This window comes from Paracoccus sp. R12_2, from assembly GCF_017744015.1.
Classification (GTDB): Bacteria; Pseudomonadota; Alphaproteobacteria; order Rhodobacterales; family Rhodobacteraceae; genus Paracoccus.
Map to the genome: position 1 here is coordinate 169,930 of NZ_JAGHRA010000001.1, position 56,452 is coordinate 226,381.

The 56,452-nt window shown below is 63.7% G+C and carries 56 protein-coding genes and 1 tRNA gene (2 of these 57 running past the window's edge); 33 read left to right on the forward strand and 24 right to left on the reverse strand.

All coding sequences use genetic code 11. From position 1 onward, the window contains the following. The 6 genes from J7359_RS00810 to phhA all read right to left on the reverse strand — a co-directional run. Positions 1-1,099, reverse strand: partial view of a carboxynorspermidine decarboxylase gene (locus J7359_RS00810; RefSeq protein WP_209054629.1) — the 5' portion only. It extends 2 nt beyond the left edge of the window; only the first 1,099 of its 1,101 coding nucleotides appear in the window; its start codon is at positions 1,097-1,099; its stop codon straddles the left edge of the window (only 1 of its three bases is visible, at position 1). Between the two features lie 105 nt (positions 1,100-1,204). Next, on the reverse strand, positions 1,205-1,594 hold the full coding sequence (locus J7359_RS00815; RefSeq protein ID WP_209054630.1) for a hypothetical protein: 390 nt from the start codon (positions 1,592-1,594) through the stop codon (positions 1,205-1,207). 8 nt (positions 1,595-1,602) lie between these two features. Beyond that, positions 1,603-2,388: a DUF6478 family protein gene (locus tag J7359_RS00820; protein ID WP_209054631.1), complete on the reverse strand. Its 786-nt coding sequence runs from the start codon at positions 2,386-2,388 to the stop codon at positions 1,603-1,605. Positions 2,389-2,394: 6 nt separating this feature from the next. Then, a complete protein-coding gene (gene ilvD / locus J7359_RS00825; protein WP_209054632.1) occupies positions 2,395-4,128 on the reverse strand; it encodes a dihydroxy-acid dehydratase in 1,734 nt (577 codons plus the stop codon). Positions 4,129-4,190: 62 nt separating this feature from the next. Further along, a complete protein-coding gene (locus J7359_RS00830; protein WP_209054633.1) occupies positions 4,191-4,529 on the reverse strand; it encodes a 4a-hydroxytetrahydrobiopterin dehydratase in 339 nt (112 codons plus the stop codon). A 10-nt stretch (positions 4,530-4,539) separates the two neighbouring features. Next, the gene (gene phhA, locus J7359_RS00835) at positions 4,540-5,331 is read right to left on the reverse strand and encodes a phenylalanine 4-monooxygenase (RefSeq protein ID WP_209054634.1); all 792 of its coding nucleotides are present in this window, start codon (positions 5,329-5,331) and stop codon (positions 4,540-4,542) included. A gap of 119 nt (positions 5,332-5,450) precedes the next feature. Between phhA and J7359_RS00840 the strand changes: the two genes are divergently transcribed. Further along, positions 5,451-5,912, forward strand: a complete 462-nt coding sequence (locus tag J7359_RS00840) for an Lrp/AsnC family transcriptional regulator (protein ID WP_209054635.1) — start codon at positions 5,451-5,453, stop codon at positions 5,910-5,912. Here J7359_RS00840 and cls read toward each other — a convergent pair. Next, the gene (gene cls, locus J7359_RS00845) at positions 5,907-7,334 is read right to left on the reverse strand and encodes a cardiolipin synthase (RefSeq protein WP_209054636.1); all 1,428 of its coding nucleotides are present in this window, start codon (positions 7,332-7,334) and stop codon (positions 5,907-5,909) included. The genes J7359_RS00840 and cls overlap by 6 nt on opposite strands. Before the next feature lie 88 nt (positions 7,335-7,422). Here cls and accD point away from each other — a divergent pair, with 88 nt between their 5' ends. The 3 genes from accD (at position 7,423) to J7359_RS00860 (ending at position 10,776) form a co-directional block, all read left to right on the forward strand. Beyond that, a complete protein-coding gene (gene accD, locus J7359_RS00850) occupies positions 7,423-8,385 on the forward strand; it encodes an acetyl-CoA carboxylase, carboxyltransferase subunit beta (protein WP_209054637.1) in 963 nt (320 codons plus the stop codon). Between the two features lie 59 nt (positions 8,386-8,444). Continuing rightward, positions 8,445-9,716, forward strand: coding sequence for a folylpolyglutamate synthase/dihydrofolate synthase family protein (locus J7359_RS00855; protein WP_209054969.1), 1,272 nt, complete (start codon positions 8,445-8,447; stop codon positions 9,714-9,716). A 142-nt stretch (positions 9,717-9,858) separates the two neighbouring features. Then, positions 9,859-10,776 carry a Hint domain-containing protein gene (locus J7359_RS00860; protein ID WP_209054638.1) on the forward strand — a complete coding sequence of 306 codons (918 nt, stop codon included), beginning with the start codon at positions 9,859-9,861 and terminating at the stop codon, positions 10,774-10,776. Between the two features lie 4 nt (positions 10,777-10,780). On the opposite strand, the gene zapE is transcribed toward J7359_RS00860, so the two are convergent. Next, positions 10,781-11,914 carry a cell division protein ZapE gene (zapE, locus tag J7359_RS00865; protein WP_209054639.1) on the reverse strand — a complete coding sequence of 378 codons (1,134 nt, stop codon included), beginning with the start codon at positions 11,912-11,914 and terminating at the stop codon, positions 10,781-10,783. Between the two features lie 109 nt (positions 11,915-12,023). Here zapE and J7359_RS00870 point away from each other — a divergent pair, with 109 nt between their 5' ends. Both J7359_RS00870 and J7359_RS00875 read left to right on the forward strand, forming a co-directional pair. Then, positions 12,024-12,659, forward strand: coding sequence for a 5'-methylthioadenosine/S-adenosylhomocysteine nucleosidase (locus J7359_RS00870; RefSeq protein ID WP_209054640.1), 636 nt, complete (start codon positions 12,024-12,026; stop codon positions 12,657-12,659). 72 nt (positions 12,660-12,731) lie between these two features. Further along, on the forward strand, positions 12,732-14,546 hold the full coding sequence (locus J7359_RS00875) for an ABC transporter transmembrane domain-containing protein (RefSeq protein ID WP_209054641.1): 1,815 nt from the start codon (positions 12,732-12,734) through the stop codon (positions 14,544-14,546). Positions 14,547-14,551: 5 nt separating this feature from the next. Here J7359_RS00875 and J7359_RS00880 read toward each other — a convergent pair whose 3' ends face one another. Next, a complete protein-coding gene (locus J7359_RS00880) occupies positions 14,552-15,088 on the reverse strand; it encodes a CAP domain-containing protein (RefSeq protein WP_247740090.1) in 537 nt (178 codons plus the stop codon). A 174-nt stretch (positions 15,089-15,262) separates the two neighbouring features. Here J7359_RS00880 and lysM point away from each other — a divergent pair, with 174 nt between their 5' ends. The 3 genes from lysM (at position 15,263) to J7359_RS00895 (ending at position 18,983) form a co-directional block, all read left to right on the forward strand. After that, on the forward strand, positions 15,263-15,757 hold the full coding sequence (lysM, locus tag J7359_RS00885; protein WP_209054642.1) for a peptidoglycan-binding protein LysM: 495 nt from the start codon (positions 15,263-15,265) through the stop codon (positions 15,755-15,757). Positions 15,758-15,881: 124 nt separating this feature from the next. After that, a complete protein-coding gene (locus J7359_RS00890; protein WP_209054643.1) occupies positions 15,882-17,768 on the forward strand; it encodes an acyl-CoA synthetase in 1,887 nt (628 codons plus the stop codon). 63 nt (positions 17,769-17,831) lie between these two features. After that, positions 17,832-18,983, forward strand: coding sequence for a glycosyltransferase 61 family protein (locus J7359_RS00895; protein ID WP_209054644.1), 1,152 nt, complete (start codon positions 17,832-17,834; stop codon positions 18,981-18,983). Here the strand turns inward: J7359_RS00895 and J7359_RS00900 are convergent. After that, on the reverse strand, positions 18,980-20,356 hold the full coding sequence (locus tag J7359_RS00900) for a glycosyltransferase family 61 protein (RefSeq protein WP_209054645.1): 1,377 nt from the start codon (positions 20,354-20,356) through the stop codon (positions 18,980-18,982). The genes J7359_RS00895 and J7359_RS00900 overlap by 4 nt on opposite strands. A 44-nt stretch (positions 20,357-20,400) precedes the next feature. Between J7359_RS00900 and J7359_RS00905 the strand changes: the two genes are divergently transcribed. Beyond that, entirely contained in the window at positions 20,401-20,703 is a 303-nt protein-coding gene (locus J7359_RS00905) for an HNH endonuclease (RefSeq protein WP_209054646.1), read from the forward strand. On the opposite strand, the gene J7359_RS00910 is transcribed toward J7359_RS00905, so the two are convergent. Then, positions 20,700-21,332: a DsbA family protein gene (locus J7359_RS00910; RefSeq protein WP_209054647.1), complete on the reverse strand. Its 633-nt coding sequence runs from the start codon at positions 21,330-21,332 to the stop codon at positions 20,700-20,702. The genes J7359_RS00905 and J7359_RS00910 overlap by 4 nt on opposite strands. Positions 21,333-21,504: 172 nt before the next feature. Here J7359_RS00910 and J7359_RS00915 point away from each other — a divergent pair, with 172 nt between their 5' ends. The 3 genes from J7359_RS00915 to J7359_RS00925 all read left to right on the forward strand — a co-directional run bounded on the left by J7359_RS00915 (position 21,505) and on the right by J7359_RS00925 (position 25,009). Beyond that, positions 21,505-21,717, forward strand: a complete 213-nt coding sequence (locus J7359_RS00915; protein WP_209054648.1) for a hypothetical protein — start codon at positions 21,505-21,507, stop codon at positions 21,715-21,717. Between the two features lie 262 nt (positions 21,718-21,979). Next, positions 21,980-24,298 carry a cache domain-containing protein gene (locus tag J7359_RS00920; protein WP_247740091.1) on the forward strand — a complete coding sequence of 773 codons (2,319 nt, stop codon included), beginning with the start codon at positions 21,980-21,982 and terminating at the stop codon, positions 24,296-24,298. An 84-nt stretch (positions 24,299-24,382) separates the two neighbouring features. Then, entirely contained in the window at positions 24,383-25,009 is a 627-nt protein-coding gene (locus tag J7359_RS00925; RefSeq protein ID WP_209054650.1) for a response regulator, read from the forward strand. Positions 25,010-25,373: 364 nt separating this feature from the next. On the opposite strand, the gene ettA is transcribed toward J7359_RS00925, so the two are convergent. The 4 genes from ettA to J7359_RS00945 all read right to left on the reverse strand — a co-directional run bounded on the left by ettA (position 25,374) and on the right by J7359_RS00945 (position 31,368). Continuing rightward, a complete protein-coding gene (gene ettA, locus J7359_RS00930; RefSeq protein WP_209054651.1) occupies positions 25,374-27,029 on the reverse strand; it encodes an energy-dependent translational throttle protein EttA in 1,656 nt (551 codons plus the stop codon). Positions 27,030-27,085: 56 nt separating this feature from the next. Further along, on the reverse strand, positions 27,086-27,961 hold the full coding sequence (locus tag J7359_RS00935; protein ID WP_209054652.1) for a sulfotransferase: 876 nt from the start codon (positions 27,959-27,961) through the stop codon (positions 27,086-27,088). Then, entirely contained in the window at positions 27,958-29,322 is a 1,365-nt protein-coding gene (rimO, locus tag J7359_RS00940; protein ID WP_209054971.1) for a 30S ribosomal protein S12 methylthiotransferase RimO, read from the reverse strand. Before rimO ends, J7359_RS00935 begins: the two co-directional genes overlap by 4 nt. Positions 29,323-29,427: 105 nt before the next feature. After that, on the reverse strand, positions 29,428-31,368 hold the full coding sequence (locus tag J7359_RS00945; RefSeq protein ID WP_209054653.1) for a TonB-dependent receptor: 1,941 nt from the start codon (positions 31,366-31,368) through the stop codon (positions 29,428-29,430). Positions 31,369-31,572: 204 nt separating this feature from the next. Between J7359_RS00945 and J7359_RS00950 the strand changes: the two genes are divergently transcribed. After that, positions 31,573-32,016, forward strand: coding sequence for a hypothetical protein (locus tag J7359_RS00950; RefSeq protein WP_247740092.1), 444 nt, complete (start codon positions 31,573-31,575; stop codon positions 32,014-32,016). A gap of 1 nt (position 32,017) precedes the next feature. Here J7359_RS00950 and J7359_RS00955 read toward each other — a convergent pair whose 3' ends face one another. From J7359_RS00955 to J7359_RS00970, 4 genes are read right to left on the reverse strand one after another with little or no spacing between them, the layout of a single operon-like run. Further along, positions 32,018-32,788, reverse strand: coding sequence for an ABC transporter permease (locus J7359_RS00955; RefSeq protein WP_209054972.1), 771 nt, complete (start codon positions 32,786-32,788; stop codon positions 32,018-32,020). After that, positions 32,788-33,741: an ABC transporter ATP-binding protein gene (locus J7359_RS00960; RefSeq protein WP_209054655.1), complete on the reverse strand. Its 954-nt coding sequence runs from the start codon at positions 33,739-33,741 to the stop codon at positions 32,788-32,790. Before J7359_RS00960 ends, J7359_RS00955 begins: the two co-directional genes overlap by 1 nt. 21 nt (positions 33,742-33,762) lie before the next feature. After that, positions 33,763-34,962, reverse strand: coding sequence for an MFS transporter (locus tag J7359_RS00965; RefSeq protein WP_209054656.1), 1,200 nt, complete (start codon positions 34,960-34,962; stop codon positions 33,763-33,765). Position 34,963: 1 nt separating this feature from the next. After that, positions 34,964-35,545, reverse strand: coding sequence for an NAD(P)H-dependent oxidoreductase (locus J7359_RS00970; protein WP_209054657.1), 582 nt, complete (start codon positions 35,543-35,545; stop codon positions 34,964-34,966). A gap of 114 nt (positions 35,546-35,659) precedes the next feature. On the opposite strand from J7359_RS00970, the gene soxR reads away from it, so the two are divergent. Together soxR and J7359_RS00980 are read left to right on the forward strand one after the other, a co-directional pair. Beyond that, positions 35,660-36,112: a redox-sensitive transcriptional activator SoxR gene (soxR, locus tag J7359_RS00975; protein WP_209054658.1), complete on the forward strand. Its 453-nt coding sequence runs from the start codon at positions 35,660-35,662 to the stop codon at positions 36,110-36,112. A gap of 99 nt (positions 36,113-36,211) precedes the next feature. Further along, positions 36,212-36,937: a rhomboid family intramembrane serine protease gene (locus J7359_RS00980; RefSeq protein WP_209054659.1), complete on the forward strand. Its 726-nt coding sequence runs from the start codon at positions 36,212-36,214 to the stop codon at positions 36,935-36,937. On the opposite strand, the gene mnmD is transcribed toward J7359_RS00980, so the two are convergent. Beyond that, on the reverse strand, positions 36,927-37,637 hold the full coding sequence (gene mnmD, locus J7359_RS00985) for a tRNA (5-methylaminomethyl-2-thiouridine)(34)-methyltransferase MnmD (protein ID WP_247740093.1): 711 nt from the start codon (positions 37,635-37,637) through the stop codon (positions 36,927-36,929). The genes J7359_RS00980 and mnmD overlap by 11 nt on opposite strands. 28 nt (positions 37,638-37,665) lie before the next feature. On the opposite strand from mnmD, the gene J7359_RS00990 reads away from it, so the two are divergent. Further along, complete coding sequence (locus J7359_RS00990; RefSeq protein ID WP_247740094.1) at positions 37,666-38,700, forward strand: FAD-dependent oxidoreductase; 1,035 nt, start codon at positions 37,666-37,668, stop codon at positions 38,698-38,700. A gap of 50 nt (positions 38,701-38,750) precedes the next feature. On the opposite strand, the gene J7359_RS00995 is transcribed toward J7359_RS00990, so the two are convergent. Beyond that, positions 38,751-39,272 (reverse strand): NnrU family protein, encoded by a 522-nt coding sequence (locus J7359_RS00995; RefSeq protein ID WP_209054661.1) that lies wholly within the window; start codon positions 39,270-39,272, stop codon positions 38,751-38,753. Between the two features lie 70 nt (positions 39,273-39,342). Between J7359_RS00995 and J7359_RS01000 the strand changes: the two genes are divergently transcribed. Genes J7359_RS01000 through kynA form a run of 11 tightly spaced genes read left to right on the forward strand, consistent with a single transcriptional unit; the run spans position 39,343 to position 49,311 of the window. Next, positions 39,343-39,906 carry a DUF4202 domain-containing protein gene (locus J7359_RS01000; RefSeq protein ID WP_209054662.1) on the forward strand — a complete coding sequence of 188 codons (564 nt, stop codon included), beginning with the start codon at positions 39,343-39,345 and terminating at the stop codon, positions 39,904-39,906. Then, positions 39,906-40,610: a CbiX/SirB N-terminal domain-containing protein gene (locus J7359_RS01005; protein WP_247740095.1), complete on the forward strand. Its 705-nt coding sequence runs from the start codon at positions 39,906-39,908 to the stop codon at positions 40,608-40,610. Before J7359_RS01000 ends, J7359_RS01005 begins: the two co-directional genes overlap by 1 nt. Positions 40,611-40,654: 44 nt before the next feature. Beyond that, the gene (locus J7359_RS01010; RefSeq protein WP_209054663.1) at positions 40,655-42,940 is read left to right on the forward strand and encodes a bifunctional salicylyl-CoA 5-hydroxylase/oxidoreductase; all 2,286 of its coding nucleotides are present in this window, start codon (positions 40,655-40,657) and stop codon (positions 42,938-42,940) included. After that, a complete protein-coding gene (locus J7359_RS01015; RefSeq protein ID WP_348524309.1) occupies positions 42,937-43,662 on the forward strand; it encodes an SDR family NAD(P)-dependent oxidoreductase in 726 nt (241 codons plus the stop codon). Before J7359_RS01010 ends, J7359_RS01015 begins: the two co-directional genes overlap by 4 nt. Continuing rightward, the gene (locus J7359_RS01020; RefSeq protein WP_209054665.1) at positions 43,659-44,093 is read left to right on the forward strand and encodes a MarR family transcriptional regulator; all 435 of its coding nucleotides are present in this window, start codon (positions 43,659-43,661) and stop codon (positions 44,091-44,093) included. Before J7359_RS01015 ends, J7359_RS01020 begins: the two co-directional genes overlap by 4 nt. After that, positions 44,090-44,902, forward strand: coding sequence for an enoyl-CoA hydratase family protein (locus J7359_RS01025; RefSeq protein WP_247740096.1), 813 nt, complete (start codon positions 44,090-44,092; stop codon positions 44,900-44,902). The genes J7359_RS01020 and J7359_RS01025 overlap by 4 nt, the downstream gene beginning before the upstream one ends. Before the next feature lie 35 nt (positions 44,903-44,937). Next, positions 44,938-46,068 (forward strand): acyl-CoA dehydrogenase family protein, encoded by a 1,131-nt coding sequence (locus tag J7359_RS01030; RefSeq protein ID WP_209054666.1) that lies wholly within the window; start codon positions 44,938-44,940, stop codon positions 46,066-46,068. Then, a complete protein-coding gene (locus tag J7359_RS01035) occupies positions 46,065-46,454 on the forward strand; it encodes an acyl-CoA thioesterase (RefSeq protein ID WP_209054667.1) in 390 nt (129 codons plus the stop codon). Before J7359_RS01030 ends, J7359_RS01035 begins: the two co-directional genes overlap by 4 nt. Continuing rightward, entirely contained in the window at positions 46,447-46,842 is a 396-nt protein-coding gene (locus tag J7359_RS01040; RefSeq protein ID WP_209054668.1) for a RidA family protein, read from the forward strand. The genes J7359_RS01035 and J7359_RS01040 overlap by 8 nt, the downstream gene beginning before the upstream one ends. Before the next feature lie 31 nt (positions 46,843-46,873). After that, positions 46,874-48,493, forward strand: coding sequence for an AMP-binding protein (locus tag J7359_RS01045; protein WP_209054669.1), 1,620 nt, complete (start codon positions 46,874-46,876; stop codon positions 48,491-48,493). Then, the gene (kynA, locus tag J7359_RS01050) at positions 48,490-49,311 is read left to right on the forward strand and encodes a tryptophan 2,3-dioxygenase (protein WP_209054670.1); all 822 of its coding nucleotides are present in this window, start codon (positions 48,490-48,492) and stop codon (positions 49,309-49,311) included. The genes J7359_RS01045 and kynA overlap by 4 nt, the downstream gene beginning before the upstream one ends. Positions 49,312-49,333: 22 nt before the next feature. On the opposite strand, the gene J7359_RS20215 is transcribed toward kynA, so the two are convergent. Further along, positions 49,334-50,047, reverse strand: coding sequence for a GNAT family N-acetyltransferase (locus J7359_RS20215; RefSeq protein ID WP_209054671.1), 714 nt, complete (start codon positions 50,045-50,047; stop codon positions 49,334-49,336). Beyond that, on the reverse strand, positions 50,044-50,784 hold the full coding sequence (locus J7359_RS01060; RefSeq protein WP_209054672.1) for a molybdopterin-binding protein: 741 nt from the start codon (positions 50,782-50,784) through the stop codon (positions 50,044-50,046). The genes J7359_RS20215 and J7359_RS01060 overlap by 4 nt, the downstream gene beginning before the upstream one ends. A gap of 106 nt (positions 50,785-50,890) precedes the next feature. Between J7359_RS01060 and map the strand changes: the two genes are divergently transcribed. Next, on the forward strand, positions 50,891-51,691 hold the full coding sequence (map, locus tag J7359_RS01065) for a type I methionyl aminopeptidase (protein ID WP_209054673.1): 801 nt from the start codon (positions 50,891-50,893) through the stop codon (positions 51,689-51,691). 201 nt (positions 51,692-51,892) lie between these two features. Here map and J7359_RS01070 read toward each other — a convergent pair. Beyond that, a tRNA-Leu gene (locus J7359_RS01070) sits at positions 51,893-51,977 on the reverse strand. Positions 51,978-52,190: 213 nt separating this feature from the next. Here J7359_RS01070 and J7359_RS01075 point away from each other — a divergent pair. From J7359_RS01075 to J7359_RS01090, 4 genes are all read left to right on the forward strand, one after another. Beyond that, positions 52,191-53,765, forward strand: a complete 1,575-nt coding sequence (locus J7359_RS01075; protein ID WP_209054674.1) for a GMC family oxidoreductase — start codon at positions 52,191-52,193, stop codon at positions 53,763-53,765. A 75-nt stretch (positions 53,766-53,840) separates the two neighbouring features. Then, positions 53,841-54,827, forward strand: a complete 987-nt coding sequence (locus J7359_RS01080; protein WP_209054675.1) for a complex I NDUFA9 subunit family protein — start codon at positions 53,841-53,843, stop codon at positions 54,825-54,827. Further along, positions 54,824-55,630 (forward strand): undecaprenyl-diphosphate phosphatase, encoded by an 807-nt coding sequence (locus J7359_RS01085; RefSeq protein WP_209054976.1) that lies wholly within the window; start codon positions 54,824-54,826, stop codon positions 55,628-55,630. The genes J7359_RS01080 and J7359_RS01085 overlap by 4 nt, the downstream gene beginning before the upstream one ends. Before the next feature lie 153 nt (positions 55,631-55,783). Continuing rightward, positions 55,784-56,452: the 5' end (the start) of an NAD(P)-dependent oxidoreductase gene (locus tag J7359_RS01090; protein ID WP_209054676.1), read on the forward strand. It continues 816 nt past the right edge of the window; 669 of the gene's 1,485 nt are visible here — the first part of the coding sequence; the start codon lies at positions 55,784-55,786; its stop codon lies off the right edge, out of view.

A 56,452-nucleotide genomic window follows, 5' to 3' on the forward strand; every position in this document is an offset into this window, starting at 1 on the left:
AGGACAGGCTGGATTTGTAGTCGTCATACGAGAAACTGCGAACGGTCCGGATGCTGCCATCCTCTTCGCGGATGGCGATGCTGGGCATGGCGACGCCATTGAACCAGTTCTTCTTCACCATCGTATAGCCCGCCGCATCCGCGATGCTGATACGATCGCCGATCCGCAGGGGCTGGGCGAAACGTGCATCACCGAAGATGTCGCCCGCAAGGCAGGTCTTGCCGGCGATCTGGTATTCCTGGCTGCCGTCCTGCGGTAGCTTTGCGGTTTCGCGATAGATCAGCAGGTCCAGCATATGTGCCTCGATGCTGCTATCCACGATGGCGACCTGCTTGCCGTTATCGATCAGGTCCAGCACGCTGACCTGCAGCGTCGTGGATTTCGTGATGCTGGCCTCGCCGGGTTCAAGATAGACCTGAACACCGTGCTTCTGGCTGAAGGCCGCCAGACGGTCTGCCAACCTGTCCAGCGGATATCCCTCGCCGGTGAAATGGATGCCGCCACCAAGGCTGACCCAGTCCAGCTTTTGCAGGATGTCCCCGAACTCGGTCTCGATCCTTGTCAACTGATGGTCGAACAGATCGAAATCACCATTCTCGCAATTATAGTGGATCATCACGCCGCTGATCCTGTCCATCGCCGCGTCCAGCCGCGCGATGTCCCATTCTCCCAGTCTGCTGAAGGGTCGCGCCGGGTCTGCCAGATCGAACCCGCTGGTCGAAAAGCGGGGATTCAGGCGCAACCCGCGCGTGATGCCGGCCGCCTTGTCGCCAAAGCGATCAAGCTGGCCCAGGCTGTTGAAGATGATCTTGTCGGCATAGGAAACCGCCTCGTCGATCTCGTGATCTGCCCAGGCGACCGAATAGCCGTGGGTTTCCTTGCCGAATTCCTCGTGCCCAAGCCGCAATTCGAACAACGACGACGACGTGGTGCCGTCCATGTAGTCCCGCATGAAATCGAAGACCGACCATGTCGCGAAACATTTCAGCGCCAGCAGGGCCTTGGCACCTGATCGTTCGCGCAGTCGGGCGACTTTTTCCATGTTGCCGCGCAACAGGGATTTGTCGATCAGATAGCAAGGCGTTTGCGGGTGGGTCATGCGGTTCCTTGGTGCGAGGACGGTGGACACAAGGGCGAGGGGGTCGATATAGCGACGCCGACCGCTTTTCGCAAGAAACGGTAACGGACGCATGACGTCGGGCGGTCAGCCCCGCGCATCAAGGACGAAACGCCTGAACTCCCGCTTCAGAAGCTCCATCTCGGCGCGCAAGGCCGAAAGTTCGGCCATCAGATCCTGATCCAACGGCTTGCCGGTGACCAGTGTCTGGTGGTGCAGATGGATCGCGTCGGCACCAACCGGATCACCGGACCCACCCTGATCGGCCACCAGCACCAACGTCACCACCCCGTCCGAGATCAGCGACCCAGGCAGGTCCACCCTGACCTGATGAACGCCGTCGGCATCGTCGGCCAAAGCGGCTTCGGCGATGACTTCGCCCATACAGGTCACGCAGACCCGCGCGGGGCGCGGCATGCCGCGCAGCTGCCCGGTCCAGACGCCACCCCTGATCCCGTGATTGTCGAAAACCGGCATGATCGTCCTTATATCTCTGCCCTTGGATGACGCGACAGGACCGCATCGCTCAGCGTGACGGCATTCATGTAGGGCGCCTCGAACAGCAGGTCCAGCCAGACCTTGTCCACCGGGCGCTGCGACAGATCCGCATATCCCAGATCGAATTCCGCCTCGCGCGCGCAGTCGCGGCCTTCGATGGGATGGCCAAGCTGGCGCAGGATGGTTTCCGTGTTCGGCCCCTGTGCGATATTCAGCCGACCATAGATCTTGATCGCCCTTTCCGAATGCAGCTTGATGTCCAGCCGAACGACATGATTCCGGCTGAACCGGTCCCGGAATTCGGGCGGTATGGCAAGTGACAGGGCAAGATAGCTGCCCGAGAAACCCAGCATCTCCAAGGTCAGGGAATAGGGCGACAGGTCGGTTGCGCGGCGATTGCGGCGCTGACACAGGATCAGCGCCCGATGGCGGCAGTCGTGAAACAGCGTGACATCATCCCCCAGCATCTGGCCGTCTTTCGGGGCGGACAGGGTGTCGGGCATGATCCGGCCGCGCAGCATCATGGGGCACCAGTGCCAGTCTGTGCCCGGCGGCAGGTCGATCAGATAGGCGTCGCTGCCCCCGCGGGGCAGGCGCGCATCCGACAACTGCAGAAACCGTGTCAGGGATCGATGCAGTTCCGCAGCCTCGTCGCGGATCTCGGGCGGCGGGACACGGTTGCTTTTGCCAAGCGCGGCGGCCTGCGCCGCCCATTGCCGCGCGGCCCTTTCACGGATCTGCCGCGACAGCCAGTTCTGGGATCGCCCTGCCATCCTGCGTCACTGATCCATGTAGATATGCGTTTCCTTCGCAGCACCGGGATGGGTCACCGCGCCCCACCGGGCACCGCCGACAAGCTGCGCGTATTTCCACAACGCGCCCGACGCATAATCGGTCTTGCGCGGTCCCGCCCATTCGGCCTTGCGCGCGGCAAGCTGTTGCTCGGACAGGTCCACGCTGATCTCGCCCCTGACCGCGTCTATCGTGATGACGTCGCCGGTCTTCAGCAGCGCGATCGGGCCGCCATGCGCGGCTTCGGGTCCGACATGGCCGACGCAGAAACCGCGGGTTGCGCCCGAAAAGCGGCCATCGGTGATCAGCGCGACCTTCTTGCCCATGCCCTGCCCCGACAGCGCAGCGGTGGTGGCCAGCATCTCTCGCATGCCGGGGCCGCCTGCCGGGCCTTCATTGCGAATGACGATCACATCGCCCTCGCGATACTCGCGGCGCTGGACGGCGGCAAAGGCCTCTTCCTCGCTTTCGAAAACCCGCGCCGGGCCGGCAAAGACCTGATCCTCGGCCTTCATCCCGGCGACCTTCACGATTGCGCCGTCAGGCGCCAGATTGCCCTTCAGCCCGACGACGCCGCCGGTCTGCGACAGCGGCGTGGCGACCGGATGGATCACCTTGCCGTCCACCTCGCGATCGACCAGGTCCAGTTCCTCGCCGATGGTCCGGCCGGTCGCGGTGATGCAGTCCTCGTGGATCAGCCCAGCCCGGCGCAGTTCGCGCATCACGACCGGCACGCCACCGGCTTCGTACAGATCCTTGGCAACATATTCGCCGCCCGGCCGCAGGTTCACAAAATAGGGCGTATCCCGGAAGATGTCGCAGACATCGAACAAGTCGAAATCGATCCCCGCCTCGTGCGCGATGGCCGGAAGGTGCAGCCCGCCATTGGTCGACCCGCCCGTGCAGGCCACGACGCGGGCGGCGTTTTCCAGCGATTTGCGCGTCACCACGTCGCGCGCGCGGATGTTCTTCTCGATCAGCCGCATCACCGCCTCGCCCGAGGCCATGCCGTACTGATCGCGGGATTCGTAGGGCGCCGGCGCCCCCGACGAATTGGGCAGCGCCAGCCCGATCGCTTCGCTGACACAGGCCATCGTGTTGGCGGTATATTGCCCGCCGCAGGCCCCGGCACTGGGACAGGCGACGCGTTCCAGAATGTCCAGTTCGGCATCCGTCATGTTGCCGGCCTGATGCTGGCCCACGGCCTCGAACACGTCCTGCACGACGACGTCGCGCCCGTTCAGCTTGCCGGGCAGGATGGACCCGCCATAGATGAAGACCGACGGCACGTTCAGCCGCACCATCGCCATCATCATGCCGGGCAGTGACTTGTCGCAGCCTGCCAGCCCCACCAGCGCGTCATAGCAATGCCCGCGCATGGTCAGTTCGACCGTGTCGGCGATCGCGTCACGGCTGGCAAGGCTTGACCGCATCCCCTCGTGTCCCATGGCGATGCCGTCGGTCACGGTGATGGTGGTGAACTCGCGCGGACAGCCGCCGCCCTTCTTGACGCCCTGCTTGACCGACTGGGCCTGGCGGTTCAGGGCGATGTTGCAGGGCGCGGCCTCGTTCCAGCAGGTTGCGACACCGACCCATGGGCTGTGGATTTCCTCTTCGGAAACCCCCATCGCGTAGAAATAGCTACGATGCGGCGCACGGGCCGGCCCCTCGGTGACATGGCGGCTGGGAAGCCTGGATTTGTCGAAACGAGCGTTCTTCATCTTGTCCCCCCGGTGGCTGCGATACCCTTGGGATAAACCGCGCCATCCCGAGGAACAAGCAGTCAGGCGACCAGTGCGTCCAGCCTGGCCGCGCAGATGAAGTCGTTTTCGGTCAACCCGCCTGCCTCGTGCGTGGTGAACGTGACGTGGCAATAGCCGAAGCCGAAGGCGATGTCGGGGTGATGGCCCTGCTTGTTGCCCAGCCACGCGGCCAGATTGGCCATCTCGACGGCCTTCAGAAACCCCTTGAAATCGAACCGGCGACTGATCGAGGTCGCGTCATCGGAAAGCTGCCAGCCGTCAAGCTGGTCCATCATCTTCGCGGCCTCGTCGGCGCCATAGGGCGCGACCCCACCCCTGCAGGGCTCGCAGGTCTTGTCGGCCAGATCACAGGTGGTCATGTCTTCCTCCTTAAGCGGCGTCCTTGGGCGGATACTTGGGGTCATGCAGCCCCAGCGACCGCGCCTGCCGAATATCCTCCAGCAGATCGCGCTTTGCCGCCGCAAACAAGTCGTCCAGATTGTCGATCACGAAATAGACCGGCTGATGAATGTCGATCCGGTAGGGCGTGCGCAGGATGTCGATGACATCGAAAGGCCGATGTTCGGCCTGATCCGACAGCGACCACGGCAATTCGGTGACCGAACTTGCCAGGCCCGACCCCAGTGCCTTCAACTGACCGTCTTCGTGCATCAACCCGAACTCGATGGAAAACCAGTAAAGCCGGATCAGCCAGCTGAAATCGGCCTTGTCGCAGCGCGTCCCGGCCTCGCCGATGGCCTGGCTGAACGCGGCGAAAGCGGGATCGGTCAGCAGGGGCGTGTGGCCGAAGATCTCGTGAAAGATGTCAGGCTCTTCGATATAGTCGAAATGCTTGCGCTTGCGGATGAAGCTGGCGGCGGGAAAAGTGCGGTTGGCCAGCATGCCGAAGAACTTGCCAAAGCCGATCAGCGCGGGCACCGGCTCGACCCGCCATCCCGTCAGATCTCCAAGCCGGGCAGAGATGTCAGGACATTGCGGCACGCGATCGATGGGCATGTCCAGCAGATCCAGCCCGCGCAGATAGGGACGCGCCATGTGTTGCCGCACTGCGGGCAATTGGCGGGTGATCAGGTCATGCCAGACCATGTCCTCCTGGGCGTCATAGGCAATGAAACCGTCAGCGTCGGGTGTCTTGGCCTCGTATTCGGTCGATTTGGGCATGTTCTCATCCTCCTTGAGCCCAATTTTACCGCGATACACTGGAAAATCTTGCCGAAGACGCGCAATATCGTCATTCGGTCGGCAGGATTCTTCGCAAAATGAACGCATCTGGCAAAAACATGCCCGAACTTGACGACACGGACCGGCGTATTCTGCGCTTGCTGCAACGGGACAGCACACTTTCCACGCAGGCGCTTGCCGAAAAGGCGGGGCTGTCCGCTTCACCCGCATGGCGTCGGGTGCGCCGGATGATCGAAAGCGGCATGATCCGGCGACAGGTGGCACTGATCGATCCGGCGCAGGCGGGCCTGCACGCGATGGCCTATGTGCAGGTCTCATTGCTGGATCACACCGAACAATCGCTGGCCCGGTTCGATCGTTTCGTGCAGACCGAAGACCAGATCATCGAATGCGCCACCATCACCGGCACCTCGGATTACCACATGAAGATCATCGCGCCCGATCCGGAGGGCCTGGAGGATTTCATCATGCGCCGCCTGCTGGCCCTGGGCATCGTGCGCGGAACGGTGACGAATTTCGTGCTGCGCCAGACGAAATACACGACCGCGATGCCGCTATAGCAGCGGTGAAGCCAAGGCCAGCAGGTTGTTTCTCAGCCGCCGCAGCACACTCCAGTTGCGCACCTCGTCCAGCGTCAGTTCGCGGGCGCGGTCCACATAGCTGGCCTGCCGCGCGTCGATCCGGGCGATCAGCGCCTTGTCGAACAGCGCCATGTTGACCTCGTAGTTCAGCTCGAAGCTGCGGCGGTCCAGATTGGCGCTGCCGACCATGGCCATGCGCCCGTCCACGGTCATGATCTTGGCATGCAGCAGGCCCGGCTGGAACAGCTGCAGCCGCACGCCGGCCGCCAGAAGCCCGTAGTAGAATCCCTCGCTGGTCGCGCCGACCACGAAGGAATCGTTGCGCGCGGGCAGGATCATCGTCACCTCGACACCGCGTCGCGCCGCCGCGCGGATCGCGGCGTCCAGTGCCGCGTCAGGGACGTAATAGGGCGTGGTAATGACCACACGATGCCGCGCCGCATGCAGCATGCCGGACAGACAGTCCGACACGCTGCCCGCCCGCCGGTCCGGCCCCGTCGCCACGATCTGCGCTGAAACGCCCGGCTCGTCCACGCCATCGACCAGTTGCAGCATGTCGCCCAGATCGCGGCCCGTGTAACTCATCCAGTCGCCCAGAAAGACCGACTGCAACTGCCGGACCGCCGGACCCTCGACAGAAAACAGCACATCGACCCAGGGCGCGAAGCGTGGCTTGATCGCGAATGCCATGTCGGCGCAGTTCCGGCTGCCCGTGAACGCGATGCGGTTGTCCACGACCAGGATCTTGCGGTGATTGCGCAGATCAAGCCTGCGGAACAGCACGCTGATGAACGGCAGCCCCCAGGGAAAGGCGGTGACGCATTCCACCCCGGCGTCCTGCAACTGCCGCCAATAGGCCGACCGCACCAATCCGCGCGATCCAAGCGCATCGACGATCACACGGCAGGCGACACCGCGACGCGCCGCCCGTTCGACAGCCTCTGCCACTTTTGCGCCGCTGTGATCGGGCAGCCAGATGTAGAAAAGGATGTGAACATGATCCCGGGCCTGGTCGATCGCCTGGACCAGGCTGTCCACCGCATCGTCGCTTTCCGCCAGTAGCCGGATACGGTTGCCTTGCAGCGCGTCCATGCCACCGACCGCCGCGTTTGCCGCGACCACCGGCCGCGCGAAATTGGGTGGGTCGGCAAGAACGTCGGGACTGGGCGTGCGCAGCCCGGTCAGCCGGTCACGCACATCGGCCATCCGCTGCACCTCGGCCTGGTTCATGCGAACCTCTCCGAACAGCAGGTAGGCGACGATCCCGGCCAGCGGCACCGCCTCGATCACCATGATCCAGGCCAGCCGCACGGACGGGTCCAGTCCCGGCCGGATCAGCACCCGTGCGATGAACCCCAGCGTCAGCGTCGTATGCAAAAGGATCAGGAAGGATGCCCACATGTCCGGCATCATTCCTGCCCGCCGCGACAATTGCAATTCCCCCCGGCGCGGCCTATCTGGGGGCCTGACACAGTCAGGGACACCCGCGATGAACTGGATCACGAACTATGTCCGCCCGCGCATCAACTCGTTGTTCTCGCGCCGCGAAGTGCCCGAGAACTTGTGGACGAAATGCCCAGAATGCGGCACGATGCTGTTCCACCGGGAACTTTCCGACAATCTGAACGTCTGCACCAATTGCGATCACCACCTGGCGATCACCCCGCGCGACCGTTTTGCCGCGCTGTTCGATGGTGGCGCCTTCGTCGAGGTCAAGGTGCCCGATCCTGTCGCCGACCCGCTGCAGTTCCGCGATCAGAAGAAATATCCCGACCGGATGCGCGCCGCGCAGAAATCCACCGGCGAGAAAGAGGCGATGCTGGTCGCCGAAGGCGAGATCGGGCGCACCCCGATCGTGGCCGCCGCGCAGGATTTCGGCTTCATGGGCGGCTCGATGGGCATGTATGTCGGAAACGCCATCATCGCCGCGGCAGAGCGCGCCACAAAACTGAAACGTCCCCTGGTCCTGTTCTCGGCCGCCGGCGGCGCACGGATGCAAGAGGGCATTCTCAGCCTGATGCAGATGCCGCGCACCACCGTCGCCGTCGAGATGCTGCGCGAGGCTGGTCTGCCCTATATCGTCGTGCTGACCCACCCGACGACAGGCGGGGTGACCGCGTCCTATGCCATGCTGGGCGACATCCAGATCGCCGAACCGAATGCGCTGATCTGCTTTGCCGGACCGCGCGTGATCGAACAGACCATCCGCGAAAAACTGCCCGAGGGATTCCAGCGTGCCGAATACCTGCTGGAACACGGCATGCTGGACCGGGTGACCCACCGCACCAAGCTGCGCGACGAACTGGTATCGATCCTGCGCATGATGGGCCGGATGCCCGCGCCGACAAAGGCTGATCTGCCCGCGCCGACGCCCACCGCCCCGGCGATCGAGGCGACGCCCGACCCGGCCGCCCCCGAGCCCGCGCCGGCCAAGGCACCGAAATCCTCCTGACGGCGTCTCACTTGTCCAATTATCCCGGAGGTCCGGGGCTGGCCCCCGGCTATTCGCAGATGAGCCATTCCGACGCCATCCTTGACCGCCTCATGTCGTTGCACCCCAAGGTGATCGACCTGTCGCTGGACCGGATGCACCGTATCCTTGAGGCGCTTGGCAATCCGCAGCATCGGATTCCGCCGGTCATTCATATTGCGGGCACCAACGGCAAGGGCAGCACCCAGGCGATGATCCGGGCCGGGCTGGAGGCTGGCGGCGCCCGTGTTCATGCCTATACCTCGCCCCATCTGGCCCGTTTCCACGAACGCATCCGCGTCGCAGGCGATCTGATCGCCGAACCCGACCTGGCCGCCGCGCTGGAGGAATGCGAGGCGGCAAATGACGGCCAGCCGATCACCTTCTTCGAGATCACGACAGCGGCGGCGTTTCTGGCGTTCTCCCGCACGCCTGCGGATTACACCCTGCTTGAAGTCGGACTTGGCGGCCGGCTGGACGCAACCAACGTGATCGATACGCCAGAACTGACCGTCATCACGCCGGTCAGCATCGATCACACGCAATATCTGGGCGAGACGCTGCCGCTGATCGCCGCTGAAAAGGCAGGCATCATCAAACCCCGTGTGACATGTGTGGTCGGACCGCAACAGGACGACGCGCTGCGCGTGATCGAGGCGCGGGCCTCCGGGCTGACTTCACCGATCTTCGCCTTTGGCCAGCACTGGATGGCCGCACCCGACCGGGACGGGATGATCTATCAGGATGACCACGGTCTTTGGGATCTGCCACGGCCCGGACTGATTGGCGCACACCAGATCCAGAATGCGGGGGTCGCGCTGGCCGCGCTGCGGCAGCTGGGTGCCAGCCACGCGCAGGCCCGCGCCGCCGTCACCCGCGCAGACTGGCCCGCGCGGATGCAGCGCCTTGTCCGCGGACCCCTGGTCGATACCGCAGGGGACGAGGCCGAACTGTGGCTTGATGGTGGCCATAACCCGGCGGGCGGGCAGGCGCTTGCGGCGACACTGGCCGACCTGCCGACGCGTCCGACCCATCTGGTCTGCGGGATGCTGAACACCAAGGACATCGATGGCTATCTGCGCGCCTTGGCCCCCCATGCCGACAGCCTGACCGCAATCGACATTCCCGGCGAACCCAACACCCTGCCCGCGACCCAGACGGCACGCGCGGCGGATGCCGCCGGGATGGATGCCATGACCGCATCAGGCGCCGACGAGGCAATCCGGCTGATCGTTGGCAAGACGCCACGCGCCCGGATCCTGATTTGCGGATCGCTGTATCTTGCCGGCAGGATCCTGCGCGACAACGGCTGACGACCGCCCGCAACCTTGCGTTGTCTTTTTGGTCAGGTAACCTCTTCGAACCGCAAAATATGCTTCGTATGGGAAATACTACCGACTAGGAGGAATTCATCTTTGTAGATATTTTGACCGGTGGTTATTCGAGTGCCCCGCCATGCCAGCCGTTTCAATTACGCTGTTCCAGACCCCGGTATCAGAAGGTGTCGCATCTGCGGATTCGACCCGCATCGCGCTGACGTTCAATGACCTGAACCACGATGACATCATCAACAGCACGGAATGGCAAAGCCAAACGGGCAACCTGAGCGGCCAGATCCCTGGCGACATCGGTCCGGTCAGCCTGTGGGACGGTGATACGGAAAGTCGGGACAGCAGCCGCACCGGAACGCTTTACACGTCAACACCCCTTCGTGGCGGCGACAGTGTGTCGGCACTGATCGAAAATACCCGGTTGTCAAACGACCGGCCCACCGTCGCGGCACTGAATGTCTGTTTTCTCGCCGGCACGATGATCGAAACCCCCTCCGGCGAAGTGCCGGTCGAAACGCTGCGACCGGGCGACATGGTCCTGACGCGCGACCACGGCGCACTGCCTCTGGTCTGGACCCATGCGACACGCGTCACCCCCGGCCATCTTGATCTTGCGCCCAACAAGCGTCCAGTGCGGATCGAGGCGGGCGCGCTTGGGGACGGGCTGCCGCGGCGCGATGTCGATGTCTCGCCGCAGCATCGGGTTCTAGTGACCGACGCCGAAGGCACCGAATATCTGATCTCGGCCCGGCATCTGATGATGGCGGGCACTCCCGGTGTCGCGTTGCGTCCGTCGGAAGGTGATTTTCAGCTTGTCCACATTGCCTTCGCCGATCACGAGGTGGTCGTTGCCGAAGGGTCGCCGATGGAATCGTTCTACACCGGCAGGATGGCCGTGCGGGCCCTGTCCGTGACGCAGCGACTTAGCCTGATCGCCTGCTTTCCCTGCATTGCCGAAGGCGACAATCCGATGAGTCCGGCACGTCCGTTCATCAAGCACCGCGATTACGCGCGCATCCGGGCAGCGTTCATCGCGGAGTGAATCTTCAGCCCTGATCGGGCGGCTGCGTCCCCCAACCGGCGTCCTGCATTTCGCGCAGACGGCTGGCTGTGCGTTCGAACTCGAAGCTTCCTTCGCCTTCGTTGTAAAGCTGCTCGGGTTCGTCCGCCGCACTGGCGATCAGCCGCACCTTCGCCTCGTAGATCGCGTCGATCAGGGTCACGAAGCGCTTCGCCTCGTTATAGTTCGACATCGACAGGCGCGGAATGCCATCGATCATCAGCACATGAACCTCTCGCGCCAGCGCAAGGTAGTCGGCCGGTCCCAGCGGACGCCCGCACAGTTCCCAGAACCCGGATCGGCCAACACCGTTCGCGAAGGCGGGCAGTTCCACCTGCCGTCCGCGGACCGCGACCTGATGCGGCTCGGGCGCGGCGCCGGATGTCAGATCGTCCCAGATCGCATCCATCGCCGTGCGCGCCTCGGCATCGGCGGGGGTGAACCAGACCTGTCCACCGCCCACGCGTCCCTGCCTGTGGTCGGTCTCGCTGTCCAGGCAGACGGTCTGCATCCGCTGGCGGATCAGGTCGATGAACGGCAGGAAAAGCTGTCTGTTCAGCCCATGCTTGTACAGATCCTCGGGCTTCCGGTTCGAGGTGACGACGACGACGACGCCCTGATCGAACAGGACCTGAAACAAGCGGCCCACGATCATCGCATCGGCGATGTCCGTGATCTGCATCTCGTCGAAGCACAGCAGCCGGACCTGCCGGGCGACCTCCATCGCCACGGGCTTTACCGCGTCCTGTTCATGCCGCTTGCGCGCGGCCTCCAACCCGGACTGGATCTCTTGCATGAATTCGTGGAAATGAACCCGTCTTGTGCGCGCGCGATCAGGTGCCGCCTCGGCCATCAGGTCCATCAGCATCGACTTGCCACGCCCGACGCCACCCCACAGATACAGCCCCTGTGCGCCGGGCTTCGGGCTGGCGGGCACCGTGTTGCCAACCCCAAGGAACGCCCGCCATGCGGAACGTGGCTTTTCCGGTGCCGCATCGGGCGCGGCCGCCAGGTCATCCAAAACCCGGTCCAGATCCGGCAGGACGGCCTCTTGCGCCACGTCTGACTGGATCCGCCCCTCGGAAACGCGCTGATTGTAAAGTTCGCTGACCTTGCCCATCCTCAGCGAAGTGCCACAGGCGCCAAGCCCGCCGCAAGATGGCATCGCATCAGCTTGACCGTTGCCCCAAGCCGTTGTCACCTGCGCGCATCACAAGACAGGATGCGCCATGCAGGAACCGCCCCGCCCCCAGACCATCGCCGGAATCCCGATCCTGTTCGTGATGGCCGCCGAACCCGAATACGGCCCAGCGTTGCGCGCCCGCATCACGCCGCTGATCACCGGCGTCGGCCCGGTCGAAGCCGCGGTCCAGTTGACCGCAGCGCTGGCAGGGATGCCGGAACTGCCAGAACTGATCGTGTCTCTGGGATCGGCGGGATCGAACCGGCTGGCGCAGGCCGAGATCTATCAGGTCGGCGCCGTCGCCTATCGCGACATGGACGCATCGGCACTGGGGTTTGAACGCGGCCGGACGCCGTTCCTGGACCTTCCGGCCCGGATCGAACTGCCCCACCGAATCCCGGACCTGCCAACCGCCAGCCTGTCCACCGGGGCGAACATCGTCAGTGGCAGCGCCTATGCCGGCATCGACGAGGAGATGGTAGATATGGAAACATTTTCCCATCTGCGCGCGGCCCAGCACTTCGGCATCCCGCTGATCGGATTGCGCGGCATCTCGGACGGGGTTGCCGAGTTGCGCGAATTGTCGGACTGGACAGAATATCTGCACGTTATCGACGAAAGACTGGCGCGGGCCGTGGACGCGCTGGCGAACGCGCTGCGCGACGGGCGGCTGACCCCGTAACGGTCCGCGCCTTGTCCTTCCACGCCCCAGCGCCTAAACCTTGGCCGGGGAGACATTCAAGAACAGGCAGATATGGCACGCGGAACGCGCACCCTTGAAGACAGGCCCACCAGCAAGAAGGTCGGGGCGCTGCGGGCGTTGTGGCCCTTTGTCCGGCCCTATCGCATTCAGGTCGTCCTGGCGCTGGCTGCGCTGATCGTCACTTCGGGGATCAGCCTGATCCTGCCTCTGGCCGTGCGCCGGGTGGTGGATAATTTCGACGACGGCGCAGGCCTGCTGGACAAGTATTTCGGCGCCGCCCTGGCCATCGTCGCATTGCTGGCGCTTGGCACAGCGGCCAGATACTATTTCGTGACGCGGCTGGGTGAACGCGTGGTCGCAGACATTCGCAAGGCGGTCTTCGCCCGCGTCATCACGCTCAGCCCCGGCTTTTTCGAGCGCGTGATGACCGGCGAGATCCTGTCGCGCATCACGACCGACACGACCCTGATCCAGTCGGTCATCGGATCGTCGCTGTCGATCGCGCTGCGCAACATGCTGATCCTTGCCGGGGGGATGGCGATGCTGGCCTTCACCTCGCTGAAGCTGATGGGACTGGTCGTGCTGATCGTGCCCGCGATCCTGGTGCCGATCATCGTGCTGGGCCGCCGCCTGCGGATGCTGTCGCGTGCCAATCAGGACTGGATCGCGACCTCGTCCGGCGCGGCGTCCGAAAACCTTCTGTCGGCGCAGACCGTGCAGGCCTATACCCACGAAGCGCGCAGCATCGCACAGTTCGACCATGTCACCGAACAATCCTACGATGTCGCGCTGACCCGGATCGGCACGCGGGCGCTGATGACCGCGATCGTGATCTTCCTGATCTTCGCCGGGGTGATCGGCGTGCTGTGGATCGGCGCGCGGGACGTGCGCGAAGGCGTGATGACGGCTGGCCAGCTGGTCCAGTTCGTCATCTATGCGATCCTTGTCGCCGGATCGACCGGGGCGTTGTCGGAAATCTGGGGCGAGTTGCAACGTGCCGCTGGCGCCACCGAACGTCTGGCCGAACTGCTGACCGCGCGCGACGCACTCAGCGACCCGGCCGATCCGGTCGCCCTGCCCCGACCGGTGCGCGGCGAAATCGCGCTTCAGAACGTCAGCTTTCATTATCCGACACGACCCGATGCCTCGGCGCTGGAAAGTGTGGACCTGACCATCCGTCCGGGCGAGACGGTTGCCCTTGTCGGTCCGTCAGGCGCAGGCAAGACGACCGTGATCCAGTTGATCCAACGGTTCTGGGATCCCGGCACCGGCCAGGTCACGCTGGACGGGATCGATCTGCGCGACATGCGCCGCGACGATTTCCGCAAGGCGCTGGCGCTGGTGCCGCAGGATCCGGTGATCTTCGCCACCTCGGCACGCGAGAATATCCGTCTTGGCCGCCCTGACGCCCCGGAATCCGAAGTCGAGGCCGCCGCGCGCGCTGCCCACGCCCATGATTTCATCGTCGCATTGCCGCAGGGTTATGACACAAAGCTGGGCGAACGGGGCGTGATGCTGTCTGGTGGGCAGCGCCAGCGTATCGCCATCGCCCGCGCGATCCTGCGCGACGCGCCCGTGCTGCTGCTGGACGAGGCCACCAGCGCGCTGGACGCGGAATCCGAGGCGCTGGTGCAAGCCGCCGTCAATCGCCTGTCCGAGGGGCGCACGACAATCGTCATCGCGCACCGGCTGGCGACGGTGAAGAAGGCGGACCGGATCGTGGTTCTGGATCACGGCCGCATCATCGCACAGGGCAGTCACGACGATCTGGTGGCCGAAGGTGGGCTTTACGCAAGGCTGGCGAGGATGCAGTTCACCGACGGCACCGAACTGGACCGTCCCGCCGCGACGGCGGTCGCGGGGTAACGTCCTTATTTCGGCGCGGCATAGATCGCCGACCAGTATCGCGTCCGGCCATCCGAACCGATGGCCTGACCGATCCCGTAATCGCGCACCTGCGGAATGTTGATATTGTCCAGATGCCCTTGCGAGGCATTCCATTCGGACAGGACGCGGGGCAGGTCGAAGGGCCCGGCGGCAATATTCTCAGCCGTCAGGCGCGGCGCGTAGCCACGGGCCTTGACGCGCGGGCCGGGACCGGATGTCTTGCTGCCGCGATGCGTCATCACCCCGCGCTTTGCCATGTCGCAGGCATGCTGCGCGGCCACGTCGGCCAGCAGCATGTTCGACCGGACCGGGGCAAGACCGCTGCGCGTTCGCGCGGCGTTCGTCGCTCGCGCGCCGGCGGCGTTCTGTGCGGCGGACGTCGCGACGCAGGTCGCCTTGCCGGGCGCAGACGCCTGCACGTCACCCGGCTCGCGCGGTTGGGCAACCTGCGTGCTGTCACCACAGGCGGCCAGTGCCGCACAAGCCAGCATCGGTGCTGCGAAGCGTTTCCAATCAACCATATTTTCCATCCGAACAACCCGGCCTGCGGGCAAGACTAGGATCGCCACCCCGATGCGGCAACCTAAGGTTGCGAAACACTTTAGTGATCGGCGATCCCTTGCCGCGAGGCGTCTTGACCAGACGCCCCCATTCTGCGCCCCTGTAGGAAACATAACCCGCAGAGGAAGACACACATGGCGATCTGGGATTTTGTCAAGGATGCCGGGAAATCCATCTTCGGAAAGGCCGAGGCGGCGACGCCCTCGACGCCCGCGCAGGAAAAGCCTGCAGGCGAACCGGCGAAGGCCGATGACACCAAACGCAAGGTGGCCGCATTGAAGGCCGAATTGCGGGCGCTGGATCTTGATTCAGATGACGTGCACCTGACGCTGAAGGGCGACACGGTCAAGGTCGAATCCCGGGGCGCAGACCGTGCCACCATGGAAAAGCTGATCCTTGCCGTCGGCAATATCGAAGGGATCGCCAAGGTCGAGGCCGATCTTCCGCAGGAACAGGCCGCGCCGGTGTTTCACACCGTCAAGAAAGGCGAGACGCTGTCAGGCATCGCCAAGCAGCATCTGGGCAGCGCCAACAAGTATCACGCCATCTTCGAGGCCAATCGCCCGATGCTGAGCGATCCGGACAAGATCTATCCGGGCCAGGTCCTGCGAATCCCGCAGGACGCCTAGTGCGGCCGATCTGACGCCGCGTTTCACCGGACGGGGCGGGCTGGACCCTTGCCCCGTTTCCCACCTTTGTCTCATGGTACGTCGATGGGAACAGGCACCCGACGGGTCCTGAAGGGAGGGATAGATGAGCCGTTTCAGCAACTACGACGACCGGGATCGCGTTCAGAACGAGATGCCGTATGAGCAGCGCGATCTGCCCAAAACGATTCACGGCTTCCTGACCCGGACCGCCGAACGTTTCCCCGACCGCCCCGCGATCAGCTTCCAACTGCTGTCAGGGCCGCGCGATCATGCAACCACGCTGACCTGGCGCGAGGTGCTGGAACGGGTCACCGAAACCGCCAACCTGTTCCGCAGTCTTGGCGTCGGGCCGACCGATACGGTCGCCTATCTGCTGCCCAACAGCATCGAGACACCGATCGTGCTGCTGGCCGGCGCCACCGCGGGCATCGTCAACCCCATCAACCCGCTTCTGGACGCCGAGCATATCGCCGGCATCCTGCGCGAGACCAATGCCAAGGTGCTGGTCACGCTGAAGGCCTTCCCGAAATCGGACGTCGCCCAGAAGGCCGCAGCCGCCGTGGCCCAGGCCCCGAACGTCAGCCATATCGTCGAAATCGACCTTCGGCGGCATCTGCGCGGGCCCAAGCGTCTGCTGGTCCCGCTGCTGCGCCCGAAGGTCAAGACACGGCATCACGCCAAGATCCTGGACTTCGAGGCCGCCACAAGCGCCCAGAAGCACAACCGCCTGATGTTCGACGACCCCCAGCAGGACCGGGTCGCGGCCTATTTCCACACCGGCGGCACCACCGGCACGCCCAAGGTCGCGCAGCATAAATACAGCGGCATGATCTATAACGGCTGGCTTGGCGGGACATTGCTGTTTGACGAAACCGACATTCTAATGTGCCCCCTGCCGATGTTTCACGTCTTCGCGGCCTATCCGGTGCTGATGTCGTGCATCGCCTCGGGCGCGCATGTGGTGATGCCGACGCCGGCAGGCTATCGCGGCGACGGCGTTTTCGACAATTTCTGGAAACTGATCGAACGCTGGCATTGCACGTTCCTGATCACCGTTCCGACCGCGATCTCGGCGCTGATGCAGCGACCTGTGGATGGCGATGTCTCGACGCTGCGAACGGCGATCTCGGGGTCGGCGCCTCTGCCGATCGAGCTGTACAACCGCTTCAAGGCGGCGACCGGCGTCGAGATCGCAGAGGGTTATGGGCTGACCGAGGCGACCTGCCTTGTCAGCTGCAATCCCGTCGATGGGATGAAGAAGGTCGGCTCGGTCGGGATTCCGCTGCCACATACGCATGTGCGGATCCTCAGGCATGACGATGCGGGCAACGTCCATGATTGCGGCATCGACGAGGTGGGCGAGATCTGCATCGCCAATCCGGGCGTCTTCCCGGGTTCGACCTATACCGAAGCCGACAAGAACCACCGGCTTTTCGCCGAGGACGTCTATCTGCGGACCGGCGATCTGGGCCGTCTGGACCCCGACGGGTACCTTTGGATCACCGGCCGCGCCAAGGATCTGATCATCCGTGGCGGCCACAATATCGACCCCGCCGAAATCGAAGAGGCGCTGTTGTCGCACCCCGCCGTCGCCTTTGTCGGCGCGATCGGCCAGCCGGACAGCTTTGCCGGTGAATTGCCCTGCGCCTATGTCGAACTGGTCGAAGGCGCGGAGGTGACGGTCGATGAGCTTGCCGACCACGCCCGCACCCATATTCACGAACGCGCCGCCATCCCCAAGCATCTCGAGATTCTGGCGGAACTTCCCAAGACCGCGGTCGGCAAGATCTTCAAGCCCGACCTGCGGCGCATGGCGATCCGGCGTGTCTATGACGCGGCGCTGGAAGGCACCGGCGCGCATGTCGTCGAAGTGATCGAGGACAAGAAGCGCGGCCTTGTGGCGCGATTGTCCCGCGACAAGACCGTGGACGAAGCCGCCGTCGGCCAGAAGCTGGGCGAATACACACGCCCCTGGGAATGGGCAGATTGACGGGTTGCGATGAAGGTTACCCAAGCCTAGAACCGGCAAGAGCGCCCGGCAGTCAGGAATCCCATGCTGAATATCGATGACGAAAGCGACGATCTGATCCTGCTTGAGAACGCTCTGGTCGTACCACCGGGCGAAAAGACCAAGAGCAAGTGGCAGCCCTCCGGGGTGCTGGATCAGGCCGGGAATTTCGTCAAGAACTCGATCAGCTGGTCTTCGACGTCGGACCCGGTCAACTCTGCACCGAAGTTGCCTGAGGAAAGCAATGTCACCCCGCTTGCAGGAACCTACATGTTCGCCGGCATTTCCTACGGGCATTTCGGTCATTTCATCACCGAAAGCATGTCCAGAGTCTGGGCCTTGGACGAGCTTCGCGATCGGATCGACGGGCTGATCTTCACCCCGAAATTTCAGATGGCCAACAATTTGCGCCCGTTCGAGGTTTATGACGATCTTGTCAGGGGTCTTGGAATCGACCTGCCGATCAAATGCCCCGTCGCACCACTTCGGGTCGAGCGTCTTTACGTACCCAAGCAAGGGTTCGGGCTGGGCGATCTGACCGGTGGCAGCAGAAAGTTCCGGAACTATGTGAACCAGAACGCTGCCAAAGACATCCCCGCGAAAGGCGCCGCCAAGATCTACATATCGCGATCAGAGTTGCCGACCGATCGGGGCGGCATTCTGGGTGAGGCCAAGCTGGAAGCCTATCTGCGCGAGGAAGGCTACGAAATCTATCACCCGCAGAAAGAGAAAAAGGTCGATCAGCTTGCGCAGTACAAGGCTGCCCAGCAAATCATTGCCGTGGATTGTTCACCTCTGCATCTGGTCGGATATGTGGGCCACGGCCAGCAGAACGTGGGGATCATCACGCGGCGCAGCATGGCGTTCGGCGACCAGTTCGTGAGGCAGTTGACCGAATTCAAAGGCATGAGCTGCCACATCATCGACGCACTCGAGAATGACTGGCTGCCCAACAACACCAACAGGCCTAGCCGAAGCTCTTTCGGTGAGGTCAGCCTTGGCAAGATGTACGCACAGCTGAAATCGGCGGGACTGATTGAAGGTAAGGTTCCATGGACGGATCTGACCACGTCGGAAAGAAACGCTGATATTCACCGGCAGGAAGAACGCCATGACATCCGCTTCAAGCCGCTGAAGCCGGACGACAGCTTCCTGTCCAGCAAGATCGAACCCGCGCCCGAACTACCGAGCGGCTAGATCTGTCCTTCGGTTGCCAGCCGCGTAACCAGATCGATCGCTTCGGCGCCAACGCCGACGCCGACCAGCCCGTCGGTGATCGGAAGGATCTTGGCGGGATCGTCGCTTGCCACGTCCGCATAGACCTTGCTGTAGCGGCAGCCTGCGACATGCGCATTCCCCAGGAAGTCCCCCCAGCGATGCAGCTGGGTCTGGACCGATCCGACCTCGATCACATGCGCGTCCGGTCGTGCAAACATCATGTGACCGAAAAACGCTCCGTGAAACGATCCGATCACATCGGCAGCATGAACGGCCGCCACTTGCTCTTGCGGAGTGAGATGTTCGAAGTGCAGCTGTTCGAACCCTTCGCGCTTCAGCCGCGCCACCAATATGTCCTCGCCATACATTTGCCGTGCGTTCACGGCATCCGAACTGTTGTCCCTGCTGACCCAGATCTTTTTCGGCATCGCCGCAATCAACTTGGGGTCGATCATCGAAAGAACGCGTTCCCGCAGCAAACGCATCGACACATCGTAGCTGTTCTTGAAGGTGAACTTGCGCCGGCGGACATGGGCGCCGATATCCTGCCATGCTGTGTCAGCGCCCGTATCTGCAAGCAGGGTAGTGATCATCGGATCGCCATTTGAATAGATCATGTGCCTGAAATTAAACGGAATCAGCACATCATCATAGCTTGCACGGCGATCAGTGAACTCGACCAGACCTGCAAGTTCGGGAAAGAACGCTTCGATGAACTTGCCGGCGAAACCAGACGGATCATTGTTCCGACAATGGAAGACGATATCTGACGGCGCCCGACCTTCGAAGTGCACCAGCTGTGGCAGCGCCTCTGTCATGAAGTGATAGAAGTTGCGGCGGTTCCGGCATTCGATCCCGACGCGCATTCCTTTGGGAAAGCTGCCCTCGACGGGAATGTCGAGACGAGTTTCGGCGCGCGCGCGCTCGAAGAACTGGTTGGAACGCCGGAAGTTCTCCATCCCGCGGTTGTTCTTCAGGAAGCGTGTGTAAACGCGGTCCCCTGCGGCACCGTTCAGAAGGCACTTTCCCCCCACCTCCGCCGAACCGCCGCGAAAAATGACATCACGCGCACGAACGGGGACCGCGTTGATTTCGAAGATGGCGGGCTGGATGCGTGTCCAGCGATCCTCGATGTTCTGTTCCAGGACAGATCGGATCTCGGGATAGTCGCTGCAAACATACTGTCGCACAGACGCGCCAGGGACTTGTCTCAGTATCCAGTCCGGGCGATGTTCCACCGACAACCCGCCATCGCGTCCAATGAGAAAGAAGTATTCGTCGGCCGTCGCCTTCCAGCTTCTGGCTTGCAGATCGGTCATGTGATTTGCCATGTCCATCCGTTTTGGTGCCATTGTCACCTTACCCAACTGCCGCCTCGGATACGCAAAGTCCAGAGATGAAATCCGACCGCAACCCGCCCCCGGAAACACCGCCGCTCTGTCCGCTTTGCGGCCGACCGATCCCGCCGGGCGTGCCGCAAAGCCGGCATCACCTGACGCCGAAGCTGCGCGGCGGGAAAGGCGGACCGACCGTTCTGTTGCATCAGGTCTGTCATTCGACCATCCACAAGACCCTGTCGGAAACAGAGCTGGCGCGCCGCTACAACAGCGTCGAGGCGCTGCGCGGCCATCCGGATCTGGCGCGATTTTTCGCCTGGGTTGCCGGACGGCCGCCGGGATGGAAGGGCAAGATACGCTAGCCGGCCAGCGTCTTGCGGGCGCGGCCGATCAGATCGCGCATCTCCTTCAGGGAAAGTTCACCAAAGATGCCTTCATCGCCGGCGATGAACGTCGGTGTCCCGACCAGCCCCATGTGATCGGCAAGCTGGAATGACAACGAGATGTGGTCGGCGACACGCTGGCTGTCCATGTCACGGCGCAGCCGCGCCTCGTCCAGCCCGACGTCGCGCGCCGCGCGCATCACCGTCGCCTCGGCGGCGCGGCCCTTCATGGCCATCATCGCACTGTGGAACTGCCAATACTTGCCCTGATCCAGCGACGCGAGCGACGCGCGTGCGGCAAATTCGCTGTCGGGTCCAAACACCGGCCATTCGCGGTAGACGACGCGCAACTGCGGGTCTGACGAAACCAATTTCTGCACCGTTCCCACCATCTTTCGGCAGAACGGACAGTTATAGTCGAAGAACTCGGTCAGGGTGATGTTCCCATCCGGATTTCCCAGGACAGGTGCGTTCGGGCTGCGTTCCAGCGCCTTGCGCAGTTCCTCGGGCATCGGGTTTGCGCGCTCTGATCCCTGACCCAGCGCGGGCACACCGGCGGTGACTGCAACAGCGGCAGCCGAGATCAGCATATGGCGGCGATTGGGCATGATCGTCCTTTCGGTCCTGTGCAAAGCTATCTGGTTATATTCGTAGTTGCGTATGCGACCGGGGAACAGTCACGATCTGGTGCAATCGCACGCACCGGTCTCCGGTTTCCCTTTGAGATTTGCCGATTCGGTCGCATCCTGATCTTCTGACCAGACCGTGAAAGGAGCTTCCATGACAGGCCGCATCCTCGTTCCCCTGGCGCTTGCCGCATTCTTGGCCACACCAGGTCTTGCGCAAAACGCCGATTCGAGTGTTCCCGTGATCCAGGCACCCGACGCAGAAAAGGCACCCCAAGCGACGGACACCAAGTTGCAGTCCAAGCCTGCGACGATCACCCCGGCCCGCAAATCAGATTGCGGCTATCGCAAGCAGGTCATGTCCTGATCACAGCCTTGCGGTGAGCCTGATCAATCGACAGACGCCGCCCGACCTCGCTCTCGGGAGGGAGGGCTTTTCTGCGTCGCGCCCGCAAGGCGCGCGCAGCGCTTTCATGTCCGGGCGGTGCACAACAAGCTCGGCACATCTGTCGTAATCCTTCACTGATACCCTGTTTTTCCGCCTGATCTTGCGCAGCCGGCACCTTTCGCGCAAAGGTCGTTGAAATTGGACCGTCAGTGATCGAACGATGAGAAACTCCCTTGCCGCCATGCTTGCCATCGGCCTTGCCGGGCTTCAATTCGTGGCGGTTCTGGCGGTCGTATTCTCGTCCTATCTCACCTCGCAACAGGTCCTTCTTGATCACGCAAGAAGTCTTCTCAGCGATGTCGGCCACACCACGGCCGAACATTCAAAGGGGTTTCTGAACCCGGCACAGGGCGCGGCCGAACTGGCCGCCAGACTGGCACAGCACCGGGTCGTTTCGGCCGAAAATCCGCAGATGCTGGAACAGTTCCTGTTTCAGCAGCTGCGCATAACACCTCAGTTCTCGGGGCTATATTTCGGCGGCGCGGATGGCAGCTTCGTCTATGTGATGCGCAGCAACGACGGCCCCGCGCCCTTCAGATCGAAGCTGATCACCTTCGAGGATGGCGTCCGGAAGGTCGAATTCATCTGGCGGACGGAAAACTTCGCGGTGGTGAGCCGGAACGTTGATCCCACCGACACCTTCGATCCGCGCAGTCGGCCTTGGTACAAACGCGCGAATGATCAAAGGTCCACGATCTGGACCGAACCCTATATCTTCTTCTCGTCGCAGCAGCCGGGCATAACGCTGGCCGCTCCGGTTCTTGGCGGGGTCTCGACCCTGCGTGGTGCCGTGGGCGTGGATATCGAGATCAGCAGCATATCGGGTTTTCTGTCGCGGCTGCAGATCGGCGAAAGCGGAAAAGCCCTGATCGTCAACAGCAATGGCGACGTCATCGCGCATCCGGACGAGACTCTGATCAAGACCGAAAGCAGCGACGGGACGTTGAGCTTTGTCAACATCACCCAGTTCGGCGATCCGATCGCCCGCGAGGCATTCGCCGAAATGGGCGAGAAATTTGACCTGCCTGTCAGCCAGGAGGTGTTTTCGGAATTCACCTACCGAGGCGCCAACTACATCGTCAACGTCCTTCCCCAGATCAGCGAACAACTGCCCTGGACGATCGCTGTCTATGCACCACGTGACGACTTCATCGGCGAGATCAGGGAAAACCGCACGACCAATATCTGGATCGCCGTTGCCGTCGCAATCGTGACTGGACTGATCGGGCTGGTGCTGGCGAATTATATCTACAGGCCGGTGCGCGCGTTCGCCGTACGCTCGGCGCTGATTTCTCAGGGAGAGGCAAGCCCGACCGATCCGCTGCCGCGGACCTACAGGGAACTGACCCACGCGAACGAAGCGCTGATGCAGGAGATCGTCGCCCGCAAGAAGGCCGAACGCGAATACGGCCAGACTTTCGATCTGTCGTCACGGGCGATGGCGCAGATCTCGCCCGATACGGGGCGGTTCCTCAAGGTCAACGCCAAGCTGTGCGAGATCACCGGCTACACGGTGCACGAATTGCTGTCGATGCGTTATACCGACCTGACCCCGCCACAAGACCCGCATCTGTTCCTGCCCTCGGCCTTTGCCACAGACGACGCCTTCACCAGCAACCGGGAAGCACGGATCCTGCACAAGGACGGGCATCCGGTCAGCCTTGCGGTCAACGCCATCCTCATTCGCGACCATAACGGCGAACCGCTGCATGCCGTGGTGACGCTTGACGACATCACGCAGATGAAAGCCCGCGACAGCGAGATCGCAAGGCTAAACCGAGATCTGTCACATCTGGCGCGTGGCAATACGATGGGCCAGATGGCAGCCGGGCTTGCGCACGAGTTGAATCAGCCGTTGTCCGCCATCGCGCAGAATGCCGATACCGCTTTGCTGATCGCCGAACAGGCCCAGAACAGCGCCCCCGAACTGCGCGAGATCCTGAGCGAGATCGAAGGCCAGTCGCTGCGCGCGGGCGAGATCATCCGTGCGTTGCGCGGCTTCATCAGCAAGGATGGGGCGCAGGCAACCGTGTTCGACTTCGCCGAGTTGCTGGAGCAGACACGCCGTCTTGTTCACCCCGAGGCGGTCGAGGCAGATGTCACGATCATCGCGGACCTGCCGAACCTGCCGCCCGTGCGCGCCAACCGCATCCAGATCGCTCAGGTGCTGGTCAATCTCATCCGCAACGCGATCGAGGCCATGTCAGGGGCGCATTCCCCTACCAGACACGTCATCATCAGCGCCGAATGTCAGGACGAATTCATCGAGGTCACAGTCGAGGACACCGGGCCGGGCATCGACCCAGGCATCAACCTGTTTTCACAGTTCGAGACGACCAAACCGGCTGGAATGGGGTTGGGTCTTTCGATCTGCCGGTCCATGATCGAGGCGAATGACGGGGAACTGCACCTGGACAGGGACTATACGGGCGGCGCCCGCTTCCGATTTACGTTGCGCCGTGCCCCGGTCGCGGAAGCTATTGCCCCGGCGACAGCCTGACGTGGAATAGGCTAAACTTGGATAGAACGAATGGAACAGGTTTACACCGTTCTGCGACGATGCTGAACAAGGGAGAAGTGGCCAATGACTGACGACGATGGCGTGCGAACGGTCTTCATCGTGGACGATGACCCTGCCATACGTTCATCGCTGACCCGCGGACTGCGCCTGCGCGGCCTGGACTGTGAAGCCTTCGAATCCGCCGAGGCCTTTCTGGCGGCCTATGACGAAACACGCCTGGGCTGTCTGATCCTTGATTACGGAATGCCGGGCATGAACGGTCTGGAACTGCAGCAGTATCTTGGTGATCGCGGCATCGCCATCCCGATCATCTTCATCACCGGCCATGGCGGAATCCCTGAATCCGTGCAGGCGATGAAGGGCGGCGCGATCGATTTCCTGGAAAAGCCCTTCCGGCAGACGGATCTGATCCAGCGTATCCATGCTGCAATGGACATGGCCGAAACGATGCGCCGCGAAGGTCTTGCCACGCGCCAGATCAAGGAACGCCTTGCGCGCCTGACGCCCCGCGAACAGGAAATCGTCGATCACATGCTGGCGAACCCGGCCGAGGTTTCCAGCAAGGAAATCGGTCGCTATCTGGATATCAGCCCGCGCACCGTGGACCACCACCGCGCCCGCATCCTAGAGAAGCTTGCCGTTGGATCGGTCGTAGAACTGATCGACATGGTGTTGCGCGCACAACGCTGAACTGCGCGGTTCCGGCGCCCAACCAAAAAAAGGCCGCCGAATCCGCATGGAATATGCAACGGATTCGGCGGCATTAAAAAAACTGCCTTAAAACAGCTTGGTCAAGGCCGTTACACTCATCACCCGTACAATCTGACCCGCGCGATCCTGACGGCCCAAAATCCCGACCTTGCAATGGTCGCCAACTGCTTCGCTGACGATGTGTTAACCATGCCTGAACAGGTTGCCGAAGTGTATTCGTGCGATTGCGTAGGCAAGACTGCCCAAGCGCGTGCAAGGCGGCAGGATATTCGGTTGAGGGCAAGGCGATCCCGTGGCGGTTCGCCTTGCCGCATTCTTGCGCCTGTTCGACGCAAGAATGCGATCAGCGGGTGAATTTCTTGTACTTCACGCGCTTCGGTTCAATCGAATCGGGACCGAGGCGGCGAACCTTGTCCTCCTCGTAGGCCTCGAAATTGCCTTCGAACCACTCGACATGGGCATCCCCCTCGAACGCGAGGATATGGGTGCAGAGGCGGTCGAGGAAGAAGCGGTCGTGGCTGATGATGACCGCGCAGCCGGCGAAATCCTCCAGCGCCGCTTCCAGCGCCTGCAGGGTTTCGACATCCAGATCGTTGGTCGGTTCGTCCAGCAGCAGGACGTTGCCGCCGGATTTCAGCAGCTTGGCCATGTGGACACGGTTGCGTTCACCGCCCGAAAGCTGACCGACCTTCTTTTGCTGATCTCCGCCCTTGAAGTTGAAGGCGCTGCAATAGGCGCGGCTGTTCATCTGCGCGTCACCCAGGACGATCTGCTCGGCCCCGCCGCTGATTTCCTCCCACACGGTCTTGCCCGATTCCAGCGCATCGCGCGACTGATCCACATAGGACAGATGCACGGTGTCGCCATAGGTGATCTCACCCTGATCCGGCTTTTCCTGACCGGTCAGCATGCGGAACAGCGTCGATTTACCGGCGCCGTTCGGGCCGATCACGCCGACGATGCCGCCCGGCGGCAGGCTGAAATCCAGCCCTTCGATCAACAGCTTGTCGCCCATGGCCTTTTTCAGGCCCTCGACCTCGATCACCTTGTTGCCCAGGCGTTCGCCGTTCGGGATGATGATCTGGGCGCGCGACAGCTTTTCACGCTCGGACTGACCAGCCATTTCGTTATAGGCATTGATCCGCGCCTTGGATTTGGCCTGCCGCGCCTTGGCGCCGGCGCGGATCCATTCCAGTTCGCGTTCCAGGACCTTCTGCTTGGACTTGTCCTCGCGCGATTCCTGTTCCAGCCGCTTGGCCTTCTGTTCCAGCCATGCGGAATAGTTCCCTTCGTAGGGGATGCCGCGGCCGCGATCCAGTTCCAGAATCCAGCTGGTGATATCGTCCAGGAAATAACGGTCGTGGGTGACGATCAGGATCGTGCCCTTGTATTCGATCAGGTGCTTTTGTAGCCAGGCGATGGTTTCCGCGTCCAGATGGTTGGTCGGTTCGTCCAGCAGCAGCATGTCGGGCGCTTCCAGCAGCAGCTTGCACAGCGCGACGCGGCGGCGTTCGCCGCCTGACAGGGTGGACACGTCGGCGTCGTCGGGCGGACAGCGCAGCGCCTCCATGGCGACGTCGATCTGGCTGTCCAGATCCCACAGATTCTCGGCATCGATCTCGTCCTGCAGCTTCGCCATCTCTTCGGCGGTCTCGTCCGAGTAGTTCATCGCCAACTCGTTGTACCGCTCCAGCTTGGCCTGCTTCGCGGCGACGCCAAGCATCACGTTTTCGCGGACGCTGAGGCTTTCATCCAACTGCGGTTCCTGCGGCAGATAGCCGACCGTAGCGCCCTTGGCGGCCCAGGCCTCGCCGGTGAAGTCCTTGTCCCAGCCGGCCATCACGCGCAGCAGGGTCGATTTGCCGGCGCCGTTGACGCCGACGACACCGATCTTCACGCCGGGAAGAAAGTTCAGACGGATGTTCTCGAAGACCTTCTTGCCGCCGGGATAGGTCTTGGACACGCCGTCCATGTGGTACACGAACTGATAGGACGCCATCGGAATCTCCTCAAGGTTTGGCGGCTATGTAGGGGAAAGCACGCCCCGGTGAAAGGTCAGCGCAGATCGGCCATGAATTCGGCAGACATGGTCGCGCCAAGATAGTCGAATTGCGGCTCCAGCTTGGCGCGCAGTGCTGCGCGGGCCGGATCGGGCACCGACAGGCCACCGGGTGCGGCGAAGACCTTCTTGTGCAGACCCTGATAATCTGCGGCAGGCAGGTTCAGGAACGCCTCGATATCACGCATCAGGCCCTGCGGGTCGCGGGCGATCCGCCCGAACGGCAAAACCAGCAGACGGTCGTCGCCGAACCGTTCCCGCCAGCGCGGCAGATAGGTCGCATAGTCGCCGCGATCCATCAGCACCGGGTCGTCGATCTCGGCCAGCCAGTCATCCACGGTCACCGGCTTGCGACCCTTGCGCCTGAGATTCATCTTCAGCTGGGATATGGCCCGATCGACGGGATGGCGGATGACATAGATGAACTGCGCGTTGGGCAGGAAGTCACGGATATAATCCACACCCTCGGCGGGAAGGGTCGAATACTCGGGCGTGATGTCGATGGGTCGCGTCCCCTGCGGCGCGGGCGCGAAGACGCTGCGATACCAGCGTTCGGTGAACATCTCGCCCTGGGTGATCTCGGACAGATAGACCGCCATTTCGGGCGACATCGGAATGCCCTTGGCGACATGGCGACGGACGATGTTTTCCTTGCTGCGCCGGAAATGCCAGGGAAGCCATTTGCGATGCTCGGGCACGAAACGGTGGTTGAAGAACTGCACCTCCTTGAAGGGCGGCGTCCAGATCTTCGGATGCTGGGCCAGGATCTCACTCAGCCAGCTTGTCCCAGCCTTCTGCGCCCCGATGCCTACGATGCGGGGCTTGCGTGGCTGACCGTCAGCGTCCCATGCGGGCTGCCCAAGATCGTTCAAAGTCGCCCCCACAGGTCGTATTCACCGGCCTCGTCCACGGTGACACTGACGATATCGCCCGGTTTCAGCGTGTCGAACCCGTCATCGATGAACAGGTTTCCGTCGATCTCAGGGGCATCCGCCTTGGTCCGACAGGTGGCGCCCTGTTCATCGACGTCGTCCACGATCACCTCGAGGCGCTGGCCGACCTTCGCAGTCAGCTTCGCCTCGCTGATCTTCTGGGCCTTTTCCATGAAACGGTCGAAACGGTCCTGCTTGACCTCGGGTGCGACATGGTCGGGCAGGTCATTTGCCCGCGCACCCTTGACGTTCTCGTACTGGAAGGCGCCCACGCGATCCAGCTGCGCCTCGTCCAGCCAGTCCAGAAGGGTCTGGAACTCGGCCTCGGTCTCGCCCGGATATCCGACGATGAAGGTCGATCGCAGGGTGATGTCGGGGCAGACGCTGCGCCATGCGGCGATTTCATCCAGCGTCCGTGCCGCCGCCGCAGGCCGGGCCATGCGCTTCAGCGTGTCCGGATGCGCGTGCTGGAACGGGATATCCAGATAGGGCAGCACAAGCCCGTCGGCCATCAGCGGGATCAGGTCGCGGACATGGGGATAGGGATAGACATAGTGCAGACGCACCCATGCGCCGAGGCTGCCAAGATCGCGCGCCAGATCGGTGATATGGGCGCGGTGGCCCCGTTCGGTCTGGTATTTGCGATCGACGCCATAGGCGCTGGTATCCTGGCTGATGACGAGCAGTTCCCGCACACCCGCCTGAACCAGCTTTTCTGCTTCGCGCATCACGGCATGTGCGGGGCGGCTGACCAGTCGGCCCCGCATGTCCGGAATGATGCAGAACTTGCATTTATGATTGCAGCCCTCGGAAATCTTCAGATAGCTGTAGTGCCGCGGGGTCAGACTGACGCCCGAAGCCGGAAGCAGGTCGATGAAGGGATCGGGACTTGGCGGCACCGCGCCATGCACGGCATCCAGGACGGATTCGTACTGGTGCGGTCCGGTCACGGCCAGAACCTTGGGATGCGCGCCGGTGATGTATTCGGGCTCGGCCCCCAGGCAGCCGGTCACGATCACCCGACCGTTCTCGGCCAAGGCCTCGCCGATCGCGTCCAGCGATTCCGCCTTGGCGCTGTCCAGAAATCCGCAGGTATTCACGATCACCGCGTCCGCGCCCGCATAGTCGGCGCTGATCGCATAGCCTTCGGCCCGCAGCCGGGTCAGGATGCGTTCGCTGTCGACCAGCGCCTTGGGGCAGCCAAGGCTGACCATGCCGATGGTCGGCTGGCCATCGCGGCGCTGGTCGGGGATGCGGGCGCGGGCAAGGTCGGGGCGCAGATCGGGCGGGTTGCTGTGCATCCTGCGCAGATAAGCGATTCGCGGACGCCAGGAAAGGGCGTAGCGATAGGTCGATTGCCAATGGCCGGGACGCATGCCCAACCATCGGCCCCGGTCATCGCCCTCTCAGAACTCGGTCGCAACCACCAGCGACACGGTTCGACCCGGCTCTTTCAGCGTGCCCACGACATCGAATTCGCCGCCATAGGTCGCACGGTCGGCATAGTCGCGGTCAAAGAGGTTGTTGATTTCGGCCCGGATGGTGACGTTGTCGTATTGCGGTGGCACATATTCGGCAAACAGGTTCAGCACCGCATAGCCGGACAGGTCGCGGTCGGCGGATTCCGGCATCTGGTAGTCCAGTGCCGCCTCGACCGTGCCGCCCAGGCGCAAGCCTTGCCAGGGTGTCTGCTGTTCCATCTCCAGCGCCAGCACTGTTCCCAGAGGCGCCCCGAAGTCCAGCGCCTCATAGCCGTCGGCATCGCCGCCATCGACCTGAGCATCGCTGTGCGAGAGGGTGAACCGCGCCGATCCGGTATCCCAGCCGTATTCCGCCCCCAGGTTGAACCCGCGGCTTTCGAAGTCGAAATTGCCGACTCCGCCGCGGGCATCGTCGATCCGGGTCACGAACACCTCGCCGCCCAGTTTCAACTGGTCGGCCTGCCAGTCCAGACCGATCGTGGCGTTGTGCGCCCGCGCGGCCTGCAACCCGGCATAGGTCCAATCCGGCAGGAAGGTGTAGTTGTCTTCGATATCGACACCGCCGAAGATCGAGGACACGCCGCCTCGCAGGGTCAGCCGATCTGAAAGGGCATAGGTCAGCGACGCGTTGCCCGAAACGCCCGAATGCGTGTTCTTGCTGCCATCCACGCCTTCAAAGCGCTGCCGGTCCGCCCGCAGCCCGGCAGACAGCCGCGCCTGAGGCGTCACTTGAAGCCGCGCCTGGGCAAAGATCCCAAGATTGTGTGATTCCTCGCGCAGGTAGCTGTCGAAATCCGGGCTGGAATATTCACCAAACCGGCGCTGCCAGTCGATCCCCGCAACGATGCTGTCTTCGGCGCCGAGATTGAAACGGTTCTGAACCCTGGCCGACCAGGTGCCCGAAAGGCCGTTGCTGTCCCAGGGTTCCGGCACGACGATGTCGCTTTCGGAATAACCCAGATGGATCTCGGGATCCCAGATTCCGTCGGCCAGCGTGTTTTCGTAGTGCAGGGAATAGCTTTCGCGCGTCGTGTCATAGACCCGCAGCACGCTGTCATCGCCACCGAAGCTGCCGAAATTCGCGCGAAACTGGCGCAGCGAATTGTCGCGCAGCCGCTGCCCGGACAGTTCGACCCGATGTCCGGTTTCGTCCTCATAGGCCAGCTTCAGCAATGCGCTGGTCAGGTCGGCGCGCGTTCCCCGCACCCGCTGCCCGCTGCCGCTTTCGTAATCCTCGCCGGTGGCACGCTTGCCATAGGCCAGCCACGAGAATCCTCCAGACTGCCCCGCCAGGGTCAGCGCGCCCTGTGCGGTGCCGCCGTTGTCGGCGTAACCCAGCCTGACATTGCCGCCAAAGGGATCGCCGGGATCAAGAATATCCTCGGGATCGACGGTTTCGAAGACGACCGAACCGGCCAGCGCATATGGTCCCGCGTCGGCGGGCGAAATCGTGGCATCCGCCCTGACCTGCTTCAGCAGTCCCGGATCGATCGCGTTGGCCGAGACGTGGTGAAAGGCGCGGTTGTTCTGCGCGGTGCCGTCGATGGTCACGCCCAGATTCAGCATGTCCACGCCATTGACATAGATCTTCTGCGTCAGCGGCAATGCGCCGCCCACAGAGACCGACGCGATACCCGAGAAAAGATCCTTCAGATCGCCGGTGCGCGCCCGCTCGATCTCCATTCCGGTGGCATACATGCTGGTGGCCCGGTCAGCGGCGCCGAAATGGGGATCGACCGATTCCAGATAGATCGGGTCAAGCTGATAGACGCGTTCCTGTGCGTGGACGGCTGCGGAGCCGGCCAGCACGGCGAACAGGGTGGCAAGGGGCAAGGCAGGTGGGATCGGCAGGGGGCGCAGCTGCATGAAAGGTCTCCGTCGCGCGACTTTCGGCTGGCTGGGCACGAGACCTTGCTGATCGACCAAGACGTTATCCGAACCGATCGTTCCGTTCAAGGGAACGTGATCCGGCGGGCCGCTTCGCCGGATCGTGACTTTCCTCTTGGTCGTCCGCCGGTCAATATCCGTGTCATGAACGCCCGAATCCGATCCGCATTATCCGTCTTGCTGTTGTCGCTGCCGCTTGTGCTGTCGCCGCCCGCAGGTCTGGCCCAGGCCCGCAAGAACCATATCGACATCGTCAACGACAGTGGCGGGAACGTCCTGCAGATGATGCAGCGGCGGAACGAACTGGCGCGATCAGGCAAGACGATCCGCATTCGGGGATATTGCAGATCGGCCTGCACGATGCTGATCACCCTGCCCAATGCCTGTCTGGGACCAAGGGCAAGAATCGGCTTTCACGCACCGCGCATTCCGAACACCACGATCATCCCGCCATATGTCGACCAGATCATGGGCAGCACCTATCGCGGCGAAATCAAGCAGCGCTGGTTCGCGGGCTGGAACCGGTCGATGGAGATGCAGGTGATCTCGGCCCGCGAATATGTCAGGCTGGACCCGCAGACCCGGATCTGCCCCAGCCTGACGAAGAAGGGGCGGAAGAAGGGCTAGGTCATTCGCGCAGCCGCCAGCCGGTCGCAAAGATCCAGCGGATGATGGCAAGGCAGACACCGACCATGATTGCCACCGCGACCAGGGAAACGCCGACCGGCACATCTGCCAGCCCGAAGAACGACCAGCGGAAACCCGAAATCAGGTACAGAACCGGGTTCAGCTTTGCGACGCCTTCCCAGAAGGGCGGCAGCATGTTGGCCGAATAGAAAGCGCCGCCCAGGAAAACCAAAGGCGTGATGACCATCATCGGGACCAGTTGCAACTGTTCGAACGACTTGGCCCACAACCCGATGATGAACCCCAGCAGGCTGAACCCAAGCGCGGTCAGGAACAGGAAGGCCAGCATCCAGAACGGATGCAGGATATGGACACCCACGAAGAAGAAGCTGGTCAGCAGGATCACCAGCGCGATCATCATCGACTTCGCCGCCGCCGCGCCGACGAAACCCATCGTCACCTCGATCCAGCCGACGGGCGAGACCAGATATTCATAGATCGTGCCGCTGAATTTCGGGAAATAGATCCCGAAGCTGGCATTGCTGACCGATTGCTGCAGGATCGTCAGCATCATCAGTCCCGGCACGATGAAGGCGCCATAGGGCACACCCTCGACCGACTGGATGCGGCCGCCGATGGCCGCGCCGAAGACCACGAAATACAGCGTGGTCGAAACCACCGGCGACAGCAGCGATTGCATGATGGTTCGGAAGAACCGCATCATCTCGTGATGAAAGATTGCCCACACACCGGGCCAGTTGATTGCCGACATCATGCAGCATCCTCCGCAGCGCTATTCTTGTCGCCGTCATCGACCAGCGAGATGAAGACTTCTTCCAGGCTGGATTGCTTGGTCGAAACGTCGCGCACGGTAATCCCCTGCGCCGCCAGATCGCCCAGAAGCCGGGCAATCCCGGTCCTGTCGGCCCGCGTGTCATAGTCATAGCGCAGATGCCGACCGTCCTGCGCGAGCTCGAGGCCGCGCCCCGCAAGAGCGGACGGAATGGCTTCCAGCGCCGTGTCCAGTTCGATGGTCAGGGTCTTGCGCCCGAATTCTCCCATCAACTCATCCTTGGGTTTCACCAGCAGCAGGCGACCGTGATTGATGACGCCGATCCGGTCGGCCATTTCCTCGGCTTCTTCCAGGTAGTGCGTGGTCAGGATGATGGTCACGCCGTCCTTGCGCAGCCCTTCGACGACCTGCCACATCTCGCGGCGCAGCGCGACATCGACACCGGCAGTCGGCTCATCCAGGAACAGGACCTTCGGACGATGTGCCAGCGCCTTGGCGATCAGCACGCGGCGTTTCATCCCGCCGGACAGTTCCTTGGTCATCGCATCGCGCTTGTCCCACAGGGCAAGGCTGCGCAGCACCTGTTCGATATAGGCGTCGTCGCGCCCTTCCCCGTACAGGCCGCGGGTAAAGCGCACGCAGTTCATCACCGTCTCGAACGGCTCCAGCGCGATTTCCTGCGGCACCAGTCCGATCATCCGGCGCGCCGCGCGCCAGTCTGTGCGGATGTCGTGGCCGCCCACGCGCACGGTGCCGCCGGTCGGCACGACCAGCCCGCAGATGATCGAGATCAGCGTGGTCTTGCCCGCGCCGTTCGGCCCAAGCAGGGCGATGATCTCGCCTTCCTCGATATCCATCGACACATCGCTGAGCGCGCGCGTGCCGCCACCATATTGCTTCGACAGATTGTCGATCTGGATGATTCCGGCCATGTCCGGCTCCTTCTTTGGCCGTTACTGACTGCGCAGCGGCCGGGTCGCATGAGGGGTTTGCCGACGCAACGCCAACGTCAGCAGAAAGGCCAGCGCCACGAAGGCGAAGGCGCCGACGCGAAACGCGCCGGAATAGCCCAGATGGGTGGTCAGCGGCTGAGATGCCAGAGGCGACAGGAACTGTCCCAGAAAAATTGCCGCCGTGATCAGGCCGGTGATCAGCCCGCGATGCCACGCAGGCGTGACGTTCAGCGCAGTGGTGATGAAGGTGGGCATGCAGAAACCCAGTCCCGCCCCGATCAGCGCGGTCGACAGCATCGCAAGGCCAAGCGAATGTCCGATGGACAGTCCGGCAAATCCCGCCGCCAGCGACAGGTAACCCGTGACCGGCGTTCCGATCCGCCCCAGCCATGGCCGGATCCAGCCCGAGATCACCGACATCACCGCAGCGGCGAACATCATCGCCCCCATCACGATGCCCGCGTCACGCGGATCGGTCAGCCCTTCGTTCTGCAGGTGATAGGGAACCTGCGTCGGCACCGCGTAGAAGATCACGAAGGTCAGCCCCGCCGCCGCGGCCATGATCGTGACGGTCAGTTGCCAGCCCGGCTCGGCATCGTCGGCCGCCGATCCTGCGCCCGGCTGCGACGCAAAGCGGGGCGGTTCGGGCAGGATCGCCGCCAGCAGCGGAAACAGCAGCGCGGCAAGGCCGTAGATCAGGAACGGCAGCCGCGGATCCGAGGCCGCCAACGCCCCGGCGACGGTGACGAAGACCAGCCCGCCGATATTCGTCGCGGCCATCTGATATCCCATCAGGCGTCCGCGCGCCGGGCCTTCGAAATAGTCTCCGACCAGCGCCGCCTGCGAGGTCATGATCGCGGCCACGCCCAGACCCAGCGCCAGCCGGCTGGCCAGAATCGCCTCCAGCGTATTCAGATACAGGCCCGCCGTTCCGGCCACGGCATAGATCACCAGCCCGGCCAGCAGCGGACGCCGCCGTCCCAGGCGGTCGGTCAGCCCCCCCGCGAACGGCGCCACGATCGCCACCAGCAACGAGGGCGCGGTGATCAGCAGCCGCGTCAGGATCGGCGCCAGCGGATCATCGGCGAATGCCGCCTCCAATCCCGGCAGCGACGGGGTGATGGTGGCGTTCGACATGATCGTCAGCATCGACGCCAGCATCAGTCCCCACGACCGCCAGTCCTTCAGCAGCGGATCCATGTCAGCCATCCTCTCGGTCATAGGGGCGCGCACCGCGCGCATCCGCCAGCGCATCGGCCCACCAGCGCAGCCGATGGGCGAACACCGCCATCGCTGCCTCGGCTGCGGCGCGATCATCGGGGTCGGTGATCCGGCCCTCTTCGTCAAAGCGACGCCAGGGCGATGCAAAGCTGAGCGTGTCGCGGATCGTGACGGTATGCAGTTCGGCCAGGATGATGCGCAGCGCCTCGATCGCCCGCAGGCCGCCCGAAATACCGCCATAGCCGATCAGCCCGACCGGGCGTGCCCACCATTCGGATGTCACCGAATCGATCAGCGTCTTCAGATGTCCCGGCTCGGCATGATTGTATTCGGGCGTGACGATCACGAACCCGTCGGCACCGTGCATCCGTTCGCGCAGCCGCGCGATGGCCGCCTGATCGCCGATCTGCAGCGGCAGCAGATCCGAGTCGGCGGGATCAAGGATTTCCGGCGCGAAACCGTGCAGGCGCAGCTGGCCTGCCACCCAAGCCGCGACCCGATCGTTGATGCGCCCTTCGCGGATCGAACCCAGGATCACCACGATCCGATTACCCTCAGTCATCCCGTCTTCCTTGCCATTCCGGTCCAGGCTTGCAACCCTAAGACCTCAACCAAAGTTCAGGACAAGCTGAAAATGTCCCGTGATTTCAAAGCCCATGCAGCATCGACCCCAATCATGTCGGTCGGTGCACTGTCTCGCCGAAGCGGTATATCCGTCTCGGCCATTCACTTTTATGAACGCGAAGGGCTGATCCGGTCCACCCGCAATGCCGCAAATCACCGGCGCTATTCGCGGGCCAGCCTGCGCGTTCTGGCCATCATCAAGGCCGGCCAGCGCGCCGGTCTTCCACTTTCCGAAATCCGCACGGCCCTGACCCCGGCACTGACCGGAAAGCCGCTGAACCGCGAGGAATGGCAGCGCATCTCGGAAGACTGGCGCGACGATCTGACCCGTCGGATCCGTCTGCTGGAACAGGTCCGCGACCAGCTTGCCGGCTGCATCCGCTGCGGATGTCTGTCGCACGAGCTGTGCGTCCTGTTCAACCCCGCGGACCGCGCCGCCGCGCAGGGTCCGGGTGCGCAGGGGCTGGAACCCGTCCCTGCCGATGACATACCGCGCGAAGGCTGAGTTTCGTGCCGACGCCGTCAGTCCCGACACCTTTCTGGCGGGGTTGCGCGACGGGCCGCGACGGCGGATGCTGGGGCAGCTGCAGATGCCGAAGGTCAGATGTTCCCGATCCGCGATCACAATCCGTCCCAGCGCACCCCCATCGTGACATGGGCGATCATCGCGTTGAATATCGTGATGTTCGTCCTGACCCTGCCCGGTTCGGATGCGGGGGCGGCACTGTGGGTGCGGCTGGCGCTGTATCCGCTGGCGATCATGCACGGCGAGTATCTGTGGGGGCTGGCCAGTCACATGTTCCTGCATGCGGGACTGCTGCATCTGGGCGGCAACATGCTGTTTCTGTGGATCTTCGGCGACAATCTTGAAGAACAGATGGGGCGGCCCGGCTTTCTGTTGTTCTACCTGGCGACGGGGCTTGCCGCCGCGGCCGCGCAGATCGCCGCCGATCCGGGATCGTCCGTGCCGATGGTCGGCGCATCCGGCGCGATCGCAGGCGTCATGGGGGGCTATCTGCTGATGTTTCCCCGCGCCCGCGTCGATGTGGTGGCGATCTTCATCATCTTCTTCAAGGTCTTTACCGTGCCCGCATGGCTGATGCTGGGTGCATGGCTGGGGTTGCAGTTGTTCGGCGGGTTCACGGTCACGGGCGATCAGGGAGGCGTCGCCTATTGGGCCCACGCGGGTGGCTTCATCGCCGGCGTCGCACTGTGCGTGCCGTTGTTTCTGCGTCGGGGCGGCCCTCGCTTCTGGCAGGTGACCCATGGCCACCCGCCGCATCCCGAAGCCACCTACACGCAGACACGCATCCCGCGCGTCACACGCTAGGCCCCTGCGCGTCTGTGTCGGTCATGTCGTCGCGCAGCCGCCCCACGCTCATGTGCCGCTTGCGCCCGAAACCGGGCCGCCGCTGGACCGCGAAACCGGCTTCCTCCAGCGCGCGCCGGACATGCCCGGCGGCGGTATAGGTCGCAAAACCGGCCCCCGCGGCGCTGTGCCGCCCGACCTGCGCCATCAGTTCGGCTGACCACATCTCGGGGTTCCTGGCGGGCGAAAATCCGTCCAGAAACCACGCATCCGCGCGTCCCGGCCACTCGGGCAAGGTGCGCCGCACATCGCCGATCACCAGCCGCAGATCGACCGTGCCCACCTGCAGCCGGGCGGCGCCCCATCCCTTGCGCAGTTGCGACGCCAGTCCGGCCAGTTCTGGGAACGCCGCATGCGCCTGGGCCAGCTGGTCCACGCTCATCGGATAAGCCTCGAAGCTTGTCATGACCACGGGGACGCGCGCGACCAGCGCGAGCGCCAGTGCGTTCAGCCCGGTGCCAAAGCCCAGCTCGGCCACATGGAACCCCGGCCGCAGCCGCGCCGGCAGGTCGTTGCCGTCCAGAAACACATGCCGTGTCTCGGCCAGACCGCCCGCAAGGCTGAAATACGGATCGTCGAAGCGGGTCGAGACCGGCACCCCGCCCTCTCGCCACGCCAGCTGCGGCTGGCCGCCATCCATCTGATCGACTAGATCGTTCATGGTCGCAGCTAGGCGAAGGGCGGGCGGTTTGACAAGCATCACCATCATCGGCGGCGGCATCCTTGGCCTGTCCTGCGCGTGGGAGATCGCGCGCCGCGGCGCCAAGGTCCGCGTCATCGAGGCGGACCGGATCGGCGCCGGATCGTCGGGCGGCAATGTCGGCGCGCTTGCCCCCCACGCCCCCGAGCAATGGAACGACAAGAAGGCGTTTCAGCTGGACAGCCTGCTGTTTGCCTCGGCGTTCTGGGCCGAGGTCGAGACTGTCTCTGGCCTTTCCAGCGGCTATGGGCGCACCGGTCGCCTGCAACCCGTCCCGGACATGGCCACGGCGGAACGGTTGAAAACACGCATCGCAGGCGCGGATGCACGATGGCCCGCGACGATGCCGATGCGGCTGACGGACACCCCCGGATCGCCGCTGGTGCCCTGCAGTCCGACCGGGATCTGGCTTGAAGACCGGCTGACGGCCCGGCTGAACCCTTGTCTGGCGCTGGCCGCGCTGGCTGGCGCGATCCGGGCAAGGGGCGGGCAGATCGTCGAAGGCCAATCAGCACGACCAGACGCGTCCACAGGTCCCGCGCTGTGGGCCACCGGCGCAGCGGGCCTTCAGATGCTGGGCGACGATCTGGGCAGATCGGTCGGAAAGGGGATCAAAGGCCAGTCGGCGCTGCTGGATTTCCCGGCACCCGGCGCGCCGCAGGTCTTCGCCGATGGGCTGCATATCGTGCCGCATGCGGATGGCACGACCGCCGTCGGCTCTACCTCGGAAAATGATTTCGACCATCTGGCCCCCGACCTGATGCTGGACGACCTCGTCGCCCGCGCCCGCAGGATCTGCCCTGCCCTGGCCCAGGCACGGATCGTCCAGCGTTGGGCCGGGATTCGGCCCCGCGCGAAATCGCGTGCGCCACTTCTCGGTCAGTGGCCGGGAAGGCCGGGCCATTACATCGCGAATGGCGGGTTCAAGATCGGCTTCGGCATGGCGCCCGGAATCGCCCGGCTGATGGCCGATCTGATCCTGACAGGTCAGGACCGGCTTCCAGACGCGTTCCGCCTGACCTGAGACATTTTCTTTGGCGGAATACCCGCTGCGCCCCCGGCCTTCGCCCGGCGTCAGCCGGGCAAGGGCGAGACACCCACGACGACAGGGTGCAGCAGGAGAAGCGCGATCCACAGGCCAATGGCCGCCACTATCCGCAAGACCGAGGGCCGGAACACACACGGAAACCCCGAACGGATCAGTCCCGAACCTGCAAAGACCAGCATCCCGCCGAACAGGATCGCATGCGCCAGATCGCCGTTCGCAACCAGATGCGCGGCCGCCCAGATCGCGAAGGCCATCAGCAGGCCCGACATCCCCGTCGCAATCGCGCCCGTCAGGATCGCCACGGGCATCGCCAGATTGACCAGCCAACGGCTGCCCGTGCCCGCCTGCGACAGCCCGACGTAGGGTGCGCCCGACGATGCCCGTACCAGCCAGATCAGCAGCGCGACCGAAACAAGGCTGAACGCCAGAAGATAGCCCCGCCGCCCCAGTCGGGCGATCAGCAGGCCCCGCGGCCCCGGCGCGGCCGGAACCATGTGCGCGGCCAGAAAGCAAATCCAGGCCAGCAGGTATTCGCTCCATCCGTTCATCCACCCGCAGATAGCCGCTTGCAGCCTGCCCCGCCAGCGGGTCAGACTGCGACAAAAGGAAAGGACGCGCATGACCACCCGGCTCGACCACGCCTTCGCCAGCATCGACGCGGCAAACGCCCAGGACCCCAACCTGGAAGACGGAACACCTGCCAACCTGCTGTATGGCCAGCGCATGACAGCCGAACAGCAGCGGCTGTTTCCCGATGCCTCGGACCCGTTGCGGATCGCCTGTCGCGGCCAGCATATCGAACGATGGACACTGCCACGCGACGCCTATCCGATGGATCGGGCCGGTTACCTGCAATGGCGGCAGGAACAGGGGCGACGCCACGCCGACCGAATCGCCGGGATCATGCGACAGGCGGGCTATGACGACGCAGATATCGACGCGGCGCGCAGGATGCTGACCAAGCAGGGCCTGAAGCGCGACCCCGAGGTGCAGGCCCTGGAGGATGTGATCTGCTTCACGTTCATCCGCTGGTATCTGGGCGATTTCATGGCCGAGCAGCCGGATGAGAAAATGCCGCGCATCATCGAGAAGACCGCCAGAAAGATGTCCGCCGAAGGGCGCGCGCGGGCGCTGTCCGAATTCGAGATGCCGGAAGCCTTCGCGCAGTATTTTCGCGACTGATGACACACCACATCAGCAAAGCCGTCATTGTCTCGCACGGTCAGCCGGGCGATCCCGAACCGCAGGAACAGGCGATCCGCGACCTCGCCGCGCGCGTCGCCGCAGAAAGTCCGGGCTGCGAGGTCAGGGGCGCGACATTGGCGATGCCGGGGGCGCTGGCCGATGCCTGCGACGATCACAGCCTGATCTATCCGATGTTCATGGCCGAGGGGTGGTTCACCGGCACGCAACTGCCGCGCAAGCTGGCCGAGGCAGGGGCCGCGAACGCCCGCATCATGCGCCCGTTCGGCACCGATCCGGCACTGCCGCCGCTGATCGTTCGGCTGGCGCACGGTGCCGCCGCCGAACAAGGCTGGGCCCCGAACGACACGACACTTCTGTTGACGGCCCATGGTTCAGGGCGGTCGCAGGCCAGCTTCAACATCACCTCGGCGCTGGCAGACCTGATCGCTCCGCATTTCGCCCGCGTGGTCACCGGCTTTGTCGAGCAGGATCCCTTCATCGCCGACGCGGCGCGCGGCCTGGCACGGGCGGTCAGCCTGCCTTTCTTTGCCCTCAGGGCCGAGCATGTGACCGATGACCTGCCGCAGGCGCTGGACCAGGCTGGGTTCGATGGTCCGCGTCTTCAGCCGATCGGTCTGGCGCCCGAGGTGCCCGCGATCATCGCCGATGCGCTTCGACGGGAAATTTCAAGCTTGAAATAATATCTGCGCCGTGCCAGCTTTCCGATAACAGGAGGTGGCACGGCATGAAGATTCTCTGCCTCGGCGGCGGCCCTGCGGGCCTGTATTTCGCGATCTCGATGAAATTGCGCGATCCCGCGCATCAGGTCACGGTCCTGGAACGCAACCGCGCCAACGACACATTCGGCTGGGGTGTCGTGCTGTCTGATGACGCGCTGGAACGGATGCAGCGCAACGATCCGCAATCGACGCAGGCGATCCGCGACAACTTCATCTATTGGGACGATATCGCGGTCATTCGCGACGGACATCGCGATGTGTCAGGCGGGCATGGCTTTGCCGGAATCGGGCGCAAGAAGATGCTGACGCTGCTGCAGGACCGCGCGCGCGAACTGGGCGTGGACATGCGGTTCGAAACCGAGTTCGGCAGCGCCGAAAGCTATGCCGGGGACTATGATCTGGTCGTCGCCTCGGACGGGCTGAACAGCAAGGTCCGGACCGAATATCAGGACGTGTTCAAGCCCGATATCGACATGCGCCTGTGCAAGTTCATCTGGCTGGGCACGCATCAGAAATTCAACGACGCCTTCACCTTCATCTTCGAGCGGACAGAACACGGCTGGCTGTGGGCGCATGTCTATCAATTCGACGACGACACGGCGACCTTCATCGTCGAATGCAGCCAGCAGACCTGGGACAGCTTCGGCTTCGAAGCGATGACGAAGGAGCAGATCGTCGAAACCTGCCGGGCTGTCTTTGCCGATCATCTGGACGGGCATGATCTGATGTCGAACGCGGCGCATCTGCGCGGCTCGGCGGTCTGGATGAACTTCCCCCGCGTGATCTGTGAACGCTGGTATCAGGGCAACGTCGTTTTGATGGGCGACGCGGCGGCGACGGGGCATTTTTCCATCGGTTCGGGTACACGGCTGGCTTTCGACAGCGCCATCGCACTTGCCGAATACCTGCATTCCGAACCCACCATGGAACGCGCCTTCGAACGCTATCAGGAGGAACGCCGGCTCGAAGTTCTGCGCCTGCAATCGGCAGCCCGCAACAGCCTTGAATGGTTCGAACAGGTTGAACGTTACTTCGACCTGCAACCGATCCAGTTCACCTATTCGCTGCTGACGCGCAGCCAGCGGATCAGCCATGAAAACCTGCGCCTGCGCGATCCCGACTGGGTGCGCCGGGCCGAGGACTGGTTTCAGCAACAAGCCGGCGGTCAGCCCGGCCGCGCGCCGATGTTCGCCCCCTTCAACTTGCGCGATATGCGGCTGAAGAACCGCATCGTTGTGTCACCCATGGCGCAATACAAGGCAGTCGATGGCAAGCCTATGAACTGGCACCTTGTTCATTATGGCGAACGGGCCAAGGGCGGCGCGGGGCTGATCTATACCGAGATGACCTGCGTCTCGGCCGAAGGCCGGATCACGCCCGGCTGCCCCGGGCTGTATGCCCCGGAACACCAGGCCGCATGGCGCGAGATCACCGATTTCGTGCATGAGGAAACCGATGCCCGCATCTGTTGCCAGATCGGCCATTCGGGCCGCAAGGGCAGCACCCGCATCGGATGGCAGGGCATGGACCAGCCGCTGGCCGACGGAAACTGGCCGATCATGTCGGCCTCGGCCCTGCCATGGTCGGCCGACAATGCCGTGCCGCAGGAAATGACGCGGGCACAGATGGATCAGGTCCGGGATCAGTTCGTCGCCGCGACCCGCATGGCCGAACGCGCCGGGTTCGACATGATCGAACTGCACGCCGCCCATGGTTACCTGATCAGCGGATTCATCTCTCCGGTGTCCAACCGGCGCGCGGATGAATATGGCGGGTCTCTGGAAAACCGGATGCGTTGGCCGTTGGAGGTATTTGCCGCGATGCGCGCGGCGTGGCCCGAAAGCAAACCGATGTCGGTCCGGATCAGCGCCAATGACTGGGTCGGCACTGACGGTGTCACGCCGGAAGACGCGGTGCAGATCGCCCGGCTGTTCCGTCAGGCCGGGGCCGATATCATCGACGTTTCCGCCGGCCAGACGACGCCTGACGCCCGCCCGGTCTATGGGCGCATGTTCCAGACGCCGTTTTCCGACCATATCAGGAACGAGGCCGGGATCGCGACCATGGCTGTCGGCAATATCTACGAACCCGACCATGTGAACTCGATCCTGATGGCGGGGAGGGCCGATCTGGTCTGTCTGGCGCGACCCCATCTTGCGGACCCTTACTGGACGCTGCATGCCGCCGTGGCCCTGGGGGACGAGGCGGCCGAATGGCCGCTGCCCTATCTGGCAGGCCGCGATCAGGCGCGCCGCCTTGCCGAACGTCAGGCCGAGGAGATCCGGGCGTGACCCGCGTCCTGATAACCGGCGGCGGCAGCGGCACGGGCGCCGACATGGCCCGCGCCTTCGCCGATGCCGGGCACGAGGTGATCATCACCGGGCGTCGCATGGAAAGGCTGGCGCAGGTGGCGACAGGCGGCATCCGCGCCGTGGCGGGCGATGTCAGCGACCCGGATCAGGTCCGCGCGATGTTCGATCAGGCCGGTCCCTGCCAGATCGTGATCGCCAATGCCGGCGTGGCCGAAGCCGCGCCCTTTGCCAGGGTCGATCTGGAACATTGGAGCCACATGATCGCCACCAATCTGACCGGCACCTTCCTGACGTTTCAGCAGGGACTGGCACGAATGCAGACCGGCGGCCGGCTGATCGCCGTGGCCTCGATCGCGGGGCTGCGCGGGGCGGCCTATGCCGCGCCCTATGCCGCCAGCAAGCACGGCGTCATGGGGCTGGTGCGGTCACTGGCCCACGAGGTCGCGAAGAAGGGCATCACCGTGAACGCGATCTGTCCGGGCTTTCTGGACACCGACATGACCCGCCGCAGCATCGCCAATATCATCGACAAGACCGGCCGGGACGAAGCCGAGGCGTTGGCATCCCTGACCGCCAGGAACCCGCAGGGACGTCTGGTCGCCCCGTCCGAGGTGACGGGCACCGCGATGTGGCTGACATCACCCTCGGCGGCCAGCGTCAACGGCCAGGCGATCATGCTGGACGGAGGCGAAAGCGCATGAGCGATCTGTCCAAGCGGCGCCTGAAGACATGGATCCGCCTTCTGGGCGTGACTCGCGCCGCGGAAAATCGTTTGCGCGACTATCTGCGCCGCGAACATGACACCACCCTGCCCCGCTTTGACGTCATGGCTGCGCTGTGGCGGCGGCGCGAGGGGGTGACGATGTCGGAACTGTCGCGGATGCTGCTGGTATCGAACGGCAACGCAACCGCCGTGGTGGACCGGCTGGAAAAGGACGGGATGGCCCGGCGCGAGGCCGAAGACGGCGACCGCCGCCGCATCCGCGTGCGCCTGACGCCGGACGGGCTGACCGCATTCGAGGCCATGGCGACCGGCCACGAGGCCGAGGTCGATGCAATCTTTGCCAGGCTTGGCGAAACCGATCTGGACATGATGCGCGACATTCTTGCGCGCGCCGGGAGGAACGAATGAAACCGATCCGCATGGCGAACCTGACGCCGCAGCATTTCCACTGGCACGTCAGCGACCGCATCGCCGTGATCCGCCTGAATCGCCCCGAGCGCAAGAACCCGTTGACCTTCGACAGCTATGCCGAACTGGGCCGCACCTTCCGCGACCTGGCCCATGCCGATGATGTGGATGTCGTGGTTCTGGCCAGCAACGGCGGCAATTTCTGTTCCGGCGGCGATGTCCATGACATCATCGGCCCGCTGGTCGCAATGGAAATGCCGGAACTGCTGGCCTTCACCCGCATGACCGGCGAACTGGTCAAGGCGATGATTCATTGCGGCAAGCCGGTGATCGCCGCGGTCGAGGGGACCTGCGTCGGCGCAGGCGCGATCATGGCCATGGCCAGCGACCTCCGGCTGGCCTCGCCCTCGGCCAAGGCCGCGTTCCTGTTCACCCGCGTCGGGCTGGCTGGCTGCGACATGGGGGCCTGCGCCATGCTGCCCCGCATCGTCGGCCAGGGCCGCGCGGCCGAACTGCTGTATACCGGACGCGTACTGCGCGCCCAGGAAGGCGAGCGCTGGGGCTTCTGGAACAGTCTGCATGAGGATGTCGAAACGGCGGCGATGGAACTGGCCCGCAGCATCGCCGCGGGGCCGACATGGGCGCATGGGATCACCAAGACGCAGCTGAACCAGGAATGGAACATGGGCCTGGATCAGGCGATCGAGGCCGAGGCGCAGGCGCAGGCGATCTGCATGCAGACGCGCGATTTCGAACGCGCCTACCGCGCTTTCGTCAACAAAGAGCAGCCGGTGTTTCAAGGCGACTGATCTGCTTTCCCTTGGATGTTGGGACAAAGAAGAAGATGGACCGAAGCTTTCTGACCTGGCCGTTTTTCGAGGACCGCCACCGCGAATTGGCGGCGGCGCTGGACGATTGGGCCGGGGCCACTCTGCCGGTCGATCATGACGACGTTGACGCGGCCTGCCGGGGGCTGGTGCAAGATCTGGGCGCCGATGGCTGGTTGCGCCATTCGGGCGGCGACGCGCTGGATATCCGCAGCCTGTGCCTGATCCGCGAAACCTTGGCGCGCCATGACGGCCTGGCGGATTTCGCCTTTGCGATGCAGGGTCTGGGCATGGGTGCGGTGACGCTGTTCGGAACGCCCGCGCAGCGCGCATGGCTGGACCGGACGCGGGCGGGCGAGGCGATTTCAGCCTTCGCGCTGACCGAACCGGGATCGGGCTCGGATGTCGCCCGCACTGCCACCACCGCGCGGCGCGACGACAATGGCTGGGTGCTGGATGGCGAAAAGACCTACATCTCGAACGGCGGGATCGCCGATATCCATGTGATCTTCGCACGCACCGGCGAGGCGCCGGGGGCGAAGGGGTTGTCTGCTTTTCTGCTGCCTGCCGATGCGCCCGGTCTGACCGTCGTGGACCGGATCGAGGTGATGGCGCCGCATCCGCTGGCGCATCTGCGGCTGGAAGGGGTTCGCCTGCCCAAGGATGCGCTGATCGGCGAGGCCGGATCTGGGTTCCGCATCGCCATGACGGTTCTGGACCATTTCCGTCCGACCGTCGGGGCCGCCGCCCTGGGGTTCGCCCGTCGGGCGCTGCAGGAATCCGTCGCACGGGTGCGTGAACGGCAATTGTTCGGCGCGCCGATGGCCGAACTGCAGATGGTTCAGGGACATATCGCTGAAATGGCGCTGCAGATCGATGCCGCCGCGCTGCTGGTCTATCGCGCCGCCTGGACCAAGGATATGGGCGCCCCCCGGATTACCCGCGAGGCGGCGATGGCCAAGCTGTATGCAACCGAAGCGGCGCAAGCGGTCATAGATCAGGCGGTGCAGCTGTGGGGTGGCGACGGCGTGCGGCGCGGCACGATGGTCGAAAGCCTCTATCGAGAGATCCGGGCCCTGCGCATTTATGAGGGCGCCAGCGACGTTCAGAAGCTGATCATCGCCCGCAATGTTCTGGAGGGGGCATGAGCTATCACCGCAGCATCGCCATCGAATTCTGCCACTGCGACCCGGCGGGCATCGTTTTCTATCCGCGCTATGCCGAGATGGTGAATTCGGTCGTGGAAAACTTCATGGCTGACGAGGTCGGCTATCCGTTTTCGCAGATGATCGCGGAAGGCTTCGGCATGCCGACCGCGCGGTTGGAGATAGATTTCCGCAAGCCCTCGCGGCTTGGGGACCGGCTGGACTGGCATCTGAGGGTCGAACATCTGGGCCGCACCAGCGCGCGGTTCCTGTTGACGGCAGATGACCGCATCAAGGCGCGCCCCACGGTGGTCTGGATGGAACGCGACTTCCGCCCTGCGCCCTGGCCCGCACATATCCGTCCCAGATTCGAGGCCCACCATGCATGAACAGTTGCATCCCGCGAACTGGAAACGCGCCGTCGGTTACGCCAACGGCATCGCCGCGCGCGGCCGGATGATCTTTACCGGCGGGTTGGTCGGCTGGGACGCCGATCAGCAGTTCCAGACCGACGATTTCGCCGGTCAGGTCCGGCAGGTTCTGGAAAACATCGTCGCGATTCTGGCCGAGGCGGGCGCCGGGCCCGAACATCTGGTGCGGCTGACCTGGTATGTCACCGACAAGCACGAATACCTGGCCGCGCTGCGCGAGGTCGGGGCTGCCTATCGCGACGTGATCGGACGGCATTTCCCGGCGATGGCGCTGGTTCAGGTCGCCGGGCTGGTCGAGGACCGCGCCAAGGTCGAGATCGAGGCCACCGCGGTTGTTCCGGACTGAAACGAACAGGAACGGCGAACAGGAGAGGTCGATGCACAAACTTGGACCCAGCGGGCATTCGGACAGCTTTGCCCGTGACAACCTGCCCCCGCCCCAGGCGTGGCCCGCGATCGACCTGTCGGGCTTCGACTACCCGGACTGGATCAATGTCGGATCCGAACTGACCGACCGGATGGTCCAGCGCGGCTTCGGCGACCGCAACGCGCTGGTCGGCAACGGGCGCGCGCGGACCTACAAGGAACTGGCCGACTGGACCAACCGGCTGGCAGGCGCGCTGGTGCAGGATTACGGGGTAAGGCCCGGCAACCGGGTCATGATCCGGTCTGCGAACAATCCGGCGATGGTGGCCTGCTGGCTGGCGGCGACGAAGGCGGGGGCGGTGGTGGTGAACACCATGCCGATGCTGCGGGCCGGGGAATTGGCGAAGGTCATCGACAAGGCCCAGATCACCCACGCACTGTGCGACACCCGACTGATGGACGACCTGGTCGCGGCGGCGAAGACGTCGGACCATCTGGAAACCGTGATCGGCTTCGACGGCACGGCCAACCACGATGCCGAACTGGACCGCGCGGCGCTGACCAAGCCGGTCAGGTTCGATTCCGTCAGGACGGGCCGTGACGACGTTGCCTTGATGGGCTTCACCAGCGGCAGCACCGGCGAGCCGAAAGCGACCATGCATTTCCACCGCGATCTGCTGATCATCGCGGACGGCTATGCCAAGGAAGTTCTGGGCGTGACGCCGGACGACGTGTTCGTGGGCAGTCCGCCACTGGCCTTCACGTTTGGTCTGGGCGGGATGGCGGTGTTTCCGCTGCGCTTCGGCGCCTCGGCGGTGCTGCTTGAAAACGCCTCACCGCCGAACATGATCGAGATTATCCAGCAGCATCGCGCGACGATCTGCTTTACCGCGCCAACCGCCTATCGTGTCATGCTGCGCGCCATGGAAGAGGGTGCCGACCTGTCCAGCCTGCGCGCCGCCGTCAGCGCGGGCGAGACGCTGCCCGGCCCGGTGTGGCAGGAATGGCGCGACAAGACCGGCAAGCCGATGCTGGATGGAATCGGATCGACCGAGATGCTGCATATCTTCATCACGAACCGCTTCGACGACAGCCATCCTGCCTGCACCGGGCGGCCCGTGGGCGGCTATCGCGCGCGGATCGTGGACGAGGACGGCATGGAACTGCCGCGCGGCGAACTGGGCCGGCTGGCGGTGATCGGACCGACCGGCTGCCGGTATCTGAACGACCCGCGTCAGGCCGACTATGTCCGGGATGGCTGGAACCTGACCGGCGACACGTTCTGGCAGGACGAAGACGGGCGTTTCCACTTTGCCGCACGGTCCGACGACATCATCCTGTCGGCGGGCTACAACATCGCCGGCCCCGATGTGGAAGCCGCCCTGCTGTCCCATGAGGATGTGCTGGAATGCGCGGTCATCGGCGCGCCCGATCCCGAACGCGGCCAGATCGTCCAGGCGCATGTCGTCCTGGCACCGGGCATTGCCGCCGACCAGGCCACCGTCGAACGTCTGCAGCGGCATGTGAAGGACACGATCGCGCCGTTCAAATATCCGCGCAGCATCGTCTTTTGCGACGCGCTGCCCAAGACCCAGACCGGCAAGATCCAGCGTTTCAGGTTGAAAGAATGAGCTACGACCCAACTGACGAAGGTGCGCGCATGTCGTTTCAGGGGCACATGTCCTATGGCGACTATCTGGGGCTTGACGCGATCCTGACCGCGCAGCATCCGAAGTCTTCGGCCCATGACGAAATGCTGTTCATCATCCAGCATCAGACCAGCGAGTTGTGGATGAAACTGGCGCTGCACGAGATGTCGGCAGCCCGCGACAGCATCGCAGCAGGCGATCTGCAACCGGCGTTCAAGATGCTGACCCGCGTGGCGCGGATCATGGAACAGCTGAACTCGGCATGGGATGTCCTGCGCACCATGACCCCCAGCGAATACACCCAGTTCCGCGACACTCTGGGGGAAAGCAGCGGCTTTCAGTCCTATCAGTACCGGATGATCGAATTCGTCGCCGGCAACCGCAACATGGCGATGATCCGACCGCACGAACACCGCGCGGAACTGGCCCATCCGCTGCTGGCCGAGGTCAAGCGCCCATCGCTGTACGACGAGGTTCTGGCGCGGCTGCGCGCGGCCGGGTTCGACCTGCCGGCACGCGAACGGCTGGACCTGCCGCATCAGCCCGATGCCATGGCGCGCGCCGCATGGGCCGAAATCTATCGCGATCCGCGCCGCTACTGGGAACTGTATGAGCTGGCCGAAAAACTGGTCGATTTCGAGGATTATTTTCGCCGTTGGCGCTTCAACCACGTCACGACCGTCGAACGCATCATCGGCTTCAAGCGCGGCTCGGGCGGCACGACAGGCGTCAATTATCTGCGCCGGATGCTGGATGTGGTGTTGTTCCCCGATCTGTGGGAACTGCGCACCGAACTGTGACGGCTCAGACCTGCATGGCCGATCACGGCTTCACGAAATAAGTGTATCCGCCCGCATCGCTGAACCCAAGACCGCGATACAGGGCGATGGCCGGGGCGTTCGCCCGCGTCACCGCAAGCGCCAGCCGACGCGCACCGTTTTCCCGTGCCCAGACGGCGGCGCGCCGCATCATCCACCCGGCCAGACCCTTGCGGCGCCAGTCGGGCAGGATCTCGATCCCGTGGACCATCGCGACGCCCGAATGGATCGCCACGAAACCGGCGCCGGCCGCGCGATCCTCGATCCGGCCCAGAAGCGCTGCTTTCGGAACTGCCACGCGCTGCATCACGGCCTGGCGTTCGGGGCCGATCTCGCCCGCCACCCAGATATCCCGCTGGATCGCCAGAGGCGGCCAGACCGCAAAGGCCATGACCGGCGGAATCCGGCGGTCGGTCAGCGCACTGACATCCGCCTGCATGACGACGGTGGGCGTGGCGCGCTGAAATCCGCGGTCGGTCAGTGCCGCAATCAGGCGCGTCTCGTCGTCCAGCACCCGAAACGCCGCCGCCTGCCGCCAGTCCGACTGGATGCGCAACACATCGTCGATGTCTGCCGGCGACCAGCTTCGGACCGCGCATGCCGAATTGACACGACGCCCGGCCCCCTGCGCGCGCCCGATGCGAAACCCGCCGGCGTCGGCGTATTCGGCGGCGGGCCAGGTCGCCTCGAACGCCTCGGCTAGCGCCGGGTCCGTCACAGCGCCAGCCGCCGCTTAAGCTCATCCATCGCAAGGGACACGCGGGAATCGTCAAGGCCGCGCACGACCAGATTGGTGCCCCAGCCGCGCTCGTCGTGATAGGGATAGGAACCCAGCGACAGGTCTGGAAATTCGGCCGCGATGGCGCGCAGTTCCTCGGCCACGTCGCTTTCGCCGCGGCGCACCTCGACGGTCCGCGACTGAACGGGACGGCCCGACGCCAGCCGCGGGATCAGCCAGTCCACCATGCCGCGGAAGACCTCGGGCACCCCGGCCATCACATGCGTATGCCCGATCGAGAATCCGGGCGCGCCCGACACCGCGTTGTCGATCAGCGTGGCGCCGACCGGAATCCGGGCCATCCGCAGCCGGTTCGGGGTCAGTTCCGTGCCCATCCGATCACAGCGCGCCTGCAACACCGCACGCGCCTCGGGGTGGATCTCGACGGTCGTGCCGTGTGCGGCGGCCACGGCATCGGCGGTGATGTCGTCATGGGTCGGGCCGATGCCGCCGCTGGTGAACAGCAGATCCCAGGCGCCGCCAAGGCTGCTGTCCAACGCCCGGACCGCCGCGACGATCTGATCCTGATCGTCGGCCACCACACGAATCTCGCGCAGATCGAAGCCGGTCGCACACAAGACCTGCGCCAGATGATGCGCATTGCCCTCGCGGGTGCGGCCCGACAGGATCTCGTCCCCGATCACCAGAATCGCCGCCGTCGGATTGTCCGTCTGCATCTGTTCCCGCGCCCCTCGCTGCCTCTGCCTTCTTCTATGCGCACGCGCGGCACTGGAACAAGTGGCGCGACGCGTCTATCTATGCGGTCAGACGAAAGGATCAGCGATGGACGAAGACAGCCGCATCACCAAGGAAGGCATCCGCATTCACGGACGCGAGGATTTCGCGGGCATGAGCAAGGCGGGCGCATTGGCCGCGCGGATCCTGGACGAGGTGGGGCCGCTGGTTCAGCCCGGCGCGACGACCGGCATGCTGGACGATTTCATCCGCAGCCGCATCGAAGAGGCCGGTGCCACATCGGCCACGATCGGCTATCGCGGTTATCAGCATGCAAGCTGCATCAGCGTGAACCATGTCGTCTGCCATGGAATTCCGGGCGAGAAGCTGTTGCAGAACGGCGATATCCTGAACATCGACGTGACCGTGATCGTCGATGGCTGGTATGGCGACACAAGCCGCATGTATGTCGCGGGCAAGCCGTCGATCAAGGCGCAAAGGCTGATCCAGGTCACGCACGATTCGCTGATGAAGGGGATCGAGGCGGTGCGCCCCGGCGCGACGTTCGGCGATATCGGTGCCGCGATCCAGCAATACGCCGAAGGCCACCGCATGTCGGTCGTGCGCGATTTCTGCGGCCACGGGCTTGGCCGGGTATTTCACGCGCCCCCCAATGTCCTGCATTTCGGACGACCCGGCAAAGGTCCGGTGCTGGAAGAGGGAATGTTTTTCACGATAGAACCCATGATCAATCTTGGCCGACCGGAGACCAAGGTTCTTGCCGATGACTGGACGGCGGTGACTCGTGACAAGTCCCTGTCCGCGCAATTCGAACATTCGCTTGGCGTCACGGCCGACGGGTTCGAGATCTTCACGGGATCGGATCTGTTCTTCCCGACATTCGACTAAGGCTCGACCGCGAACCGGTCGGGCGATCGACAGCGCCGCATCTCCGAATTCTCAGCAATTCATCTCAGGCTGCGGCAGGCTTCTGCGTCGCCGCGGCCTGAATCCGGCAGCCCGATCCCTTGTGGGGGCTTCCGCCAGCAAGGACCATTGTTGCAACAGAAAGCCCCTGAAACCAGATGGCTTCAGGGGCTTTTTGACCAATGGTGCCCAGGAGAGGACTCGAACCTCCACGCCTTGCGGCACACGGACCTGAACCGTGCGCGTCTACCAGTTCCGCCACCTGGGCAGGTGGTGTGAGCGGGGTGACTAAAGCCAGTTTCGGGGGGCGTCAATGGGGTGTCGCGCAATTTTTTCGACCCACCTCAGAATCACCGACCGATGCCCCGGCACCGGATCTGTCCTAAACGACACGATGCAGTCATTTGCATTCTGTGTAAGTATCTTCACCGAGTCGATCTGCGCGTCATGTTTGCGCGGACCTTGTGTTGGGAACAAGTGAATGTTGGACGCCTATCGTGAACGCGATTGGGATGTGATCGTGATCGGAACCGGAGTCGGAGGGGGCAGCGCCGCGCGCCGGCTGGCCGAGGCCGGGCTTTCGGTCCTGATGCTGGAAAAAGGGCCCGATCTGGCCGGCACCGACAAGGCCGAGATCGAGACCATGCAGACCGACCCTGCCGCCCGGCTTGATGCGGGAATGTGGCCCTATCCGCTGGAGGCGCGGATCGACGGACGAGATTCACAGCTTCACGGCATGCTGGGGTCCTGCGTCGGCGGAACTTCGACCTTCTATGCCGCCACGCTGGAACGACCCGAGCCGCATGATCTGGATGATTCGTCGCAGCGCCCGCACCCCACCGGGGGGTGGCCGCTGTCCTATGCCGAAATGACGCCTTATTTCGACGAGGCCGAGAAGAACTATCTGATCAGCGGCGAGACGGATCCGCTTAGCGCCGTCCCCGCGCCTGCCTTGCGCGCCGCGCGCCCGGTCACCGATGTCGACGCCGCGCTGCGCCGGGCCTTTGAAAAGGCAGGGCTACACCCATACCAGACACATATCGCCGCCGCGTTTCCGCCCGATTGCCAACAATGCTTCGGTCGCCGCTGCCTGCGCCCCTGCAAGATGGACGGGCGGTCGGCGGGGGTCCAACCTGCGCTGCGCACCGGGAATGCCCAGTTGCTGGACCGGTGCAACGTGACGCGGATCGAGGCCGACCGCCGCGTCACCCGCATCCATTGCCAGCGCGCCGGGCAGGACTTCACACTCAGCGCGCGGCACTATGTCCTGGCGGGCGGCGGGCTGGCTTCACCATCGCTTCTGCTGCGCTCGGCCAGCGAATCCTGGCCGACGGGAATTGGCAATCGTCACGATCTGGTTGGCCGGAACCTGATGTTCCATCTCAGCGAGATGCTTGCGATCTGGCCCGGGCGGGGCGCGCGGTCGGATGCCCCCAGCCGGGCACTCAGCCTGCGGGACCTGTATCATGTCCAAGGACAGCGTTTCGGCCTGATCCAGTCGATGGGAATCGACGCCGGATACGGTGAGGTACTTTACGCGCTGAACCAGATGTTCGAACAATCGTCGCTGCGGCGGCTGCGGCCGCTGCGCCATGGGTTGCGGCTGCTGCCCTATGGCATTCTGCCGATACTTGGGCCGGCCAAGATATTCGTCGGCGTTCTGGAAGACCTGCCCTATTCCGAGAACCGGGTCCTGTGCGACCCCGCGCATCCCGACCGCCTGCGATTTCAATATCAGCTGCACGATGAACTGCTGAACCGGCGAACCGCATTCAGAAAGGAAATGAAGTCGGCATTCCGTGCGCATCGCCGGATCTTCTTCAGCCAGATGCCGACGCTGAACTTCGCGCATCCCTGCGGAACGCTGCGATTTGGCGACGATGCGCGCAAATCCGTGCTGGACCGCAATTGCCGGGTGCATGGGATCGACAACCTGATCGTGGCCGATTCCAGCTTCATGCCCACATCGAACGGCTGCAATCCCAGCCTGACGATCGCCGCGAACGCCTATCGTGTCGCCGACCGGCTGATCGACCGCATCCGCCACGCCGCGTGACGCGGCGCGCTTGTGATGACGCCCGCGCTTGGGTATGGACGATCAAGGACGCTGCACGAAGGAGGCGATAGGCCCATGGCACAACTGGTCACGATCTTTGGCGGGTCTGGCTTTGTCGGCCGGCAGGTGGCGCGCATCATGGCCCGGCGCGGCTGGCGGGTGCGTGTCGCGGTGCGCCGACCGGACGAAGCCCTGTTCACGCGCACCTATGGCGCGGTCGGGCAGGTCGTCCCGGTGCTGTGCAATATCCGCGACGAGGATTCTGTCCGCGCAGCGATGTCGGATGCCGACGCGGTGGTGAACTGCGTCAATATCGAACGCCCCGAGGGCAAGAGCAATTTTCACACCGTCTTCGAAGAGGGTGCGACCCATATCGCTCGCCTCTCGAAGGAAATGGGTGTCCGGCATGTCGTGCACATCTCGGGGATCGGCGTCGATCCCGATTCGGCCAGCCGATATGTCGCCGCGAAGGCACGCGGCGAGGCAGCGGTGCTGGAGCATCGCCCCGACGCGATCGTGCTGCGCCCTTCGGTGATCTTCGGAACCGACGATCATTTCTACAACCGCTTTGCCAGCATGGCGCGGCTGGGACCGGTCATGCCGATCGCCGGCGCGCGGACGCGCATGCAGCCGGTCTTCGTCGATGACGTCGCCACCGCCGCCGCGATGGGCGCCGCGGGCGAGGCCAAGCCCGGCATCTATGAACTGGGCGGCCCCGACGTGATGACCCTGCGCGAGATCGTCGGACAGGTGCTGAAGGCCACTCGCCGCCGCCGACTGGTTGTGAACATGCCGTTCTGGCTGGCAAGGATCGGCGCCGGAGTTCTGGACGGTGTGCAGTATGTCACCGGCGGACTATTCACCAACAAGATCCTGGGACGCGATCAGGTCATCCTGCTGCGTGACGACAATGTCGTCAGCGAGGACGCCAGGGGCTTTGCCGATCTTGGAATACAGCCCACCGCCGCCGAGGCGGTGATCGAGGACTATCTTTGGCGTTTCCGTCCGTCGGGCCAGTATAACGCGATCAAGGATTCGGCGAAGAACCTGCGCAGCCTCTGATGGAACACAACACGATTGTCGCCGCGATCCTCGGACTTCTCGAGGGGCTGACCGAGTTCATTCCCGTCTCATCCACCGGCCATGTCCTGCTGGCGGGACATTTCCTTGATTTCCATTCCCCCGGTCGCGCTTTCGAGGTGGTGATCCAGCTTGGCGCGGTTCTGGCGATCCTTGGTGTTTACGCCACCCGGCTGTGGAACATCCTGGCATCGGCCCCCCATGATCCCACCTCGCGCCGGTTCATCGGCGCGGTGCTGCTGGCCTTCATGCCTGCCGTGGTCATCGGCGTCCTGGCCCATGACATCATCAAGACCGTGTTGTTCGAAACGCCGATGCTGATCGCGGTCATGCTGATCCTTGGTGGGATCGTGCTGCTGCTGGTGGATCGGTGGGCGACCAGCCCCCGCTTGTTCCGGGCCGAGGATTTCCCCCTGTCCATGGCCTTCAAGATCGGCGTGATCCAGTGCCTTGCGATGATCCCCGGCGTCTCGCGATCAGGGGCGACGATCGTCGGCGCACTGCTTCTGGGTGCGGACAAGCGGTCGGCGGCAGAGTTTTCGTTCTTTCTGTCCATGCCCACGATGCTTGGTGCCTTCGTCTATGACCTCTACAAGAATCGCGATGTCATCGACGCCGCGGCGCTGGACAACATCATCATCGGGTTCGTTTGCGCCTTCATCACCGCGATTCTGGTGGTGCGCTGGCTGCTTGGCTATGTGTCCAAGCGCGGCTACGGGCTGTTTGCATGGTGGCGGATCATCGTCGGAAGCGTTGTTTTGCTGGCCCTGGCGGCAGGAATGTAAGTGATGCTGACCTAATTTCCTACCACCCGGACAAATACCGCCTTCTGATCAGCCAAAATCTCGCAAATAGGTCAGGATTGCTGCCTTTTCATTCCCGGCCCCTTGGTTTATTGGGTCTGCGTAAGTTCCTGACAGTCGGAAGGTTGCGCAGCCATGGCCACGCAGAAGATGCTGAAATTCGTTTCCACCCCGCGCGAGATGCCGGAAAAGCGCGATGCGGCGGAGCGCAGCGAAGACTTTCACGAGATCTATCAGGAATACGCCGCGCAAAAGGCCGCCGAACAGTCCGGGCGGTGCAGCCAGTGCGGCGTGCCCTATTGCCAAAGCCACTGCCCGCTGCACAACAACATCCCGGACTGGTTGCGCCTGACCGCGGAAGGCCGGCTCAAGGAAGCCTATCAGGTCAGCCAGGCGACCAACACCTTCCCCGAGATCTGCGGCCGCATCTGTCCGCAGGACCGGCTGTGCGAAGGCAACTGCGTCATCGAACAATCCGGCCACGGCACCGTCACCATCGGCGCGGTCGAGAAATACATCACAGACACCGCCTGGCAGGAAGGCTGGGTCGCTGGCCCCGCCCCGTCCCAGGAACGCGCGGAAAGCATCGGCATCGTCGGTGCAGGTCCGGGCGGTCTGGCGGCGGCGGATTCGCTGCGCAGGATGGGGTTCCAGGTCACCATCTACGACCGCTACGACCGCGCGGGCGGGCTGATGACCTATGGAATTCCCGGTTTCAAGCTGGAAAAGGACGTGGTCATGCGGCGCAACAAGCTGCTGGAAGATGGCGGCGTCGAATTCGTCCTGAACTGCAATGTCGGCGAG

Excerpts from the sequence above, each read along its gene's own strand:
- J7359_RS00980 (WP_209054659.1), top strand. The coding sequence starts at position 36,212 with ATGTTCCCGATCCGCGATCACAATCCGTCCCAGCGCACCCCCATCGTG.
- J7359_RS00945 (WP_209054653.1), bottom strand. The coding sequence starts at position 31,368 with ATGCAGCTGCGCCCCCTGCCGATCCCACCTGCCTTGCCCCTTGCCACC.
- J7359_RS00995 (WP_209054661.1), bottom strand. The coding sequence starts at position 39,272 with ATGAACGGATGGAGCGAATACCTGCTGGCCTGGATTTGCTTTCTGGCC.
- J7359_RS00895 (WP_209054644.1), top strand. The coding sequence starts at position 17,832 with ATGCTGAATATCGATGACGAAAGCGACGATCTGATCCTGCTTGAGAAC.
- J7359_RS01045 (WP_209054669.1), top strand. The coding sequence starts at position 46,874 with ATGCACAAACTTGGACCCAGCGGGCATTCGGACAGCTTTGCCCGTGAC.
- J7359_RS00815 (WP_209054630.1), bottom strand. The coding sequence starts at position 1,594 with ATGCCGGTTTTCGACAATCACGGGATCAGGGGTGGCGTCTGGACCGGG.
- J7359_RS00855 (WP_209054969.1), top strand. The coding sequence starts at position 8,445 with ATGAGCCATTCCGACGCCATCCTTGACCGCCTCATGTCGTTGCACCCC.
- J7359_RS00915 (WP_209054648.1), top strand. The coding sequence starts at position 21,505 with ATGACAGGCCGCATCCTCGTTCCCCTGGCGCTTGCCGCATTCTTGGCC.
- map (WP_209054673.1), top strand. The coding sequence starts at position 50,891 with ATGGACGAAGACAGCCGCATCACCAAGGAAGGCATCCGCATTCACGGA.
- J7359_RS00925 (WP_209054650.1), top strand. The coding sequence starts at position 24,383 with ATGACTGACGACGATGGCGTGCGAACGGTCTTCATCGTGGACGATGAC.
- mnmD (WP_247740093.1), bottom strand. The coding sequence starts at position 37,637 with ATGAACGATCTAGTCGATCAGATGGATGGCGGCCAGCCGCAGCTGGCG.
- J7359_RS01020 (WP_209054665.1), top strand. The coding sequence starts at position 43,659 with ATGAGCGATCTGTCCAAGCGGCGCCTGAAGACATGGATCCGCCTTCTG.
- phhA (WP_209054634.1), bottom strand. The coding sequence starts at position 5,331 with ATGCCCAAATCGACCGAATACGAGGCCAAGACACCCGACGCTGACGGT.
- J7359_RS00830 (WP_209054633.1), bottom strand. The coding sequence starts at position 4,529 with ATGACCACCTGTGATCTGGCCGACAAGACCTGCGAGCCCTGCAGGGGT.
- ettA (WP_209054651.1), bottom strand. The coding sequence starts at position 27,029 with ATGGCGTCCTATCAGTTCGTGTACCACATGGACGGCGTGTCCAAGACC.
- J7359_RS01060 (WP_209054672.1), bottom strand. The coding sequence starts at position 50,784 with ATGCAGACGGACAATCCGACGGCGGCGATTCTGGTGATCGGGGACGAG.
- J7359_RS01080 (WP_209054675.1), top strand. The coding sequence starts at position 53,841 with ATGGCACAACTGGTCACGATCTTTGGCGGGTCTGGCTTTGTCGGCCGG.
- J7359_RS00955 (WP_209054972.1), bottom strand. The coding sequence starts at position 32,788 with ATGTCGGCAATCAACTGGCCCGGTGTGTGGGCAATCTTTCATCACGAG.
- J7359_RS00870 (WP_209054640.1), top strand. The coding sequence starts at position 12,024 with ATGCAGGAACCGCCCCGCCCCCAGACCATCGCCGGAATCCCGATCCTG.
- kynA (WP_209054670.1), top strand. The coding sequence starts at position 48,490 with ATGAGCTACGACCCAACTGACGAAGGTGCGCGCATGTCGTTTCAGGGG.
- J7359_RS01025 (WP_247740096.1), top strand. The coding sequence starts at position 44,090 with ATGAAACCGATCCGCATGGCGAACCTGACGCCGCAGCATTTCCACTGG.
- J7359_RS01075 (WP_209054674.1), top strand. The coding sequence starts at position 52,191 with ATGTTGGACGCCTATCGTGAACGCGATTGGGATGTGATCGTGATCGGA.
- ilvD (WP_209054632.1), bottom strand. The coding sequence starts at position 4,128 with ATGAAGAACGCTCGTTTCGACAAATCCAGGCTTCCCAGCCGCCATGTC.
- J7359_RS00920 (WP_247740091.1), top strand. The coding sequence starts at position 21,980 with ATGCTTGCCATCGGCCTTGCCGGGCTTCAATTCGTGGCGGTTCTGGCG.
- J7359_RS00860 (WP_209054638.1), top strand. The coding sequence starts at position 9,859 with ATGCCAGCCGTTTCAATTACGCTGTTCCAGACCCCGGTATCAGAAGGT.
- J7359_RS01035 (WP_209054667.1), top strand. The coding sequence starts at position 46,065 with ATGAGCTATCACCGCAGCATCGCCATCGAATTCTGCCACTGCGACCCG.
- J7359_RS00890 (WP_209054643.1), top strand. The coding sequence starts at position 15,882 with ATGAGCCGTTTCAGCAACTACGACGACCGGGATCGCGTTCAGAACGAG.
- rimO (WP_209054971.1), bottom strand. The coding sequence starts at position 29,322 with ATGCACAGCAACCCGCCCGATCTGCGCCCCGACCTTGCCCGCGCCCGC.
- J7359_RS00840 (WP_209054635.1), top strand. The coding sequence starts at position 5,451 with ATGCCCGAACTTGACGACACGGACCGGCGTATTCTGCGCTTGCTGCAA.
- J7359_RS00965 (WP_209054656.1), bottom strand. The coding sequence starts at position 34,962 with ATGGATCCGCTGCTGAAGGACTGGCGGTCGTGGGGACTGATGCTGGCG.
- J7359_RS00900 (WP_209054645.1), bottom strand. The coding sequence starts at position 20,356 with ATGGCACCAAAACGGATGGACATGGCAAATCACATGACCGATCTGCAA.
- J7359_RS01000 (WP_209054662.1), top strand. The coding sequence starts at position 39,343 with ATGACCACCCGGCTCGACCACGCCTTCGCCAGCATCGACGCGGCAAAC.
- J7359_RS00960 (WP_209054655.1), bottom strand. The coding sequence starts at position 33,741 with ATGGCCGGAATCATCCAGATCGACAATCTGTCGAAGCAATATGGTGGC.
- J7359_RS01030 (WP_209054666.1), top strand. The coding sequence starts at position 44,938 with ATGGACCGAAGCTTTCTGACCTGGCCGTTTTTCGAGGACCGCCACCGC.
- accD (WP_209054637.1), top strand. The coding sequence starts at position 7,423 with ATGAACTGGATCACGAACTATGTCCGCCCGCGCATCAACTCGTTGTTC.
- J7359_RS00905 (WP_209054646.1), top strand. The coding sequence starts at position 20,401 with ATGAAATCCGACCGCAACCCGCCCCCGGAAACACCGCCGCTCTGTCCG.
- J7359_RS00910 (WP_209054647.1), bottom strand. The coding sequence starts at position 21,332 with ATGCCCAATCGCCGCCATATGCTGATCTCGGCTGCCGCTGTTGCAGTC.
- J7359_RS00875 (WP_209054641.1), top strand. The coding sequence starts at position 12,732 with ATGGCACGCGGAACGCGCACCCTTGAAGACAGGCCCACCAGCAAGAAG.
- J7359_RS01005 (WP_247740095.1), top strand. The coding sequence starts at position 39,906 with ATGACACACCACATCAGCAAAGCCGTCATTGTCTCGCACGGTCAGCCG.
- zapE (WP_209054639.1), bottom strand. The coding sequence starts at position 11,914 with ATGGGCAAGGTCAGCGAACTTTACAATCAGCGCGTTTCCGAGGGGCGG.
- J7359_RS01040 (WP_209054668.1), top strand. The coding sequence starts at position 46,447 with ATGCATGAACAGTTGCATCCCGCGAACTGGAAACGCGCCGTCGGTTAC.
- cls (WP_209054636.1), bottom strand. The coding sequence starts at position 7,334 with ATGTGGGCATCCTTCCTGATCCTTTTGCATACGACGCTGACGCTGGGG.
- J7359_RS00970 (WP_209054657.1), bottom strand. The coding sequence starts at position 35,545 with ATGACTGAGGGTAATCGGATCGTGGTGATCCTGGGTTCGATCCGCGAA.
- J7359_RS01010 (WP_209054663.1), top strand. The coding sequence starts at position 40,655 with ATGAAGATTCTCTGCCTCGGCGGCGGCCCTGCGGGCCTGTATTTCGCG.
- lysM (WP_209054642.1), top strand. The coding sequence starts at position 15,263 with ATGGCGATCTGGGATTTTGTCAAGGATGCCGGGAAATCCATCTTCGGA.
- J7359_RS00880 (WP_247740090.1), bottom strand. The coding sequence starts at position 15,088 with ATGGTTGATTGGAAACGCTTCGCAGCACCGATGCTGGCTTGTGCGGCA.
- J7359_RS00820 (WP_209054631.1), bottom strand. The coding sequence starts at position 2,388 with ATGGCAGGGCGATCCCAGAACTGGCTGTCGCGGCAGATCCGTGAAAGG.
- soxR (WP_209054658.1), top strand. The coding sequence starts at position 35,660 with ATGTCGGTCGGTGCACTGTCTCGCCGAAGCGGTATATCCGTCTCGGCC.